At 44.3% G+C, this 57,671-nt stretch carries 48 protein-coding genes and 1 rRNA gene (1 of these 49 running past the window's edge); 39 read left to right on the forward strand and 10 right to left on the reverse strand.

Translation table 11 applies throughout. The annotated features are described in order from the left end of the window. From LKD46_RS04640 to ptsP, 11 genes are all read left to right on the forward strand, one after another. Positions 1 to 178 (forward strand): 23S ribosomal RNA (locus tag LKD46_RS04640); the annotation flags it as partial. 205 nt (positions 179 to 383) lie between these two features. Further along, entirely contained in the window at positions 384 to 1,211 is an 828-nt protein-coding gene (locus LKD46_RS04645; protein ID WP_110102102.1) for an HAD family hydrolase, read from the forward strand. Positions 1,212 to 1,252: 41 nt separating this feature from the next. After that, positions 1,253 to 2,563 carry an amidohydrolase gene (locus LKD46_RS04650; protein ID WP_110102101.1) on the forward strand — a complete coding sequence of 437 codons (1,311 nt, stop codon included), beginning with the start codon at positions 1,253 to 1,255 and terminating at the stop codon, positions 2,561 to 2,563. Positions 2,564 to 2,625: 62 nt separating this feature from the next. Next, positions 2,626 to 3,888, forward strand: a complete 1,263-nt coding sequence (locus tag LKD46_RS04655) for an ABC transporter ATP-binding protein (protein WP_110102099.1) — start codon at positions 2,626 to 2,628, stop codon at positions 3,886 to 3,888. Next, complete coding sequence (locus LKD46_RS04660) at positions 3,881 to 4,735, forward strand: ABC transporter permease (protein WP_110102097.1); 855 nt, start codon at positions 3,881 to 3,883, stop codon at positions 4,733 to 4,735. The genes LKD46_RS04655 and LKD46_RS04660 overlap by 8 nt, the downstream gene beginning before the upstream one ends. Beyond that, entirely contained in the window at positions 4,732 to 5,526 is a 795-nt protein-coding gene (locus tag LKD46_RS04665) for an ABC transporter permease (RefSeq protein ID WP_022426292.1), read from the forward strand. Before LKD46_RS04660 ends, LKD46_RS04665 begins: the two co-directional genes overlap by 4 nt. Further along, a complete protein-coding gene (gene potA, locus LKD46_RS04670; RefSeq protein WP_015525681.1) occupies positions 5,516 to 6,562 on the forward strand; it encodes a spermidine/putrescine ABC transporter ATP-binding protein in 1,047 nt (348 codons plus the stop codon). Before LKD46_RS04665 ends, potA begins: the two co-directional genes overlap by 11 nt. After that, positions 6,562 to 7,380 (forward strand): ABC transporter permease, encoded by an 819-nt coding sequence (locus tag LKD46_RS04675; protein ID WP_015525682.1) that lies wholly within the window; start codon positions 6,562 to 6,564, stop codon positions 7,378 to 7,380. The genes potA and LKD46_RS04675 overlap by 1 nt, the downstream gene beginning before the upstream one ends. 12 nt (positions 7,381 to 7,392) lie before the next feature. After that, complete coding sequence (locus LKD46_RS04680) at positions 7,393 to 9,246, forward strand: extracellular solute-binding protein (RefSeq protein WP_110102095.1); 1,854 nt, start codon at positions 7,393 to 7,395, stop codon at positions 9,244 to 9,246. A 31-nt stretch (positions 9,247 to 9,277) separates the two neighbouring features. Beyond that, a complete protein-coding gene (locus LKD46_RS04685; RefSeq protein WP_110102094.1) occupies positions 9,278 to 10,318 on the forward strand; it encodes a polyamine ABC transporter substrate-binding protein in 1,041 nt (346 codons plus the stop codon). 29 nt (positions 10,319 to 10,347) lie between these two features. Beyond that, positions 10,348 to 12,000 (forward strand): phosphoenolpyruvate--protein phosphotransferase, encoded by a 1,653-nt coding sequence (gene ptsP, locus LKD46_RS04690; RefSeq protein WP_022426290.1) that lies wholly within the window; start codon positions 10,348 to 10,350, stop codon positions 11,998 to 12,000. A 156-nt stretch (positions 12,001 to 12,156) separates the two neighbouring features. Here ptsP and LKD46_RS04695 read toward each other — a convergent pair whose 3' ends face one another. Beyond that, entirely contained in the window at positions 12,157 to 13,035 is an 879-nt protein-coding gene (locus tag LKD46_RS04695; protein WP_022426289.1) for a homocysteine S-methyltransferase family protein, read from the reverse strand. A gap of 299 nt (positions 13,036 to 13,334) precedes the next feature. Here LKD46_RS04695 and LKD46_RS04700 point away from each other — a divergent pair, with 299 nt between their 5' ends. The 14 genes from LKD46_RS04700 to LKD46_RS04765 all read left to right on the forward strand — a co-directional run bounded on the left by LKD46_RS04700 (position 13,335) and on the right by LKD46_RS04765 (position 29,804). Further along, a complete protein-coding gene (locus LKD46_RS04700; RefSeq protein WP_015525686.1) occupies positions 13,335 to 14,060 on the forward strand; it encodes a polysaccharide biosynthesis tyrosine autokinase in 726 nt (241 codons plus the stop codon). A gap of 36 nt (positions 14,061 to 14,096) precedes the next feature. After that, entirely contained in the window at positions 14,097 to 14,813 is a 717-nt protein-coding gene (locus LKD46_RS04705; protein WP_015525687.1) for a CpsB/CapC family capsule biosynthesis tyrosine phosphatase, read from the forward strand. Positions 14,814 to 14,825: 12 nt separating this feature from the next. Beyond that, on the forward strand, positions 14,826 to 15,560 hold the full coding sequence (locus tag LKD46_RS04710) for a YveK family protein (protein WP_129976128.1): 735 nt from the start codon (positions 14,826 to 14,828) through the stop codon (positions 15,558 to 15,560). 51 nt (positions 15,561 to 15,611) lie between these two features. Then, on the forward strand, positions 15,612 to 16,406 hold the full coding sequence (locus tag LKD46_RS04715; protein WP_022426287.1) for an immunoglobulin-like domain-containing protein: 795 nt from the start codon (positions 15,612 to 15,614) through the stop codon (positions 16,404 to 16,406). A gap of 87 nt (positions 16,407 to 16,493) precedes the next feature. After that, complete coding sequence (locus LKD46_RS04720) at positions 16,494 to 17,912, forward strand: sugar transferase (protein ID WP_227573885.1); 1,419 nt, start codon at positions 16,494 to 16,496, stop codon at positions 17,910 to 17,912. A 266-nt stretch (positions 17,913 to 18,178) separates the two neighbouring features. Continuing rightward, positions 18,179 to 20,227 carry a polysaccharide biosynthesis protein gene (locus LKD46_RS04725; RefSeq protein WP_334303261.1) on the forward strand — a complete coding sequence of 683 codons (2,049 nt, stop codon included), beginning with the start codon at positions 18,179 to 18,181 and terminating at the stop codon, positions 20,225 to 20,227. A gap of 50 nt (positions 20,228 to 20,277) precedes the next feature. Then, positions 20,278 to 21,483, forward strand: a complete 1,206-nt coding sequence (locus LKD46_RS04730; RefSeq protein WP_015525695.1) for a DegT/DnrJ/EryC1/StrS family aminotransferase — start codon at positions 20,278 to 20,280, stop codon at positions 21,481 to 21,483. Then, positions 21,480 to 22,679, forward strand: coding sequence for an ATP-grasp domain-containing protein (locus LKD46_RS04735; protein WP_110102086.1), 1,200 nt, complete (start codon positions 21,480 to 21,482; stop codon positions 22,677 to 22,679). The genes LKD46_RS04730 and LKD46_RS04735 overlap by 4 nt, the downstream gene beginning before the upstream one ends. Positions 22,680 to 22,694: 15 nt before the next feature. Continuing rightward, entirely contained in the window at positions 22,695 to 23,285 is a 591-nt protein-coding gene (locus LKD46_RS04740) for a sugar transferase (protein WP_015525697.1), read from the forward strand. A gap of 15 nt (positions 23,286 to 23,300) precedes the next feature. Beyond that, complete coding sequence (locus LKD46_RS04745) at positions 23,301 to 24,506, forward strand: ATP-grasp domain-containing protein (protein WP_015525698.1); 1,206 nt, start codon at positions 23,301 to 23,303, stop codon at positions 24,504 to 24,506. Positions 24,507 to 24,592: 86 nt separating this feature from the next. Continuing rightward, the gene (locus tag LKD46_RS04750; protein ID WP_110102084.1) at positions 24,593 to 25,822 is read left to right on the forward strand and encodes a glycosyltransferase; all 1,230 of its coding nucleotides are present in this window, start codon (positions 24,593 to 24,595) and stop codon (positions 25,820 to 25,822) included. 9 nt (positions 25,823 to 25,831) lie between these two features. Continuing rightward, the gene (locus LKD46_RS04755) at positions 25,832 to 26,875 is read left to right on the forward strand and encodes a glycosyltransferase family 2 protein (protein ID WP_092069224.1); all 1,044 of its coding nucleotides are present in this window, start codon (positions 25,832 to 25,834) and stop codon (positions 26,873 to 26,875) included. A 2-nt stretch (positions 26,876 to 26,877) separates the two neighbouring features. Further along, positions 26,878 to 28,332 (forward strand): O-antigen polysaccharide polymerase Wzy family protein, encoded by a 1,455-nt coding sequence (locus tag LKD46_RS04760; protein ID WP_110102082.1) that lies wholly within the window; start codon positions 26,878 to 26,880, stop codon positions 28,330 to 28,332. Positions 28,333 to 28,355: 23 nt separating this feature from the next. Next, a complete protein-coding gene (locus LKD46_RS04765) occupies positions 28,356 to 29,804 on the forward strand; it encodes a flippase (protein WP_110102080.1) in 1,449 nt (482 codons plus the stop codon). A gap of 57 nt (positions 29,805 to 29,861) precedes the next feature. On the opposite strand, the gene LKD46_RS04770 is transcribed toward LKD46_RS04765, so the two are convergent. Beyond that, the gene (locus LKD46_RS04770; protein ID WP_227573886.1) at positions 29,862 to 30,335 is read right to left on the reverse strand and encodes a hypothetical protein; all 474 of its coding nucleotides are present in this window, start codon (positions 30,333 to 30,335) and stop codon (positions 29,862 to 29,864) included. Positions 30,336 to 30,798: 463 nt separating this feature from the next. Here LKD46_RS04770 and LKD46_RS04775 point away from each other — a divergent pair, with 463 nt between their 5' ends. From LKD46_RS04775 to LKD46_RS04790, 4 genes are all read left to right on the forward strand, one after another. Continuing rightward, positions 30,799 to 32,499, forward strand: coding sequence for an AAA family ATPase (locus LKD46_RS04775; protein ID WP_015525705.1), 1,701 nt, complete (start codon positions 30,799 to 30,801; stop codon positions 32,497 to 32,499). Between the two features lie 128 nt (positions 32,500 to 32,627). Then, complete coding sequence (gene glmM / locus LKD46_RS04780) at positions 32,628 to 34,016, forward strand: phosphoglucosamine mutase (protein WP_215638505.1); 1,389 nt, start codon at positions 32,628 to 32,630, stop codon at positions 34,014 to 34,016. 81 nt (positions 34,017 to 34,097) lie between these two features. Further along, a complete protein-coding gene (glmS, locus tag LKD46_RS04785; protein WP_227573887.1) occupies positions 34,098 to 35,936 on the forward strand; it encodes a glutamine--fructose-6-phosphate transaminase (isomerizing) in 1,839 nt (612 codons plus the stop codon). Between the two features lie 219 nt (positions 35,937 to 36,155). Next, on the forward strand, positions 36,156 to 37,781 hold the full coding sequence (locus tag LKD46_RS04790; protein WP_227573888.1) for an LCP family glycopolymer transferase: 1,626 nt from the start codon (positions 36,156 to 36,158) through the stop codon (positions 37,779 to 37,781). 74 nt (positions 37,782 to 37,855) lie between these two features. On the opposite strand, the gene rfbD is transcribed toward LKD46_RS04790, so the two are convergent. The 4 genes from rfbD to LKD46_RS04810 all read right to left on the reverse strand — a co-directional run bounded on the left by rfbD (position 37,856) and on the right by LKD46_RS04810 (position 42,120). Beyond that, positions 37,856 to 38,788 (reverse strand): dTDP-4-dehydrorhamnose reductase, encoded by a 933-nt coding sequence (gene rfbD / locus LKD46_RS04795; protein WP_227573889.1) that lies wholly within the window; start codon positions 38,786 to 38,788, stop codon positions 37,856 to 37,858. Beyond that, positions 38,785 to 39,819: a dTDP-glucose 4,6-dehydratase gene (rfbB, locus tag LKD46_RS04800; RefSeq protein ID WP_021651092.1), complete on the reverse strand. Its 1,035-nt coding sequence runs from the start codon at positions 39,817 to 39,819 to the stop codon at positions 38,785 to 38,787. The genes rfbD and rfbB overlap by 4 nt, the downstream gene beginning before the upstream one ends. Positions 39,820 to 39,912: 93 nt before the next feature. Continuing rightward, positions 39,913 to 40,809, reverse strand: coding sequence for a glucose-1-phosphate thymidylyltransferase RfbA (gene rfbA / locus LKD46_RS04805; RefSeq protein WP_118514932.1), 897 nt, complete (start codon positions 40,807 to 40,809; stop codon positions 39,913 to 39,915). A 129-nt stretch (positions 40,810 to 40,938) separates the two neighbouring features. After that, on the reverse strand, positions 40,939 to 42,120 hold the full coding sequence (locus LKD46_RS04810) for a MerR family transcriptional regulator (RefSeq protein WP_227573890.1): 1,182 nt from the start codon (positions 42,118 to 42,120) through the stop codon (positions 40,939 to 40,941). Between the two features lie 232 nt (positions 42,121 to 42,352). Between LKD46_RS04810 and LKD46_RS04815 the strand changes: the two genes are divergently transcribed. Next, entirely contained in the window at positions 42,353 to 43,351 is a 999-nt protein-coding gene (locus LKD46_RS04815) for an acyltransferase (protein WP_227573891.1), read from the forward strand. Positions 43,352 to 43,521: 170 nt separating this feature from the next. After that, complete coding sequence (locus LKD46_RS04820) at positions 43,522 to 44,232, forward strand: hypothetical protein (RefSeq protein WP_092069251.1); 711 nt, start codon at positions 43,522 to 43,524, stop codon at positions 44,230 to 44,232. A gap of 86 nt (positions 44,233 to 44,318) precedes the next feature. On the opposite strand, the gene glgD is transcribed toward LKD46_RS04820, so the two are convergent. Both glgD and LKD46_RS04830 read right to left on the reverse strand, forming a co-directional pair. Continuing rightward, positions 44,319 to 45,440, reverse strand: a complete 1,122-nt coding sequence (glgD, locus tag LKD46_RS04825; RefSeq protein ID WP_110102070.1) for a glucose-1-phosphate adenylyltransferase subunit GlgD — start codon at positions 45,438 to 45,440, stop codon at positions 44,319 to 44,321. 1 nt (position 45,441) lies between these two features. After that, positions 45,442 to 46,581, reverse strand: coding sequence for a glucose-1-phosphate adenylyltransferase (locus LKD46_RS04830; protein ID WP_021651100.1), 1,140 nt, complete (start codon positions 46,579 to 46,581; stop codon positions 45,442 to 45,444). Between the two features lie 354 nt (positions 46,582 to 46,935). Between LKD46_RS04830 and LKD46_RS04835 the strand changes: the two genes are divergently transcribed. Next, positions 46,936 to 47,589, forward strand: a complete 654-nt coding sequence (locus LKD46_RS04835) for a DUF3786 domain-containing protein (protein ID WP_227573892.1) — start codon at positions 46,936 to 46,938, stop codon at positions 47,587 to 47,589. A 167-nt stretch (positions 47,590 to 47,756) separates the two neighbouring features. Beyond that, positions 47,757 to 50,183 (forward strand): putative bifunctional diguanylate cyclase/phosphodiesterase, encoded by a 2,427-nt coding sequence (locus tag LKD46_RS04840; RefSeq protein WP_227573893.1) that lies wholly within the window; start codon positions 47,757 to 47,759, stop codon positions 50,181 to 50,183. Between the two features lie 29 nt (positions 50,184 to 50,212). Here LKD46_RS04840 and LKD46_RS04845 read toward each other — a convergent pair whose 3' ends face one another. Further along, positions 50,213 to 51,007 carry an ABC transporter permease gene (locus tag LKD46_RS04845; protein ID WP_227573912.1) on the reverse strand — a complete coding sequence of 265 codons (795 nt, stop codon included), beginning with the start codon at positions 51,005 to 51,007 and terminating at the stop codon, positions 50,213 to 50,215. Continuing rightward, entirely contained in the window at positions 51,000 to 51,767 is a 768-nt protein-coding gene (locus LKD46_RS04850; protein WP_227573894.1) for an ABC transporter ATP-binding protein, read from the reverse strand. The genes LKD46_RS04845 and LKD46_RS04850 overlap by 8 nt, the downstream gene beginning before the upstream one ends. A gap of 129 nt (positions 51,768 to 51,896) precedes the next feature. Here LKD46_RS04850 and LKD46_RS04855 point away from each other — a divergent pair, with 129 nt between their 5' ends. From LKD46_RS04855 to LKD46_RS04880, 6 genes are all read left to right on the forward strand, one after another. Beyond that, positions 51,897 to 52,562 carry an epoxyqueuosine reductase QueH gene (locus LKD46_RS04855; RefSeq protein WP_227573895.1) on the forward strand — a complete coding sequence of 222 codons (666 nt, stop codon included), beginning with the start codon at positions 51,897 to 51,899 and terminating at the stop codon, positions 52,560 to 52,562. Positions 52,563 to 52,713: 151 nt separating this feature from the next. Further along, positions 52,714 to 54,093 (forward strand): argininosuccinate lyase, encoded by a 1,380-nt coding sequence (gene argH, locus LKD46_RS04860; protein ID WP_227573896.1) that lies wholly within the window; start codon positions 52,714 to 52,716, stop codon positions 54,091 to 54,093. Between the two features lie 93 nt (positions 54,094 to 54,186). Further along, positions 54,187 to 55,272: an aspartate-semialdehyde dehydrogenase gene (gene asd, locus LKD46_RS04865; protein ID WP_227573897.1), complete on the forward strand. Its 1,086-nt coding sequence runs from the start codon at positions 54,187 to 54,189 to the stop codon at positions 55,270 to 55,272. Between the two features lie 99 nt (positions 55,273 to 55,371). Then, positions 55,372 to 55,608 carry a putative Se/S carrier protein gene (locus tag LKD46_RS04870; protein WP_015525721.1) on the forward strand — a complete coding sequence of 79 codons (237 nt, stop codon included), beginning with the start codon at positions 55,372 to 55,374 and terminating at the stop codon, positions 55,606 to 55,608. A gap of 181 nt (positions 55,609 to 55,789) precedes the next feature. Then, complete coding sequence (locus LKD46_RS04875; protein ID WP_110102060.1) at positions 55,790 to 56,545, forward strand: formate/nitrite transporter family protein; 756 nt, start codon at positions 55,790 to 55,792, stop codon at positions 56,543 to 56,545. Position 56,546: 1 nt separating this feature from the next. Next, positions 56,547 to 57,671: the 5' portion of a DNA topoisomerase gene (locus LKD46_RS04880; protein WP_110102059.1), read on the forward strand. Its footprint extends 927 nt past the window's final position; the window shows 1,125 of its 2,052 coding nt (coding positions 1–1,125); the start codon lies at positions 56,547 to 56,549; its stop codon lies off the right edge, out of view.

Genomic DNA, 57,671 nt, shown 5'->3' on the forward strand with positions numbered 1-57,671 from the left:
TAGCCAAGTCCGGAAGGGATAAACGCTGAAGGCATCTAAGCGTGAAGCCCCCCTCAAGATGAGATATCCCATTCTTATGAAGTAAACCCCCTTGAAGACGACGAGGTAGATAGGGCAGAGGTGGAAGTGTGGTAACACATGGAGCTGACTGTTACTAATCGGGTGAGGGCTTGACCAAGAAACGCAGGTTAAGAATTGATTCAAAAAAGATTAACGATCATCAACAGAACATGTATGTAGTTTTGAATATACAATCGTAAAAAAGTGGCTTAAACAGCCACTTTTTTTGTGCTATAATAAAGAAATATTTTATCATCAATTTCCCTGTCAACTGAAAAAAGTTTCCCTATCTACAGTCCATAGTAAAACGAAAGGATTTATTTATGAAAACACTATATGTATCAGATCTCGACGGAACTCTTTTACGAAAAAATGAAACTTTATCTTCATATACAATAAAAACAATCAATGCTTTAACTTCTTCAGGCATGTTATTTTCCTATGCAACAGCTCGTTCCTTAAATACGGCAAAAAAAGTAACAGAAGGCCTTAACACACACTTTCCTCTTATTATATACAATGGGGCATTTGTGAAAGATAATATAACAGAGGAAATTCTCATTGCCAATTATTTTGAAGAGGATATATATGAGGTATTGAGGGATCTTTTTGCACACGAAATATATCCGATCATATATTCATATCAGGATAATGTTGAAAAGTTTTCTTATATAGCGGCAAAGGCAACAAGTGGAATGCAGACATTTTTAAACAGCCGGAAGGGCGACAAACGCACGAATATTGTAACTACAGAATCTGAACTGATGTATGGAGATCTTTTTTATATCACCTGCATTGATAATCCGGAGAAGCTGGAACCATTTTATCATAAATATAAAAATAAATATCATGTTGTTTATCAGAAGGGCATCTACACAGGAGAACAGTGGCTGGAGATCATGCCACAAAAAGCATCCAAAGCGCAGGCTGCTTTGCAGCTAAAACAAAAACTGGAATGTGACAGATTAGTTGTTTTTGGTGATGGAAAAAATGATATTGATATGTTTAAAATAGCGGATGAAGCCTATGCAGTGGAAAATGCAGTGAGTGAACTGAAAGCTGTGGCAACCGGGATCATCGGTTCCAATGAAAACGACGGAGTAGCGAAATATCTCCAGAAAATATCTATTTCCAAATCAACTGTTTTATGATATCATATAGCTTAACCTGCGGAAAATGGAGGTTATAAGACATGAATCATATTGAAGAAAAGATCATTCAGACTATAGATGAACACAGAGATGAGATCATAGCCTTTGCGAAGGATATCCAGAGTCATCCGGAACCAGGGTTTTATGAGGAGAGAACAGCCGCACACGTAGCGGCTTTTTTGCGTGGCCTGGGACTTCGTGTGCATGGAGGACTTGCACGCACAGGAGTCCGCGCTGAGTGGATGGAACAGGACGGACCGAACATTACGATTATCGGAGAACTTGACGCCATCGGATGTAAGTCGCATCCGATGGCTGATCCCGCCAACGGGACAGCACATGCATGCGGACACCACGCACAGATTGCAGCCATGATCGGCGCAGCATTGGCACTGACCAATGAGGAGGTTCAAGCCTCTCTGTCTGGGTCCGTATCTTTTTTTGCCGTTCCGGCGGAAGAATACATTGATGCAGATAAACGTGCATGGCTTCGGAAAGAGGGAATCGGCTTTCCTGCATCCGGAAAAAGCGAACTGATCCGGCTTGGAGAATTTGATCATTCAGACATTATTTTGACCACACATGTGCACATGATGCCGGTAGAAGAAGATTTTTACCTGGGGAATGCGGCCTGCAATGGATTTTCCGCAGAACGAGTGACAGTAAGAGGAAAAGCCGCACATGCAGCCATTGATCCATGGGATGGTGTCAATGCATTAAGTATTACTTCCAGTGCCATTCAGATGATGGGACTGATGCGGGAAACGTTCCGGGAGGAAGACCATGTGCGTCTTCACAACGTGATCCGAAAAGCCGGAGATGTGATCAATGCAGTTCCAGACGAAGCGGTGATCGAAACAAAAGTCCGTGCAGCGTCTCTGGATGCGATCCGGGCAACACAGGAAAAAATGGACCGTGCCTATGACGGAGCTGCCTATGCATTCGGTGGTACGATCGAAAGAGAACCGCTTCAGGGATATATGCCGATCTTGCACAGAGGTGCGGATAAAGTGATGGAAGAATCCGTAAAGCTTCTGGATGCTTCATACCGATGTTCAAAGCCGGCAGATTTTAACAACGCCTGTACCGACGTAGGAGACCTGACCCATCTGTTTCCAGTGCTGAATTTTACATTTGGAGGATTTGCGGGAAAACTTCACGGAGCAGATTTTAAGATCATGGATGAAGAACTGGCATATATCAAACCAGCCAAGCTTCTGGCACTGACTACGTATCGTCTTCTCTGTGATCAGGCAAAAGAAGCAAAAAAAATCTGTCAGGAATTTAAACCTGTATTTAATAAAGAAACTTATTGTCAGTATATACGAGATAATTTTCATGAAAATGAGTAGTTAACCGAATCAGAAAATCCCATGCAGGGGGCGGATATCATAGCAAACAGAAGGAGAACTAAATGTCCGAAATTTCATTAGAATTGAAAAACATAAAAAAGAGCTTCCAGGAAGGTGAGGACGTCCTGGAAAGCATCTGTCTTACAGCAAAAAAAGGAGAATTTGTCACTCTGCTGGGGTCTTCCGGCTGTGGAAAAACCACTACACTGCGGATCATTGCAGGCCTGGAACAGCCAGATTCCGGCCAGGTTTTTCTGGATGGAAAGGATGTGACATCCCTGGAACCGAATCAGCGCAATGTGAACACAGTGTTCCAGAATTATGCACTTTTTCCCCATATGAATGTAGCAGATAACATTGGATATGGGCTGAAATTGAAAAAAACATCGAAAGCGGAGATCAGCAGAAGAGTCAAAGAAATGCTGGAGCTTGTTCAGCTTCCGGGCTTTGAGAGGCGTAAGCCGTCAGAGCTTTCCGGCGGTCAGCGCCAGCGTGTGGCCATAGCCAGAGCACTTGTGAACAATCCGGAGGTACTTCTTCTGGACGAACCCCTTGGTGCACTGGATCTGCAGCTGAGGCGTGCCATGCAGCACGAGCTGAAGCGCCTGCAGAAGAAGCTGGGGATCACCTTTATCTATATCACTCACGATCAGGAAGAAGCCATCAACATGTCTGATACGATTGCTGTGATGAACCACGGTCGCTTTGAGCAGATTGGGACGCCGGATGAGATCTATAATCATCCGAAGACCAGCTATGTGGCAACCTTTGTTGGAAATGCCAATATCCTGACCGGTATTGTGGAAAGCATTGCGGAAGAGGAGATTGACGGTACTTCCGCTCAGATCACCGTAAGAACTGATGCCGGAAAAGTAAAAGTATCAATGGACACCGCAGCTACATCTGACAGAGGATTTTTTCCGCAAAAAGGAGAAAAGGTTACCATCGCAGTAAGAAGCGAAAATATCCGGTTTGAGGAAAATAAAAAAAATGCACAACAAAGCACGCCGAATTGCACATCAGAAAACACACAAAAGAGTGTACAGGAGCCCGCAGAAAAACACACAGAGGACAGCTGCGATGGCTTAACCGCCGAAGTCATTGAAAAAACCTTCGCCGGCGGCCAGCTCCGTGTTGTTTTGAAAATTTCGGAAGGTCAGGAAATCGTGGCAAGCCGTTACGGCATTGATACAAATGTCAGTGTAGGAGAAAAGGTGCGCTGCTGTTTTCTTCCTACAGATGCAGTGCTGGTAGATCGGGAAGAAAGATCAGAAGAAGTATTGCCGGATCAGTCAGGTCCCTGTGTAGGAGGTACTCATGCGTAAGCACAGAGCAGGCTCCGTATGGATGATCCTGCCGCTGTATCTTTTTACACTGATCTTCGTCGCACTGCCTCTTCTGTATGTAGCTGCACTGAGCTTTTCCACAGCAGACGGCGGCTACGGCGTGAACTGGAAATTTACTCTGGATAATTACAAGCAGATCCTGGAGCCTGTATACCTGCAGACCTTTACGGGATCCTTCCGCCTTGCGCTCACCAGCACTTTGATCATTTGTCTGGTGGGCTACCCATTCGGATACTTTATGGCAAAGCTTTCCGAGGGCAAAAAGAAGCTGGCCATGCTTTTCCTGATGCTGCCTTTCTGGGTGAATTCCCTGATCCGTCTTTATGGCTGGATCATCATTCTCCAGAAAAAGGGCCTTCTGAATTATCTGCTGATGAAGCTTGGCATCATCCAGGAGCCCTTAAAAATCCTGTACAGCTATCCTGCGATCGTGATCGGTATGATCTATGTATTGCTGCCGTTTATGGCACTGTCCGTATATTCCAGTGCGGAAAAGCTGGACTGGTCCCTTGTGGAAGCTGCCAGAGACCTTGGAGCCAGCAGATGGAAGGCTTTCTGGAGCGTCACCTTTAAGCTGACTTTGCCGGGACTTCTTTCCGGAGTGATACTTACCTTTATTCCGTCTATGGGTCTGTTTTTTATTGCGGATATCCTGGGCGGAAACAAGATCGTACTTGTGGGAAGTCTGATCCAGGAGCAGATGACAAGAGGCAATAACTGGCCCTTTGCCGCAGCACTGGCTGTGGTACTGATGATACTGACAACTCTGATGATCGTATTATATCGGAAGCTTACCAATGTGAAGGAACTGGAGGGAATCGGATGAAAAAGAACTCAAAGCTTTCAGGACTGTACCTGGGAATCCTGTTTTTCCTTATGTATCTGCCCATTGGTGTGGTAGTGGTATTTTCGTTTAATGAAGCAAGACTTCCGGTGCGCTTTACCGGATTTTCCCTGAAATGGTATCAGGAACTGTTTCAGGACAGGGATCTGATCCAGGCATTGAAAAACAGTTTGATCCTGGCGGTGTCCAGCTGTGGGGTATCTGCAGTGATCGGAACACTGGGGGCTGTAGGACTTTCCAGGATCCACTGGAAAACAAAAGGGGTGATGGAGTATATTTCCATCCTGCCTCTGATGATCCCGGAAATCATTCTGGGAATGGTACTGATGGCATTTTTCTATATGCTGAACCTGCCATTTGGAATGCTGACACTTCTGATCGGACACACGGTTTTCTGCGTGCCCTATATTTTGATGGAGGTAAAAGCAAGGCTTGTGGGAATGGATCCGTCCCTGGAAGAGGCAGCCAGAGATCTTGGTGCCGGTTCCTTTCGGGCCTTCTGGGACATTACCCTGCCGCTGATCATGCCGGCTGTTATATCCGGTTCTCTGCTGGCCTTTGCCATGTCCATGGACGATGTGGTGATCAGTATTTTTGTAACCGGGCCACGTGTATCCACGCTGCCGATAAAAGTTTACACACAGATGAAAACAGGCGTTACGCCGGAGATCAATGCACTTTGTACCATAATGCTGGGAGTGATCCTTCTGGTACTGGCAGTATATCTGATCGCAGGAAAACGCGGGAAGGGGAATATAAAAGATGAGCAATAAACTGATCGAGTTAAAAAATCTCACAAAAAACTTTGATGACCAGCAGGTGCTCCGGGGCATTAATCTGGACATTCACGAAAACGAATTCCTTACGCTTCTGGGACCCAGCGGCTGTGGAAAGACAACAACCTTAAGGATCATTGCCGGCTTTGAGGAGCCAAGCGGCGGAGAGGTACTGTTTAACGGAATTGAGATCTCCAAGCTGCCTCCATATAAAAGAGAGATCAACACGGTATTCCAGAAATATGCATTGTTTCCGCATCTCAATGTTATGGACAATATCGGTTTCGGCCTGAATCTGAAAAAGGTAGATAAATCTGTTATTGAGCAGAAGGTAAAAAGAATGCTGAAAATGGTAGGGCTGGAAGGCTTCGAAAAAAGAGATGTTACACTTCTTTCTGGTGGACAGCAGCAGCGAGTTGCCATTGCCAGAGCTCTTGTCAATGAGCCGAAGGTTCTTCTGCTGGATGAGCCACTCGGCGCACTGGATGCCAAGATCCGTAAGCAGATGCAGATCGAGCTGAAAAAGATCCAGAGAGAGGTAGGAATCACCTTTATCTATGTTACCCATGACCAGGAGGAGGCACTTTCCATGTCTGATACGGTAGTAGTCATGAACAACGGTGAGATCCAGCAGATCGGCAGCCCGACAGATATCTATAATGAGCCGGAGAACCGTTTTGTTGCCGGCTTTATCGGAGAGTCCAATATTATAGAAGGAACGATGATCAGGGATTTCCTTGTGGAGTTTGATGGCTTCCGTTTTGAATGTGTAGACAAGGGATTTGAGGACAACGAAGCCATTGAGGTTGTTCTCCGCCCGGAGGATCTGGATATTGTGGAACCGGATCAGGCCAAGATCAGAGGAACTGTACGGAACATTACGTTCAAGGGCGTGCATTATGAGATCCTGGTCGAGACGGAGCTTCGCACATACATGGTGCATACTACCGATTATGCAGAAGTGGGACGTGAAGTGGGACTGAAGTTTGGTCCTGAGGATATCCATGTTATGTGCAGAATGGGAGGATACTAATGAAACAGTTCAAGCATCTGATCAAGCCGTATATCATCTGGGCTTCGATCCTGATCGTGGTACCATTGATCCTGATCGTGCTTTATGCATTTACCTCAGATGGAAATGAAGTTCTGACCCTGCATTTTACATGGGCGAATTTTGCAAAATTTCTGGAAGCTACATATTTAAGTGTTATCCTGAAATCCTTCCGCCTGGGTATCCTGACCACACTAATCTGCCTGGTCTGCGGATATCCGCTGGCATACATTATTTCCAAATATTCCGAAAAGGTGCAGAGCTTTCTGATCCTTATGGTCACCATTCCCATGTGGATCAACATGCTTCTCCGTACCTATGCATGGATGAACATTCTTTCTGACAATGGTCTGGTGAACAACCTTCTGAAAATGCTGGGAATCTCACCGATCACCATGATGTATACAGATTTTTCCGTTATCGTGGGCCTTGTCTGTAACTTTATGCCCTTTATGATCATTCCGATCCATACATCCTTAAGTAAAATGGACAAGTCACTGATCGAAGCGGCCAACGACCTTGGTGCCAATCCCTTCCAGACCTTCTGGAGGATCACCTGGAAGCTTTCCATGCCAGGTGTGGTCAATGGTATCATGATGGTATTCCTTCTGTCCATATCAACCTTCGTTATTCCGAAGCTTCTCGGCGGCGGCCAGTACATGCTGATCGGTAATCTCATCGAGTCACAGTTTATTTCTGTAGGTGACTGGAACTTCGGAAGTGCCATCTCTCTGATCCTGGCAGTGATCATTCTGATCTTTATGAGCCTGATGAAGAAGATGGATACTCAGGACGATTAAAGGAGGCAGGAGATGAAAAGAAAAAATACCATATTTTCAAAATTATATGTAGTGCTGTGTCTGGCATTTTTTTACCTGCCGATCCTTGTGACCATGATCTTTTCCTTTAACTCATCCAAGTCCCTGACCAGATTTACAGGATTTTCCCTGCGCTGGTACGGAGAGCTGATAAACAACATGGAGATCAGTAAGGCAGTTTATGTTTCGGTCACAGTGGCAATTCTGGCAACTGTTATTTCCACAGTGCTGGGAACCATCACAGCCATCGGACTTTCAAAATCCAGAAAGGTGCTGAAGGAGATGGTCCTTACCATCAATAACTTTCCAATTCTGAATCCGGAGATCGTAACCGCGATTGGTCTGATGCTGCTGTTTTCTTCGCTGGGAATGACGAAAGGCTATCTGACCATGCTGCTGGCACATATCGCATTCTGTACGCCCTATGTGATCACCAGTGTATATCCGAAGGTACGAAGCCTGGATCCGAACCTTGCCAATGCAGCCATGGATCTTGGTGCAACGCCATATCAGGCACTTACCAAGGTTATCGTGCCCATGATCAAAGAAGGGATTTTTGCGGGAGCGCTCCTGGCCTTTACCATGTCCTTTGACGATTTCGTAATTTCCTACTTTGTTTCCGGAAACGGAGTAAAAAATATATCCATTGTTGTATATAATATGACAAAGCGCATCAATCCCACCATCAACGCCCTTTCTACTATTGTGATCGTGGTCATTGTACTGGTGCTTCTTTTTGCAAATCTGATCATGCCGAAGCTTCAGGCCTCCACCGTGAAAAAAATGGATCCGAAAAAAAGAAGGATCGTTGCGGTTGTCACAGCTGCTGCGGTTGTTCTGGTATTGGGAAAGTGGACGATTGTAAGCCAGGGAAACCACGTGCTTCGTGTATATAATGCCGGAGAATATATGGACCTGAGTCTTCTGGACAAATTTGAGAAGCAGTATAACTGTACTGTTGTATATGAAACCTTCGAGTCCAATGAGATGATGTACACCAAGCTGGCCAGTGGTGAAACCTACGATGTTCTGGTTCCGTCAGATTATATGATCGAAAGACTGATCAAGGAGGAATATCTTCAGGCCCTTGACTGGAAAAAAATCCCAAACAGCAAAAATCTTCTTCCCGAGGTACAGAATAAGGACTATGATCCGGGAAATCGTTATTCCTGTCCGTATTTCTGGGGAACTGTAGGAATCCTTTATAATAAGAATGTAGTCTCTCAGGAGGATCTTGACAAAGAGGGCTGGAATATTCTCTGCGATGAAAAATATAAGGGAGATCTTTATATGTATGATTCCGAAAGGGATTCCTTTATGATCGCCCTGAAGGCGCTGGGGTATTCCATGAACACAAAAAATCTTGATGAGATCCAGCAGGCTTATGAGTGGCTGATCCGGCAGAGAGATACCATGGATCCGATCTATGCAGGTGATGATGTGATCGACAACATGATCTCAGGAAACAAGGCAATGGCGGTTGTTTATTCCGGAGATGCTTCCTATATTATCAGCGAAAATCCGGAGCTTGGCTATTATACTCCGCAGCAGGGAACCAATACCTGGTATGATGCCATGGTCATCACCAAGGACTGCAATGAAGTAGATCTGGCTCATGAGTTCATCAATTTTATGCTGGATGATGAAAATGCTCTTTCCAATACCGAAGAAGTAGGATATACTTCTACTGTAAAGAGTGCATTCGAGGAGATGAAGAACGGAACTTATGAGGGAATTTCTTCCTATATTCCGCAGATCGACAATCCAAAGAATGAGATCTTCGGATACCAGAAGCCAAAGATCAAGCAGAAATTCGCAGAGCTTTGGACAAAGGTAAAAGCAAAATAACAAGACGTCAGAGAGACATGAAGGAGGTTCTATGAAAGTAAAAAAAGCAGCAGCGATCATGTTATGTGCGGTACTTGGAACATCTATGATAACAGGTGTCAGTGTCAGTGCAAAGGATAAGGATGAACTGGTACTTTATACATGGGACGGAATGTTTCCACAGGAAGTGCTGGATGATTTTGAAAAAGAAACAGGGACCAAGGTGGTATATTCCAACTTTGATACCGATGAGACCATGCTTGAGAAGCTTTCCCAGGCAAAGGGCGGCGATTACGATGTGGTAATTGCAGATGATTACATTATCGACAGCGCGGTAAAAGAGGGACTTGTCCAGAAGATCGACAAGGATACCGTTTCCAATTTTAAGAACATCAACCCCCTTTATCAGGGACAGTTTTATGATCCGGATGACGAATATACAGTACCTTACGGAGCAGGAATCCCACTGATCGTTTATGATCCGGAGCAGGTAGATATCGACATTAAAGGATACAAGGATCTCTGGGATAAGTCTCTGGAGGACAGCATTGCCATCGTAGGTAATTACCGCGTGATCTGTGGCATCACACAGCTTTCCATGGGAGAGAGCATGAACGAAGAAGATGTAGCCGTGATCGACAAGACAGGTGAGAAGCTGAAAGAGCTGGCACCGAACATTCGTATGATCCAGGATGACAATACACAGAATGCCCTTCTCAACGGAGAGGCAAGTGTGGCATTTCTTTATACATCACAGGTAACACAGGCGCTGAAGGATAATCCGGATCTTAAGGTGGTTTATCCGGAGGAAGGTCTTGGATTTGGTATTATGGGAATGTTTGTGCCAAGTGAAGCACCGAATGCGAAGGCTGCCAATGAATTTATCAATTATATCCTGGAGCCGGAAGTATCTGCACAGTGCATCAACTATATCGGATACTACAATACAAACAAGGCAGCAGATGATCTGGTAGACGAGAGCCTGGTTGTTCCGGACAGCGTGACAAAGGGTGAGATCGTACAGAATGTAAGCCAGGAAGCAGAGCAGGAATACAATAAGATCTGGACAGAGTTTAAAGCTGCCTGCGATTAAGCAGACGGACCAGTAAGGGGGTTTTTCAGGTGGAGATATACAAAGGCACATCCGCTTTTTCCGGAATAGCCATTGGAAAAATACTGTATTACCACAGAGGCGAATATCAGATCCGTCAGTCCATGGTAGACAATGTAAAAAAGGAGCTGGATCGTCTGGATAATGCAAGAACAGCGGTAAAGAACCAGATCCAGCATATGTATAAAAACGGAGCACCCCTCCCCAAAGAGCAGGAGCTGACCTTGAAACGTCAGCTGAAGCTCTTAAGTGGCGGAAGCTTCCAGCGGGCCGTGGAAAGCATGATCACGACAGAAAAGGTCAGTGCAGCTTACGCAGTCCAGACAACCAGGGATGAGCTTGCAAATGTGTTCCGCAAGCTGGAGGACGAGGCTGTCAAAGAACAGATCGAAAATATCAGGGAGATTTCCGAGCTGCTGATCGGCGCCATGGGTGGCTCCCATGCACGGATCAATCTGGGAGATGAGCCGGTGATCCTTGCAGCAGAGCAGCTTTCCCCCAATGAACTTCTGGAGATGAACAAAGCCAGTCTTCTGGCGGTAGTCATGCATCAGGGGTCTGTTATTTCCCATGTATCGATCATGGCAAAATCCATGGAAGTCCCCACCCTGGTCGAGGTGGAGATACAGAAAGAATGGGATGGCCATATGGCTATTGTAGATGGGTATACAGGAACACTGTATATCGATCCGGAGCCGGAGCTTCTTAAGGAATATGAGATCCGTCATGCAGCAGATAAGGAAGAGCGGGAAGAACTTTTGAGACTTCGGAACCAGAAGGATATCACAGCCGATGGCAAGGAGATCAAGCTTCTGGCAAACATCGGAAATCTGGATGATCTGAATACGGTTCTTTATTACGGAGCAGCAGGTATCGGCCTTCTTCGAAGTGAATTCCAGTATCTCGGAAGAGAGAATTATCCAAGAGAGAATGAGCTGTTCCGTGCCTATAAAAAAGTAGCCGAGGATATGGATGAACGTCCGGCAGTGATCCGTACCGTGGACCTGGGGGCAGACCGTCAGGCAGAATATATGGCAATTCCTGATGAGGTCAATCCTATGATGGGAAACCGCGGCATCCGCCTCTGCCTTGATCGCAAAAAAATGTTCAAAGCGCAGCTTCGGGCTATTTACCGTGCAAGTGCCTATGGAAATATCAACCTGATGTATCCGATGATCACGTCCGAGGATGAGCTGGATGAGATCGAGAAGCTGATCCGTGAGGTAAAAAAGGGCCTGGATGAGAAGAACATTCCTTACAAAAACATCCGTACCGGAATTATGATCGAGACACCGGCAGCGGTCATGATCAGTGAAGAACTTGGAAAACGTGTGGATTTTCTGAGCCTAGGAACCAATGACCTGACCCAGTATACCCTGGCTATGGACCGGCAGAATCTTCTTTTGAAGGATAAATACAATGATCATCATCCGGCGCTTGTAAAGATGATCCGCATGGTAACAGAGGCAGGACATAAGTCAGGATGTGAAGTTTACATATGCGGAGAGCTGGCAGCAGATTCCAATCTTACAGAAGCTTTTATCCAGATGGGAGTGGACGGCCTTTCCGTTGTTCCTGCCTGTGTACTTCCAGTGCGAAAAGCGATCCGCAGCTCCTATGCGGATGAGGCAAACCGGCCGGAAGAAGCAGTAAAAGAGAAATAATATCCGGAAAAATAAAAATCCTGAGAATTTCTATGTTGATATCTGTTGATATCTCACATAGGATCCTCAGGAATTTTTTGACGGAATCTTTCACTCACGGCTTATTGCTGTTCTAAATTGAAGCAGTGCGTGGAAGCATATCTGTTCCGGTTAAAGTTATCGAAGTCCAAGCACCTGGGCGGTTTCCGAAATAAACTCCGGTGTGGTACCACAGCATCCGCCGATCACGGAAGCACCGTTGTCCACCAGCACCTTCATATAACCTGCAAAATCCGCAGGGGTCATGCTGTAAACTGCATTTCCAAGATCATCGATCTGGGGCATTCCCGCATTGGGTTTGGCAATGACCGGAATGGAAACGTTCTCCTTGATATTGCGGATAACCGATACCAGCTGATCCGGGCCAACCGAGCAGTTGATGCCGACAGCGTCTGCACCTGCAGCTTCCAGGGACATGGCAGCCTCTATGGCATTTCCGCCGCTGAAGATACTTCCGTCTGCTTCTACAGTCACGGTACAGATGATAGGAAGCTCGCAGACACTCTGGCAGGCGTCTACAGCAGCCAGTGTCTCCTCGATATTGATCATGGTTTCCGCTACGATCAGGTCCACACCTGCATCACGGAGATAGCCGATCTGTTCCTGATAGACTTCGAAGGCTTTTTCGTAAGTCATGTCACCGGCCGGTGCCATCATCTTGCCTGTGGTGGTGATATCACCTGCTACGAAAACACCCTCCGGTGCGATCTCCTTTGAATAGCCTGCCAGGGTATGATTGATCTGTTCAATCTGATCCTCCAGTCCGTGCATAGTGAGGTTAATGCGGTTTCCTCCGAAGGTAGGTGCATAGATGATATGGCTTCCCGCCTCGATGTATGCCTTCTGCAGAGACTGGATCACATCCTTGTGCTCAAGCACCCAGCTCTCTGTGCAGACACCACGCGGCATGCCGGCCTTCATCAGGTTGGAGCCGGTAGCACCATCCAGCAGCAGGACATGATCTTCGGTCAGTTTCTGAAATTCCTGTTTTGTCATATGTTTATATCCTCCTTATGGCAGCCAATCACGGTTGGCAAAAAATAAGGCTCCTCCTGTAACCGCTGCACTCATTGCCGTGGGTTTATTTTAACACAGGGAATAAAAATAATCTATCCTGTTTCTGGGCCGGGGAATAAAAAATAATAAAAATTAGGCAAATTGTACATATTTAACGGCTTTTCTGTCGAATAAAGAACTTGCGTATTAGAAAATGGGATTGTATAATAACCTATAGACATGCCCAAAGGGCAAGACTGTCATCAGATAGAACAAAAAGGTAAAGGTGAAAAGGAATTATGATTAAAGTTAAACTGAGCAACTGGAAGTCTGATCACCAGATGGATGAGGCTTATAAAGCTCTGCGAACAAATATCCAGTTCTGCGGAGCAGATAAGAAAGTGATCGCACTTACCAGCTGTACTCCTAATGAGGGAAAGAGCAGTGTGGCATTTAATCTTGCTGCCTCTCTTGCTGAGAGCGGCAAATCAGTGCTTCTGATCGATGCCGATCTGCGTAAATCCGTTTTGATGGGACGTGTGACAGTAGACCAGGAGGTAATGGGACTTGCTCATTATCTTTCCAAGCAGGCCAAGCTTTCTGACGTGATCTGTGCCACTACACTTCCGAAGTTCCATATTATCTTCTCCGGTATCGTACCTCCGAACCCGGCAGAGCTTCTCGGAAACAGACTCTTCAAGGATATGATCCGCGTGGTAAGAGATGTTTATGATTACGTTATTGTAGATACACCGCCGCTTGGACTGATCATCGACAGTGCTATCATAGCAGATTCCTGCGACGGATCTGTAATCGTCGTTGAATCCGGTACCATCAGCTACCGTTTTGTACAGGAAGTAAGAGATCAGCTTGCCAAGAGCAACTGCCCGATCCTGGGAACCATCCTGAACAAGGTGGACTACAGCAAGGCCGGCAATTACGGTCACTATGGCAAGTATGGTAAATACGGCAAGTACGGTAAGTATGGTTCCTACGGAGATTATGGTGAGAGCAGCAGTAAATAAAAAAACATTGACAACAGAAATGAGTGGGTTATTTTAATGAAGGGACTTTATGATATTCATTGTCATATCCTCCCCGGGGTGGATGACGGTGCAAGAAACATGGAAGAATCACTCTGGATGCTCAATAAGGAGTATCAGGAGGGCGTACGTCATGTGATCCTGACACCACATTTCCGGTACGATATGTTTGAGCCGCATATGAACATTGTGACAAGACAGTTCATGCAGCTGCGTAGAGCAGCCATGAATATTGGTGATGAAGGCATGAGACTTTATCTGGGCTGTGAACTCCATTCCAGTATGGATATGGTGGAATGCCTTAAGAAGGGACGGCGGCTTACCCTTGCAGGTTCCAGATATGTGCTTGTGGAATTCAGCAACGGAGATGAGAAAAATTATATTGAAGAACGGGTCAGAAGTCTTCTGATGAATGGTTTTATCCCGATCATCGCTCATGTGGAACGTTATAAGGCTACCCGGAACGATATTGGATTTTTGACAGAGCTGAAGGATATGGGAGCACATATCCAGGTCAATGCAGATACCATCAGCGGTCAGGACGGATTCGGGGCAAAAACCTTTGCACGGAAAGTCATGAAGCATGGGCTTCTGGATTTTGTCGGTTCTGACGGACACCGTAAGACGGAGCGTATCCCGGAGATCGGCAAATGTGTCGCCAAAATGGAAAAAACAATGGGGAGCGAATATGTAAAGAAGATCTTTATCAAAAATCCCCGGAAAATCACAGGGTAATGGAGAAAAGAAATGGAAAATCAGACTGTTAACAACAACGACGAAGTAGAGATCGATCTTGGTGAGGTATTTCACCTGTTACTGAGCAAGCTGGGTGTTATCATTTTATCCGGTATTGTTTTCTGCCTGGCAGCTGTTATGGGAACCATGCTTCTGATCACACCGAAGTATGAATCCACAACCAAGATCGTGGTACTGTCCAAGCAGGACAGCAGCACACTGACCAATCAGGATATCCAGACAAGTACATCACTGACCAAGGACTATGCGGAGCTGATCAAGAGCCGTACAGTTACTGAGGGTGTGATCGCACAGCTGAAACTGGATATGACACATGAGGAGCTTCTTAAGAAGCTTTCCGTAGATACACCAACGGATACACGAGTAGTATCCATCACAGTTACAGATACCGATCCTTATACAGCGGCAGAGATCGCAAACGCAGTAAGAGATATTGCTTCCAAGCATATCCAGCAGGTTATGGATATCAAGGCAGTAAATGTGGTAGAGACAGCAAACATCCCGGATGAGCCATCAAGCCCAAGCGTACCGAAAAACGGTGTGATCGGCGGACTTCTGGGTATCCTTCTGGCAGCAGCTGTTGTGATCATCGTATATCTGACAAACGATACTGTAAAGACACCGGAAGACGTAGAGAAATATCTTGGATTAAGCGTACTTGGTACAATCCCATACTCTTCCAAAATGGGCAAGAAATCCAAAAAGAAAAAGAAACGTCACGCATAAAAATAACAACAACGGATCAAAGTGTTGGGAAAGGCCGGGAGCAGCAAAAATATGAAGAAATTTTTTGTGTTTTTATTAGTGGTCATCTGCCTTGGTATGGGAGCCGGTGTAGTATACATGAAGAGCTCCGAGGATAATGAAGGACCGAAGATCACATTTGAAGAGGGAAAAGATACGAATTATACATCCGATATGACAGAAGAGGATCTTCTGAAGGATGTAAAGGCACAGGATGACAGAGATGGAGATGTTACAGAGTCTCTTACTGTAGAAACCATATATCCGAAGAATGACGGAAAACAGGTTTCTGTTATCTTTGTTGCAAAGGACAAAAACAACAATGTAACAAAAAAAGAATTTACCATGGAAGCTCAGGACGGCAGTGCCGAAAATCCGCAGCTGGGACTGATCGATAATGACGGTCTCACAGAGGATGGAGATTCCACAGACACCACAGAGCCTGCAGAAGAGACAGATATGCAGGATGGGACAGAAGCAGACAGCACAGATGCTGAAAGCGGAGATTCCGCAGAAGGAGAACTGACTCCGGAGGAACAGGCGCAGAAGACACAGGAAGACAAGATTGAGCAGCTTTCTCCGCAGGATCCGAAGATGTATCTGACTACCTATTACGTAGAGGTACCGGTAGGAACTACGCTGGATAAATTAAGCTATGTAAAGGATATCCAGGATGATACAGAGTCAACCAGTGATCTTTTCAAAAGGATCCAGATCACCGGTGATGTAAATACAGCTGCACCGGGAACTTACGAGCTTACATATTATGTAGTCGACAACAGTGGAAACAGCTCCAACGGAGCCGTACTTACCATTGTCGTGAAATAAATATCATCCCCTCTCTAGGTGCCTGAGATACCGGAGAGGGGATAAAAGCAACAAAAAATGTAAGCGAGGGAAGGCGTAGAAAAGAATATGTATCAAAAAGAAAACAGCAGCTGGGTAAAACATGCAGATTTTGCGATTTGCGATATGTTGTGTCTGCAGCTTGCGTTTGTACTTGCATACTGGATCCGAAACGGGATCGGTCAGCCATACGAGACAGAGCTGTATCGAAATGTGGCAGTGGTGATGTTTCTTATCCAGCTGATGGTCACATTTTTTAATGAAAGCTTCAGCGGAGTTCTGCGAAGAGGAATGCTGGTGGAACTGAAGAAAACCTTTGAACAGTGTACACTGGTCTGCCTTCTGGTCCTGGCATATATGTTTCTTTTAAGAATTGGAAACAATTATTCCAGAATGATCCTGCTGATCACCTATGTGCTTTATACCTGCTTCAGCTACTGCGGCAGACAGGCACTGAAGAAATTCCTGAAGGATCACAGATACGAAGAAAGCGAGAAGCGATCCCTGCTGATCGTTACAGTCAGTGAAAATGCAGACAATGTGGTGGAAACCATCCGCAAGAATAATTACGGAACCTATCATCTGGCAGGAATCGTCTTTATGGATTGTGACAAGAAGGGTGCATCCGTCTGTGGAGTACCGGTAGTAGCCGGGAGTGAGGATATGATCTCCTATATCCATAAGAACTGGATCGATGAAGTATTTTTTGCAGTGCCTAAGGAAATCCCGATCCCGGAGCAGATGATCAAGGATTGCTCTGCAATGGGAGTTGTCATCCATATGAGACTGGCAACTATGAAATCTCTTGGCAAGAACCAGGTGGTGGAGGAGCTTGGCGGATACACTGTGCTTTCCAGCAGTATCCACATTGTGACACCGCGCCAGATGTTTGTGAAACGAGCTATGGATATCGTAGGCGGTCTGGTAGGTTGTCTTTTTACAGGGATCGCAGCGATCTTTCTGGTTCCGGCCATTAAGATCAAATCTCCGGGTCCTGCATTTTTCTCACAGGTCCGCATGGGAAAGAACGGTCGTCCGTTCAAGATCTATAAATTCCGCTCCATGTATATGGATGCAGAAGAACGCAAAAAAGAACTGATGAAACAGAATAACATAAAAGATGGAATGATGTTCAAAATGGATGATGATCCACGAATCATCAAAGGAGTAGGACATTTTATCCGAAAGACATCCCTGGATGAATTTCCACAGTTCTGGAATATTCTGAAAGGAGATATGAGTCTTGTAGGAACCAGACCGCCGACAATGGATGAGTGGGAGAAGTATGAGCTTCACCATCGCAAACGTCTGGCCATCAAGCCGGGACTTACCGGTATGTGGCAGGTAAGCGGTCGAAGTGATATTACGGATTTCGAGGAAGTCGTAGAGCTTGACACAAAGTACATTGCCGAATGGTGTCTGAAGCTGGATATAGAGATCCTGGTTAAGACAGTTATGGTCGTTTTCCGCGGAAGCGGCGCCAAATGATCCATACATATTGAGATTTGAATATAATGACCCGGGCTGCGGAGACGCAGTTCGGGGATAAAAATAAATTAGATAAGTTATAAATATAAAAGAGGAAGCAAAAAATGCAGATTTTATTGATCATGCTGATCGTAGTACTTCTTGCGTTCTCGGTCCTGCTTCTGGCACTGGCAAAACAAAGTCCCAGGGAAAAGCAGACAGAAGACAAAGAGCAGGAAGAATACATCAGGGATTATGCAGAAACAGTAAGACAGACCGGAGGAAGTATGAAGAAGTTAGAACATTGGAAAGTAATTGCGATATATCTGATCATCTATGACATGATAGCTGTTAATTTTTCTTATTTTATGGCGCTGCTGGTGAGATTCGATTTTCGGTATTCCTCGATCCCCACAGACTATTTTGCCGCATGGAGGAGTTTTGCACCAATCTATACCATTATCATCCTGGTAGTGTTCGGATGCATGCATCTGTATAACAGTGTATGGCGTTTCGCAAGCTTCCATGAGCTGATCAAGATCACGGTAGCAACTGTGATCACTGGCGTTCTGCATATTGTGGGTATCACGATCTTCTGGGAACGGATGCCGGCTTCCTATTATCTGATCGGTATCATGCTGCAGTTTTTCCTGACTGTAGGCGTACGTTTCTCCTATCGTTTTGTACTTCTTGAGCGGAACCGCAGAGAAAAGAGCGAGCGTGAGGAGCGGAGCAAAAACGTGATGATCATCGGTGCAGGAGAAGCGGGCAGGACCATTGTCCGGGAGCTTCAGAATGCAAAGGAAACCAATTCCAGAGTACGCTGCCTGATCGATGACAATCCGAATAAATGGGGAAGATACATGGAAGGCGTTCCGGTGGTAGGTGGAAGAGACGATATTTTTCTCAATGTGGACAAGTATCATATCAATCAGATCCTTCTTGCGATCCCGACGGCAACACCGCATCAAAAGCGGGATATCCTGAACATCTGCAAGGAAACCGGCTGCGAGCTGAAGCAGCTTCCTGGTGTATATCAGCTTGTAAACGGAGAAGTATCCCTGAGCAAGATGAAAAAAGTAGCAGTGGAGGATCTTCTCGGACGAGACACCATCAAAGTCAACATGTCTGAGATCTTTCAGTATCTGAAGGGCAAAAGGATTCTGGTAACAGGAGGCGGCGGTTCCATCGGAAGTGAGCTCTGCCGTCAGATCGCAGGTCATGAGCCGGAGCTTCTGGTGATCTTTGATATTTATGAAAATAACGCTTACGACATTGAGCAGGAACTGAAGGCCAGTTATCCGAACCTGAACCTGAAGGTACTGATCGGCTCTGTCCGCGACAGCAAAAGGATCAACTGGGTATTTGAAACCTACAAGCCGGAGATCGTATATCATGCAGCCGCACATAAGCACGTACCGCTGATGGAGAACAGCCCCTGTGAGGCAATCAAGAACAATGTGGTAGGAACCTATAAGACTGCATATGCGGCAATGATGAACGGCTGCCAGCGTTTTGTGCTGATCAGTACCGACAAGGCTGTAAACCCGACCAACATCATGGGCGCCAGCAAACGACTCTGCGAAATGGTAGTCCAGAGCATGAACATGGTCAGCCACAACGGACACACCGACTGGCTGCCACGACTTGGCGGACACAGAAAGGATACCCTGGATGCACTTCACGACAACGAAGGCCAGGCATATGTAAGTGAGAACCATACATCGAAAGCAGGAACCGGCACAGAATTCGTAGCTGTACGATTCGGAAACGTTCTGGGCAGCAACGGAAGCGTGATCCCGCTGTTCAAGCGCCAGATCGAAAAAGGCGGCCCTGTCACCGTCACACATCCGGACATCATCCGCTACTTTATGACTATCCCGGAGGCCGTAAGCCTTGTCCTCCAGGCAGGAACCTACGCCAAAGGCGGCGAGATCTTCGTCCTGGACATGGGAGCCCCGGTAAAGATCGACACCCTTGCCCGAAACCTGATCAAGCTTTCTGGCTACACCCCGGATGTAGACATCAAAGTCACCTACACCGGCCTCCGCCCAGGCGAAAAGCTCTACGAAGAAAAGCTGATGGCCGAGGAAGGCATGGAGAAAACTCCAAACGACCTCATCCACATCGGCAAACCCATCGAAATGGACGTACAGGAATTCTTCAGACAGCTGGAAGTCCTGGCAGCATACGGCTACGCCAACAGCGAAAAGATCCGGGACATTGTAGCCGCGATCGTACCGACCTATCACTCTGCGGATTCCGACCTGAAGCTGCATAAGAAGGTGTATGAGGAACTGATGAGTGACGCGGCTGTGGCTGCGGAGAAGAACTGATAACTGGTCAATAATTTACATATATACGAAAACGAAGGAGTGTTGAAAAAATGAAAATCCCATTTTCACCGCCAGATATTACAGAGGCAGAAATCGAACAGGTAGCAGAAGCTTTAAGATCCGGATGGATCACAACAGGACCGAAAACAAAAGAACTGGAAAGAGAAGTTGCGGATTTATGCGGCACCAATAGAGCTGTATGCCTGAATTCGCAGACTGCATGTGCGGAAATGACACTTCGTCTTCTGGGAATCCACGAAGGCGATGAAGTGATCACTTGCGCTTATACCTATACCGCAAGTGCATCGGTGGTGTGTCATGTCGGGGCAAAGCTGGTTCTTATTGATACACAGGAAGATTCTCTGGAAATGGATTATGACAAGCTGGCAGAAGCTATTACAGAGAAAACAAAAGTGATCATTCCGGTGGATCTTGGCGGAGTGCCATGCGACTATGACAGGATCTTCTCTATCGTAGAAGAGAAAAAGAAGCTTTTCCATCCAGTCAATAAGCTTCAGGAAGCAATCGGAAGAGTTATCGTAATGGCAGATGCAGCCCATGCATTTGGTGCGACCTGGCATGGAAAACCAGTGGGCAGCATTGCGGATTTTTCAAACTTCAGCTTCCATGCAGTGAAAAACTTTACAACAGCAGAAGGCGGCGCTGTGGCATGGAGAGATATCGAAGGAATTGATAATGAAGAAATCTATCATCAGTATCAGCTGTTATCACTTCATGGTCAGTCAAAGGATGCCCTTGCAAAAACACAGCTTGGCGCCTGGGAGTATGACATCATCGGACCTTGGTTTAAATGCAATATGACCGATGTAGTTGCCGGGATTGGACTGGCGCAGATGAAACGGTATAAAGCTTTGCTTGCAAGAAGAAAAGAAATCATCAGCAGATATGATGCAGCATTTAAACCACTCGACATCGAAGTGCTGGATCATTACAACGAAGAGCATCAGTCTTCCGGACACCTGTACATCACCAGAATCCCGGGAATCACTCTGGAGCAGAGACACGAGATCATCGTCAAAATGGCAGAAAAAGGGGTTGCCTGCAACGTACATTACAAACCACTGCCAATGATGACTGCTTATAAAAATATGGGATTTGATATCAAGGATTACCCGAATGCTTATAAGCGATTTGAAAATGAGATCACATTGCCGCTGCATACGAAGTTGACGGATGAGGAAGTGGAGTATGTGATTGAGATGTTTTTGGGGATTGTGAAGGAATATATTAAATGAAAAAAATCATGATTTTGGGAGCAAGTATATTACAGCTTCCAGCGATAAAAAAGGCAAAGGAAATGGGGCTGGAAGTTGTAGTTGTCGATATGAATCCCGACGCAGTAGGCTTTCAGACAGAAGGAATCGAAAAAGAAATCATAAGCACGATTGATATACCTGAGATAGTGAAAGCTGCAAAAAGACATTCTATTGATGGAATCATGACACTTGCTACAGATATGCCAATGAGAGCAGTGGCAGCAGTGGCAAGGGAAATGAATTTGATTGGAATTAGTGCAGATACAGCTGTGAAAGCAACAAATAAAGCGGAAATGCGGAAGGCACTGAAAAAAGCAGGTGTTCCGATTCCTGTATTTTACAAAGTATCTACTAAAGAAGAATATTTGGAAGCAGTAGGAAAAATAAAAGAAGCAGGTTATCGATGTATTATAAAACCGGCAGATAATTCGGGAAGCCGGGGAATCAATCTGCTTAAAGATTATGACAGTGAAACTGTGGAAAAGGCTTATAACTACAGTAAGGAATCTTCAAGGTCCGGAGATCTCATGGTTGAAGAGTATATGGAAGGGCCAGAGGTAAGTGTAGAAACTTTAAGTGTCAACGGCGTATGCCATGTTATTCAGATTACAGATAAGCTGACAACAGATGCACCATATTTTGTAGAAATGGGACATTCACAGCCATCAGGTCATACAGAAGAAATAAAAAAGCAGATAGCGGAGGTGGCTATTGCAGCGAATCACGCAATTGGTATTTCAAATGGACCATCCCATACAGAAATCAAAATAACGAAGGATGGACCTAAAGTTGTAGAGCTTGGAGCACGGCTGGGAGGAGATAATATTACGACTTATCTTACGCCTCTTTCCACAGGTGTAGATATGGTTGAAAGTTGTATACGAATTGCACTTGGTGAAACTGCAGACTTAGAGCCTAAATTTCATAAAGCATCTGCTATAAGATATTTTAGAGTTGAGCAAGGTTTCATCAGAGATATCAGGGGACTTGAAGAAGCCAGAAAGATTCCAGGTGTAAAACAGATTTATGTTGTACATGGGATCGGGGAAAAAATGAATGGCATAAAGAGTAGTGGAGATCGTAGCGGCTTTGTAATCGCGCAGGCAGATACAGCTGAAAAGGCTGTAGAAATATGTGAAAAAGCGCTGGATTTAATAGAAATAGAAATGGAGTAAGGGAAGTATAAATTCATGTACGAAAGATACATAAAAAGAGGTTTGGATGTTATATTTGCAGTCATTGCACTGCCGATCGTATTAGTAGTCTGTATTATTTTTGGGACATTGATCTGGCTAGAGGACAGGGGAACGATTTTTTATCTGGCAAAGAGAAGGGGAAAAGACGGGACAATCTTTAATATGTATAAGCTTCGTTCCATGAAGGTAAATGCGCCAGATATTAGAAATAAGGATAATTCAACTTTTAACAGTGCAGATGATCCAAGAGTAACAAAAATCGGAAAGCTAATGAGAAAAATTTCAGTTGATGAGCTACCGCAGGTATTTAATATTCTGAAAGGAGACATGAGCTGGATCGGACCAAGGCCAGTAACAACAGACAGACCATTGTCTGAGTATGACCAGAAAAGAAAAGATCGTTTAAAAGTAAAACCAGGCATTACAGGGTATACACAGGCCTATTATCGAAATAATATTTCACAGGAAGACAAACTGGCTCTGGATGCAAAATATGCACAGAAAGTAACATTTCTGGGTGATCTGAAGATTTTCTTTAAAACAATTGAAACTGTAGTATGCAGAAAAAATGTTTATACAAATTAGAAGGGAGAAGAAAAAATGGGTGTTGAAGGAAAAAGACTTTTAGTATTAGGTGCTGGAAGAGGACAGATCGGACTGTATAAAGCAGCAAAAGAGATGGGAATCACAACAATTGCAGGAACCATGCCTGATAATAATCCTCCAGGAATTCCTCTGGCAGATGAAGTGTGCTTTATGAATATTGCAAATCCTGATGAGGTTGCTAAAAAAGCAGCGAATCTTAAATTGGACGGAGTGGCTACTTGCTGTCTGGATACAGGAATTTCAGCTCTTGGAAAAACTTGTGATTCTTTGGGCTTAACAGGACTTCCGGAAAAAGCAGCAATTATGTGTAATGATAAATCCAAAATGAAAAAAGCTTTTATGGAATATGGTGTAAGTACAGCACAGTATTTTGAAATTTCCAATGAAGAGGAATTAGAAAACGCACTGAATAAGATTAAATTACCGGTGATCATTAAAGCAACGGATTTACAAGGAAGCAATGGAATTTACATAGCAAAAACAGAAAAAGATGCCTATGACGGATTTCATGCAGCAATGGGATTAACAAAAAGATCTTACTGTATTGTAGAAGAGTTCATAGAAGGATGGGAATTTGGTGCGCAGGCATTTGTATATAACAATGAGGTGCTTTTTGTTATGCCACATGGTGACGAAACTTATATGAGTCATACGGCAGTACCGGTAGGCCATTATGTTCCGCTTGACTGTGATGAAGATGTTTACAAACAGACAGAAATAGCAGTAAAAAGCGCAATCAAGGCATTGGGATTAAATAACTGTGCAGTAAATGTGGATCTGATTCTCCGGGATAATAAAGTCTACGTCATAGAGCTTACCGGACGTGTAGGCGCCAACTGTCTTCCAGAGCTGGTGGAGATAAACTTTGGAATCGAATATTACAAAATGATCGCAGCAATGGCTGTTGGAGAAAATCCGTTGGAGTATTGGAGAAAGAAAAATTCCAAAACAACGGCAGGACTGGCACGAATGATTCTTTCAACAGAAGAAAGTGGAACCCTAGAAGATATCAAATATACCGGAGAAATGGATGAAGATATTCTGGAAATAACATTCTTTAAAAAACCAGGAGATCAGATTCGAAAATTTGTATTTTCAGCAGATTGTATTGGCCAGATTATTGTAAAAGACTCTACATTGGATGAGTGTAGAGCAAAAATCAATAAAATCATGAGTAATATTGAAATAAAACTCAAATAGGAGAACTGCAGTATAGCTGGCTGTTTATAAAAATTATAAATGGCCAGCTGTATACGATTTTAAGAAAAGATAGAAGAGGAAGATTAATGAAAACGCTGTATTTGCTTACAAATTCCTTTCCTTATGGAGATTGGGAGCCTTATTTGGAAACAGAAATAAAATATTATGATAACTTTGATGAAGTATATATTTTTGCATTGCAGATCAGAAAAGAACACTTAAAAAGAAAAAGAACTGTTGGAAACAATGTGAAAGTAATTCCAATTATGAAAGCGTCAAATAAGACCTATTTATTATATAGTTTCAGGACTCTGACAGATATTAATTTATATAAAGAATTTGCACGCTTGGTGAAATCACGTAGATTATCTGTGCGAAATTTTGTAAACATGTTTGTTTATTTCAGTCGTTCTCATTATGAAGCAGATCTAATAGATAAAAAAATGAAAGGACATGTGAATAAAGAGTCAATATTTTATTCATATCGTTTTGAATATCAGCCATATGTGGCAATGTTATTAAAAAAGAAATGGGAATTGAACAGTAAGATTGTAAGCAGGGCACATCGGTATGATCTTTATGAAGAAGAACATAAAGGGAATTATATACCAATGAGAGAGGGAATTCTTTCAAAAATTGATAATATATATCCATGTTCAGATCATGGTACCGATTATCTGAGAAAAAGATTTCCTCAATATAAACAGAAAGTGCATACCAGATTCTTAGGAACAATAGATCATGGAGAAAAGGAGTATCTTTTCAATGATAAATGTTATGAAATTGTCAGCTGTTCTACAGTGACAAAGGTAAAAAGACTAGATTTATTGATAAATGCATTATCCCAAATTAAAGCTATCCCGATTAAGTGGACACATTATGGGGATGGAATTTTAATGGATGAAATAAAAAAAATGGCAAAAGACAAACTGAGAGACAATATTCAGTATGAATTTAAAGGAAATGTCAGTAACACAGAATTAATGAAACAATATCAGGATAAAAATTACTATGTATTCGTGAATGTAAGTTCATCAGAAGGGATTCCTGTATCAATTATGGAAGCAACATCTTTTGGAATTCCGTGCATCGCAACAGATGCAGGGGGAACGAAGGAGATAATTAGGGATAAAGAAAATGGGGTTCTTTTATCTCAGAATATAACAGCAAATGAATTGACTAAAAAAATAACAGATTTTTGCAAATTAGATTCATACCAATATAAAAAAAATAGAAATGATGCTAGATATTTTTGGAATAAAAAATTTAATGCAGACTACAACTATCAGAAATTTATAAATGAAATAAGCAATTGAGGTAAAAAAATGTTTTTAAGTGTAATTGTTCCATGCTATAACGTAGAAAAAGAAATCTTGCAGAGATGCATTTTAAGTGTATTAAATCAAGAATATATGAACTATGAGATACTCTTAATTGATGATGGAAGCGAAGAGTCGTTTCGAAGCGAAATAAGAGACATTGCTCGACTTGATGAACGAATAAAAGTTATAACACAAAGCAATTTAGGAGTATCCGCTGCAAGGAATGAAGGCATTAAACATTCTAAAGGAAAATACCTTACATTTGTAGATGCGGATGATGTATTAGTGCCATATTTTTTTTCAGAAGCGGTACATTTATGTGAAAAAGAAAATGTAGATTTTCTTATTGGAGGTAATACGTTATTAGATAATGAAGAATTCAATGAAGAAAAGCAAAAACAGATTCCTATAAATTATAGAATTATATCAGATATAGAAAAAGAAAGTTTTAAATGTAATTCAGTTGGAGAGTTAAAATATTTTGGAAATATGAAAGGATATTATGGACGAGGACCGTGGACAAGATTGATAAAAAGAGAGATAGCTGAAAATACTTTATTTAATACTGAGTTAAAAATGGGAGAAGACATAGTATGGAATCTCCAACTGTTAGATAAGTGTAAAAAAACAATGCTTGTAGAAAGAATATGGTATTTATATTATGTGAATAACAATTCAGCAAATCATAAGTACAATTCCAAAATGCTTTATAATATAGAAAAAGAGCTGCCTTGTATTAGAAAACAAATAAATTTTGAAAGTGAACCAATGAAATCTGCATTTAGTATTCATATTCTGGATGAACTAAAAAAAATTTACGATTGTTATATTGGAAATACACAGTGTGATTTGAGTAGAAAAGAAAAAAAGATAATCAAGAAAAAATTATATTCGGAGAAACCCTGGATATTCGCAGGCAATAGAGAAAATAGAAAATATATGAGTAATAGAAATAAAATGAAGAGTATTTTATATCAATATAGAATTTATTTTGGAATTATACATATTAAACAAATATGTGAATTATATAAAAGGAAAGGAAAATAAAGATGGCTTCAAAAACAGGCAACAAAGTATATTATAATATAATACTATTGATTATATTTTCTATTATATCTGTTATTGTTTTTGGAATAGGAAATACAAATGGAATATTAGCATTAAATGCGGTTATTTTTATTTGCTTTTTTTATCTTACTGTAAAAAATATAGATGAAAATATATTTATGTTTTCATTTCTTGTATGCTTTTTTACATTTTTATTATGTGGACAGATATTGAATCGTTTTATGAAAGTTTATTATTATAATTTTCCAGATGTAATAGAGAAACATGTGGATGTATGTATTTTTATTAGTCTTGTAGGACTATGTATAGGATATTTTGGCGTAACAAGAAAAAGAATTAAAATAAAAAATAATATACCTAAAATTGAATATAAAAATAAAAAAGGTTATATGAATAATATAATCCAAATCAGCAAAGGAATGTATTATGGCTGTTATGTGTTTTGGATATTAACAGTTATAGATGTTGTTTTATATGTAAGACATTATGGTTATACATCGTATTACATTTCATATTCAAGTAGAATACCATGGTATGTACGACAGATTGGATATTTTGCGCCGACAGCATTTTATATATTTTTGTCAACATTACCAGAAAAAAAGGATGCTAAAGTTCCAATAATGTTATATATTTTATATGCATTTTTATCTTTAGGAACGGGACGAAGAGTAAATTTTATTACAAGTTTACTTATAATTTTTGCATATGCAATGTGTAGAAATAAAATAAAACCAGGTGAAAAACCGTGGATTGGAAAAAAAGGTATTTGGGCAATATGTTTATGTGTTCCAATACTTATGGGAGCAATGTATTTATTTGAATATATTAGATCTAATAATTATGTAGGGCATGCAAATGATTATTCTCCTATTGTAGGCTTTTTTGTAAGACAAGGTACATCTGTAAATGCAGTAAAGTATGCTGAGTTATATAAAAATAATTTAGATTCTGAAGCACACTATTCTTTATATAATATATTGAGATGGCTACAAAATAGTCCATTTAATAGCTTATTTAATTTGAATTTAGATTTTTCTTTTGGAAATCAATCATTAAGTACTGCTTTACATGGAACATATTTAGCGGATTTTGTTTCCTACTATGCAAATTCATATGGGTATGCAGTTGGTACTGGATACGGTTCATGTTACTTTGAAGAACTGTATATTGATTATGGATATATAGGTGTATTTATAGGAAATATTATTTACGGCTTGACTTTTAGATTATTATCCAAAATTATATCTGATGGCAAAAATGTTTGGAAGATAGCAGTTGGTCTTTTTATGTTAAATTCTTTATTTCAGGCACCGCGATCAACATTTGATGCATTTGTTGGAAGATTGTTATATCCAGAATTTTGGGCTCCGATAATAATAATTTGGGGATTAGCTTATTTGACTTCCAAATCGAAGCATAAAATTGTAATTTAAAATTAAGAGGAATAGTTAGAAATATGAAAAAAAAGTCACTTGGTCTAAATGCATTATTAAATGGTATAAGAACAGTTTTGAATACATTATTTCCATTAATTACGTTTCCATATATTTCCAGAGTTCTTTCTGTTGAAAATGTAGGGAAATATAATTTTGCATTATCAGTTATTCAATATTTTTTACTGATTGCCGCATTGGGGATATCGACATATGCAGTTAGAGAAGGAACAAAATTTCGGGATGATAAAAAAAAGTTCAGTATATTTGCTAATGAAATATTTACAATTAATATTATATCAACAATAATAGCTTATATTTTATTAGTGTTTACAGTTGCAGCTGTTCCTAAATTTAAAGATTATGCGGTGATAATTGCTGTGTTTAGTATTGAAATTCTTTTTACAACGATCGGAACAGAATGGATTTACTCTATATATGAGGAATACGCGTACATAACGATTCGAAGTATTATATTTAAAGTAATTTCAATTATCTTGCTGTTTTTGCTTGTTAAAAAACCTGATGACTATATTGTATATGCAGGAATAACAGTATTTGCAAATGCAGGATCTAATATATTGAATTTTATTCATGCTAAAAAGTATTGTTCGTTAAAATTTGATATAGGTTTGGCATTAAAGAGACATCTGAAACCTATTATGATTATTTTTGCATCTACAGTTGCAACAACTATTTATATTAATTCCGATACGACCATGTTAGGATTTATGGGAACAGATTTCGAAGTAGGCATATATTCTGTTTCCTCAAAAATATATAGGATCGTAAAACAGATGTTGGCGGCTATTTTGATTGTTACAATTCCGCGGTTATCATTGTTAATGGGACAAAAAAGGATAGAAGAATATAAAAATATTTTAACTCAGATTTTTAATGTCCTGGTTATGTTGGTGTTTCCATCGGTTACCGGATTGATATTATTAAGCAAAGAAGTCGTATTATTGATTTCTGGAAAAGAATATATAAAAGCTACAGGTTCATTGAAATTATTAAGTATAGCGCTTATATTTTGTATTTTTGGATGGATATATAATCAGTGTGTATTAATTCCGGCGCGTAAGGAAAAAATCGTGCTTATAGCAACCTTGGTTAGTGCATTAGCAAATATTGCAATAAATTTTGTTTGTATTCCATTTTGGAGAGAAAATGCAGTGGCTTTTTCAACTATAGTTGCAGAAGCTATAATGATGCTTGTTTGTGTTTATGTTGGACGGAAAATTGTTCGACTTAATGCAGGCGTAGCATATAATATTTGTACGGTTTGTGCCGGATGCATTGGTATATGGATGAGCTGTAAATTTGTAAAACATTTTTCTCTTTCAAGTATTGCAACATTAGTATTATCTATATTATTATCGTGTATTGTATATGGAATGTGTCTTATATTGATGAGAAATAAAGTTATATGGGCATTTTTTAAGAAAAAAAATAAAAGTGAATTACATTAGAATAGAGTATGAAAATGCTCAGGAAGCAAGGTACTTCCTGAGCATTTTCTCAAATCATCATTTCTCCCGCAATTTCAGAACATCTTCAAGTGGCAGCCCTGAAAACCTGCTGATATCCTCAGGTGAGAACCTGGAATCCTGCAGCATGCGTTGTGCAGTAAATAAAGCATGTTCCTGAAGACCCTGGATGCGACCTTGGGATAGACCTTCGGAGCGTGCATCATCGCACATTTCCTGAACAGCCTGACACATATTAACACTCCCTTCTGTTTCTGTGAAACGTAAATTGATACCGGTTATGGAGTCAATGACCCGGGCTGCTTTGAGCTCGAGTGACCGGAAACCGGGGCTCTGTGATGTGAGCTCCTGAAGTTTCCGTTTATCTTTGGAGTATTTAATGAAGAGCATGACTTCTTTGAGATTGCTCTCGAGTTTGTCAAGTTCTTCATCCTTTATCTCGGTAGGTGAGAAGAGATTGATCCGGTAATCCGGGACCAGAGAAAGAATCTCGGGGTCCCGGACAGAGAGCATTTCGTGGAGGCTTCTGGGAGCGTTCTAGGTATCGGAGCCGAAGTATACGACTACGGTGATGACCGGAATCAGCCGGTCATCTTTGTAGAAGCCGGTGAGATATTTTCCGGATGTGGAGGAACATTGTTTTGCTTCTCTGTGGGTTGTCAGCCATGTAATCTTTGGTGATGGTATCCTTTGTACCCATAGGTTTCACCACCTTCGATCTTGCTATGTGATCAGAGTTATTTTATCATCTGATCCATTTTCAGGGTAACATAGTTTGTTGCTTTCCCTTTTGGAAAGAGGATTTTGTGAAAAAGCTTCAGAGCTGCGCAGGTAAAGCGGATATGTTTGTCGAACGGAGTCGAAATAAATCAATAGACAAAAAGAGCGTATTGTGCTACTCTGAAAGCACGAATCACGTGGCAATTGGCATATTTGTATGTGATTTTTCGCATTGAAAGGGAGTGGAACGCGGAATATGAAGAGACCGAAGCTACCGGTGGGAATTGAGAATTTTCAGGAAATTCGTCAGGCGGATTTTTATTATGTAGATAAGACCAGGCTTATCGAACAACTGGTCGATCAGTGGGGGAAAGTAAATCTTTTTACAAGACCTCGGCGTTTTGGGAAAACATTGAATATGAGTATGCTTCGTTGTTTCTTCGAGATCGGGGCAGATGAAGCGCTGTTTGAAGGTCTTTATATTTCCCGGAAACAAGAACTGTGTGAACAGTATATGGGGAAATTTCCGGTAGTGTTTTTATCACTGAAGAATGTTGATGGACTTACCTTTGAGAATGCACGCTATCAGCTGACAGAACTGGTAGGCAGAGAGGCCAGTCGTTTTCTGTTTTTATTGGAGAGTGACAGACTGACAGAAACGGATAAAGATATATATCGTACATTGATCTCTGTGGAGAATGGCCGATATTCTATGGATGAAAATATTCTTTCTTCTGCGTTGCAGATATTGTCTCAGCTGTTGCATAAGCATTATGGGCAGAAGACGATCATTCTTATAGATGAATATGATGTTCCTCTGGATAAGGCTTTTCAGCATGGATATTATAAAGAAATGGTGCTCATGATACGCGGTGTGTTCGGACAGGCACTTAAGACTAACGATTCTCTGTATTTTGCAGTATTAACAGGGTGTCTTCGCGTGTCTAAAGAGAGTATTTTTACAGGACTTAATAACTTCAAAGTGCTTTCGATCACGGATCATCGATTTGATGAGCATTTTGGTTTCACAGATGATGAGGTCTTCAGATTGCTTACAGCATATGGCATGGAGGATCATCTTTCCGAAACAAAGGAATGGTATGATGGATATCATTTTGGAAATACGGATGTGTACTGCCCATGGGATGTGATCAATCATGTAGATTGTCTGCGTGGGAATCCGGATGCGGAGCCGCTGTCTTACTGGATCAATACCAGTGGGAATGAACTGGTAAGGAGATTTATTGACAGGGCAGATAAGACTACAAGAGATGAGATAGAGCGTCTGATCGCAGGTGAGTCTATTGAGAAAACGGTCCGTATGGAGTTGACCTATGATGAAATCGATAACAGTCTGGATAATCTCTGGAGTGTATTATTTACTACAGGATATCTTACACAGGCAGGGAAGACCGAACGGGGAGTGTATCGTCTGACCATTCCGAACAGGGAGATAAGAGAAGTTTATGTGCTTCAGATAAAGGAATGGTTTGACCGCGCAGTGCTGAAAGAGGCGGAGCCGACGAAAAATCTGCTGAAAGCAATAAATGAAGGGAATGCAGGTGAGATTGAGGAACGCCTTACAAAGATTCTGGGAAATACGATTAGTATTTTTGATACAAAAGGACGAAATGAAGAAAAAGAAATTTTTTATCATGGACTTTTGTTGGGGCTTTTGCGTAGTGATCCAAACTGGCTTGTTCAGTCTAATGCGGAATCTGGAGATGGTTTTGCAGATATTCTGGCAGAACCGGAAGATCCGGATGCCGGGATCGTTATCGAGTTGAAATATTCTCAGACTTTTTCAGGATTGCAAAATGCATGTGAAAGAGCGCTGGCACAGATCAGAGAAAAGCGGTACGATGAACGGTTACGTAATGAAGGAAGAAATAATATTTTGGCGTATGGAGTTGCTTTTTGTAAGAAGCGATGTAAAGTGGCTGTTCAGAGGCTGTAAATCTGCTGGAAATATAGATAATATTATTGATGTTCATACAGAAAGATAAGAACAATTCTGATCGATCTGTATGACACATCAATATATAAGATAAGTTATAAATATTAACACACAAAGGAGAGCTAGAAATGGGAAAATATTTTGGTACAGATGGCTTCCGTGGAGAAGCGGGTGTTTCGTTGACGGCGGATCATGCATTTAAGATCGGACGTTTTCTGGGATGGTATTATAATGAACTGCGCAGAAGAGCGGGAGAGACGGCTGCAGCCAGAATCGTGATCGGCAAGGATACCCGACGTTCCAGCTATATGTTTGAGTATTCGCTGGTTGGCGGACTGGTGGCGTCCGGAGCGGATGCTTATCTTCTCCACGTGACAACAACGCCGTCTGTGGCTTATGTTGCCCGTACCGATGGCTTTGACTGTGGTATTATGATCTCTGCCAGCCATAATCCCTATTATGATAACGGGATCAAGCTGATTAATGGCCAGGGTGAGAAGATGGAGGAGGAGATCATCGCTCTGGTGGAGGATTATCTGGATGACCGTCTTCAGCTGTTCGGAGAGAAATGGCATGAGATTCCTTTTACAAAGGGCGGTGAGATCGGCAGGACGGTGGATTATTCGGCAGGCCGCAACCGTTACATAGGATATCTGATCTCCCTGGGAGTATATTCCTTTAAGGGAATGCAGATTGGTCTGGACTGTGCCAACGGAAGTGCATGGAATATCGCAAAGGCGGTTTTTGATGCGCTGGGAGCGAAGACTTATGTGATCAATGCTGAGCCGGATGGTACCAATATCAATAACAATGCCGGTTCCACCCATATCGAGGGTCTCCAGAAGCTTGTAGTGGAGAAGGGGCTGGATGTTGGCTTTGCCTACGATGGAGATGCGGACCGCTGTCTCTGTGTGGATGAGAAGGGAAATGTGGTCAGCGGGGATGCGATCCTTTATGTGTACGGTCGTTACATGAAGGAGCGCGGAAAGCTTCTCACCAATACGGTTGTAACTACGGTAATGTCCAATTTTGGCCTTTACAAGGCTTTTGATGCTCTTGATATCGAGTATGCGAAGACAGCAGTAGGGGATAAATATGTTTATGAATATATGATGCAGAATGGCTGCCGTATTGGTGGTGAGCAGTCCGGGCATATTATTTTTTCCAAGTATGCATCTACCGGGGATGGCATCCTTACAAGTCTGAAGATGATGGAAGTTATAATGGCAAGGAAGAAAAAGCTCAGTGAGCTTACTGCTGATCTGGCGATCTATCCCCAGGTTCTTGAGAACGTGCGTGTCCATGACAAGGCAGCAGCGCAGGCAGATGTGGATGTGCAGGCAGCAGTAGAGAGTGTGGCTGAGGCGCTTGGAGACACCGGAAGGATCCTGGTGAGAGAATCCGGTACAGAACCTCTGCTCCGTGTTATGGTAGAGGCAGAGAGTGAGGAGCTTTGCAGAAAATATGTGGACCAGGTGGTTGAGATCGTCCGTAAGAAGGGGCATGTGGCAGAGTGATGTCCTGGATGCAGACCGCAGGTGTCTGAAGAACGGAGCAGTCAGAAGAATATAAAAATGCAATAAGAGGAGAAAAAAATCATGTGTGGAATTGTAGGTTTTACAGGCAGGCATCAGGCAGCACCCATCCTTCTGGACGGGCTTTCCAAACTAGAATACAGAGGATATGATTCCGCCGGCATCGCAGTGCGTGACGGGGAAAAGGATATTGAGATCATTAAGGCGAAGGGCCGTCTGAAGGTCCTTCTGGAGAAAACAAACGCAGGTGAATCTGTTCCGGGTATGTGCGGGATCGGTCATACCCGCTGGGCAACTCACGGAGAACCATCAGAGGTCAATGCCCATCCTCATGTCAGTGATAACGGAAATGTGGCAGCTGTGCATAACGGTATTATCGAGAATTACCAGGAGCTGAAGGAGAAGCTTCTCCGCAGGGGATATTCTTTTTATTCTTCCACAGATACGGAGGTTGCTGTGAAGCTGGTGGATTATTACTACCAGAAATACGGCGGATCTCCGGTTGAGGCAGTGCGTCATGCCATGGTGCGTATCCGTGGTTCCTATGCGCTGGTAATGATGTTCCGTGATTATCCGGAAGAGATCTTTGTAGCGAGAAAAGACAGCCCTATGATCCTGGGTGTGGAGAATGGAGAATCCTATATCGCATCGGATGTTCCTGCGATCCTGAAGTATACAAGAAATGTTTATTATATCGGAAATCTGGAGCTGGCATGTGTAAAACCGGGTGAGATCACTTTTTACAATCTGGATGGTGAGGAGATCGAGAAGGAGCCTAAGATCATTGAGTGGGATGCAGAGGCAGCGGAGAAAGCCGGTTTTGAGCATTTCATGATGAAGGAGATCCATGAGCAGCCGAAGGCAGTCGCAGATACACTGAATTCCGTTATCCGGGAGGACAAGCTGGATCTGACAGAGATCGGTCTGGATGATGAGAGGATCCGCAGCATCAGCCAGGTTTATATCGTGGCCTGCGGCTCTGCTTACCATGTGGGAATGGCTGCACAGTATGTGATCGAGGATCTTGCAGGTCTTCCGGTGCGTGTGGAGCTTGCTTCGGAGTTCCGTTACCGGAAGCCGCTTCTGGATCCTGCCGGCCTGGCAGTGATCATCAGTCAGTCCGGTGAGACTGCGGACAGTCTGGCTGCGCTTCGGGAATGTAAGGAGAAGGGGATCCGCACGCTGGCTATTGTCAATGTGGTGGGTTCTTCCATTGCAAGAGAGGCGGATCATGTATTCTACACACTTGCAGGACCGGAAATCTCGGTTGCTACCACCAAGGCGTACAGTACACAGCTGATCGCTTCCTATGTGCTGGCATTGCAGATGGCACTGGTCCGCGGAAAGATCTCAGAGGAGCAGTGTGAGTCCTACATTAAGGAATTGAAGACACTTCCGGACAAGATCAGCAGGATCATCGAGGATAAGGAAAGGCTTCAGTGGTTTGCCTCCAAGCAGGCCAATGCAAAGGATATCTTTTTTATCGGAAGAGGGATCGATTATGCCATCAGCCTTGAGGGAAGCCTTAAGATGAAGGAGATCAGCTACATCCATTCTGAGGCGTATGCAGCTGGTGAGCTGAAGCATGGCACCATTTCCCTGATCGAGGACGGCACCCTTGTGATCGGTGTCCTGACACAGCCGGAGCTTTATGAGAAAACAGTCAGCAATATGGTGGAGTGCAGAAGCCGTGGGGCATATCTGATGGGGCTTACTACATTTGGAAACTATAATATCGAGGATACTGCTGACTTTACGGTTTATATCCCGAAAACAGATCCGCATTTTGCAACTTCTCTGGCAGTGATCCCGCTGCAGCTTCTGGGTTACTATGTCAGTGTAAATAAAGGTCTGGATGTGGATAAGCCGAGAAATCTTGCCAAGAGTGTTACCGTGGAATAAGGAGATCCATTTTACAGAAGGAACATTTTAGCGGCAGTTCCGTGACATCGTGAGAGCATAAAAGAATCATGATATCACGGAACTGTTTTTGCATTTGGCGATTTACGATATTTCTTGCTTTTATCAGTAAAAAAGCGTAAAATGATTAGGATATTTGAATCTGTACAGAGAGAGTCCATATGGAATATTTTCTGTACCAGCAAAAATGGAGGATTGCATATGAGAAAAATGGGAAAACATATCCCAGGGCTGATCGTGACGCTTGTGGTTCTGATCACAGCGATCGTATTTGCGGTCATGCTTCTGAATATGAAGGTGATCCCGACGAAGTTCATTGCAGTGATCGGACTGGTAATGCTGGTCCTGATCGTGATCGTCGGAGCGCTTGTATGGAGTACGGATGGTAAGATAAGATTTGTAGTGGGAGTGATCCTGGCAGCAGTCTTTGCAGCAGTATTCATTCTCGGAAGTATGTATGTTTATAAGACACATTCCACACTGGCAGGGATTTCCGGTGTGAACACAGAGGTTACGGAGGTCGGCATTTATGTCCGTGCAGATGATTCTGCAGATTCCATAGGGGCTACAGCAGATTATGTGTATGGTGTGCTGACAGATCTTGACAGAGCCAATTCTGACAAGGCTATCCAGGAGGTGGATTCTGAGACAGGCAAGACTGTGCAGGTCCAGGAGTTTGCAGGACTTACAGAGCTGGTTGATGGTCTTCTGAACGGACAGACAGGTGCGATCGTGCTGAACAGCGCATATTTAAGCGTTATTGAAGAGATGGATGGATATTCCGATATTTCTTCCAGGATCAGAGAGCTGACTGTGAAGAAGGTGGAGACGACCATTGAGCCGCAGGAGACAGAGGCGAAGGCTGAAGAGAATACCAATGACGGCTCTGTATATACCATTTTTATCAGTGGTATCGACAGCCGCAGCGGCCTTGTTGCAAAGAGCCGAAGCGATTCCAATATCATTGCTACGGTAAATACAGCTACCAGACAGGTGCTTCTGGTTTCTACACCTCGTGATTATTTTGTACCGCTTTCTATTTCAGGCGGACAGAGAGATAAGCTGACACATGCAGGTATCTATGGTATCAATGTATGTATGGATACTCTGGGAATGCTTTACAATGAGGATATCAACTATTATTTCCGTATCAACTTTGCGGGATTTGAGCAGCTGATCGATGCGCTTGGCGGAGTTACCGTTTATTCTGACTATGACTTTGATTCCAAGAATGAGATAGGATATCACTTCAATCAGGGAGAGAACTACCTGAACGGTGAGCAGGCTCTGGTATTCAGCCGTGAGCGTTATGCCTTTAAAGAGGGCGACCGTCAGCGTGGCAAGAACCAGATGGCAGTGATCAAGGGTGTGATCAACAAGGCTCTTTCACCGGAGCTTCTGAAGAATTATTCTTCTGTTCTTTCCAGCATCCAGGGATGCTTTGAGACCAATATCTCCTATGAGGAGATCGCCAGACTGCTCCAGCAGCAGCTGAACAACGGCGGTGACTGGAACATCGTAAGCTACAGTGTAAATGGTACCGGTGACACACAGAAGCCGTATTCTATGAGCCAGAAGGCTTACGTTATGATTCCGGATGAGTCTACTGTTCAGAAAGCAGAGACCATGATGAAGAAGGTCCGTGACGGAGAGACTGTTTCCCAGGAGGAAGCAGACAGTGCAACATCAGCGGCAGCAGCTACAGATAATGATACACAGGCAGCTGCAGAGGGAAGCACAGCAGAAGCGCAGGGTGAGACTGCAAACGCCACACAGGATGGCACAGCAGATGCCCAGGCAGCAGACGGAACTGCTGCACAGCAGTAAGATAAAATTATTAAATTTTAGCATAAGAAACAGAACGAAAAAAAATCCACCGGCAATCGCCGATGGATTTTTTTTTACAGGATCTCTTTCAGATATCTTTCCAGGGCATCCTGCCATGTTGGAAGTGGCTGGAAGCCGTTTTTTACAAGCTTGGATTTATCCAGGCGGCTGTTGAATGGACGTACAGCCTTGGAAACGCCGTACTCTGCAGTTGTGACAGGAGATACCTCTACTTTTTCGTATTCTTTGTGACCGAGAGCAGCAGCCTGGCGGAAGATCTCTTTAGTGAAATCATACCAGCTGATGAAGCCGCCTTCGTTGGTTGCGTGATAGTAGCCGTATTTCTCTGTCTCGACCATGTCTACCAGAAGACGGGCAAGGTCGTAGGTGTAGGTCGGAGTTCCGATCTGGTCACTGACTACGGTAAGCTTGTCATGGGTTTTTCCCAGATTTACCATGGTACGGATAAAGTTCTTGCCGTTTTTGCCGAATACCCATGCAATACGTACGATAAAGAATTTATCTACAGTGCCGGATACTGCCAGCTCACCGTCAAGCTTGGTCTGACCGTATACGTTCTGTGGAGCGTAGTCCTTGCAGTCCGGATCCCATGGTGTGGTTCCCTGGCCGTCAAAAACGTAGTCTGTGGAAATATACATCATCTTGATGCCAAGCTCTTTACAGATGTCCGCAATGTTCTGTGTTCCTGCAACATTGACAAGACGTACCTTCTCACGGTTTTCCTCGTCCTCTGCAGCATCTACGGCTGTCCATGCGGCACAGTGTACTACTGCATCAGGATTTACCTCACGGATGGTTTTTGCTACGGCTTCTTTATCTGTGATATCAAGCTGCACATAAGGCATGGTGGTAACAGGAGTACCATCAGCGATGCCGCTGTAGGAAGGAGCAATGTCACTTCCTACGCCTTCATGTCCACGGCCGGACAGTTCATTCATTACGTCATGGCCAAGCTGGCCGCCAACACCTGTTACGAAAAATTTCATGCTTTAACCTCCTCGCGGTTTCCATACATTTCTTCGTAGTAGTTCTGATACTCACCGGAGATGATGGTTTCCCACCATTCCTTGTTGTCAAGGTACCATTTGATGGTCTTTTTGATTCCGTCTGCGAATTTTGTTTCAGGAAGCCATCCAAGCTCGTTGTGGATCTTGGTCGGGTCGATAGCGTAGCGCATGTCATGGCCTTTACGGTCTGCTACGTGTGTGATCAGGCTTTCCGGTTTGCCAAGCTCCTTGCAGATCAGTTTTACGATATCGATGTTTTTCATCTCGTTATGTCCGCCTACATTGTAAACCTCGCCTACACGTCCTTTGTGGATGATCAGGTCGATGGCACGGCAGTGATCTTCAACATAGAGCCAGTCGCGGACATTTTCGCCTTTTCCGTAAACCGGGAGTGGTTTGTCGTTCAGAGCGTTGGCGATCATCAGCGGGATCAGCTTTTCCGGGAAGTGATACGGGCCGTAGTTGTTGGAGCAGCGGCTGATGGTCACAGGCAGGCCGTAGGTTCTGTGGTATGCGAGAACAAGAAGGTCAGCACCTGCTTTGGAGGAGCTGTACGGGCTGCTTGTGTGGATCGGGGTTTCCTCTGTGAAGAAGAGGTCCGGTCTGTCAAGTGGAAGATCTCCGTAAACCTCGTCGGTGGAAACCTGATGATAACGCTGGATTCCGTATTTACGGCAGGCATCCATAAGAACAGCAGTACCCTTGATGTTGGTATCAAGGAATACTTCCGGGTTCTCGATGGAACGGTCTACGTGGCTCTCAGCTGCGAAGTTTACCACGATGTCCGGATGCTCCTCTTCGAAAAGCTTGTAAACAGCGTCACGGTCTGTGATGCTTTCCTTTACAAAGCGGAAGTTTGGTTTGTCCATGACCGGTGCAAGAGTGGAAAGGTTTCCGGCATAGGTCAGGCAGTCCAGGCATACGATACGGTAATCCGGATGAGCCTCCATCATATGAAAAATAAAGTTGCTTCCGATAAATCCGGCGCCGCCGGTAACGATGATTGTCATAAAAAATCTCCTTTATAATAAATGATTGATCTTATGCGGATTCCGTCAAAACGGAGTCCGCAGGTAAATTCAGTGTCGGAAAAACAGAGCGGCTTAGTGAAGTGCGTCCAGATATTTTCCGTCCAGGACATCCTTGAGATACTGGCCATACTGGTTTTTCTTAAGGATCTCATAAACCTTGAGCACGTCATCCTTTGTGATCCAGCCGTTTAAGTAAGCAATCTCCTCAAGGCATGCGATCTTGCGGTGCTGATGCTGCTCCATGGTTTTTACGAAGTTGGTTGCCTCTACAAGGCTTTCGTGTGTACCGGTATCCAGCCATGTGAAGCCCTGGCCCAGAAGCTCAACGTTCAGCTGTCCTTTCTCAAGGTAGATACGGTTCAGGTCTGTGATCTCAAGCTCGCCTCTTGCGCTTGGCTTCAGATTTTTTGCGTACTCTACGACCTTGTTGTCGTAGAAGTAGAGACCGGTTACACAGTAGTTGCTCTTTGGCTTTTCCGGTTTCTCTTCAATGGAAACAGCTTTTCCGTTCTGGTCGAATTCCACGATGCCGAAACGCTCCGGATCATCTACATAGTATCCGAAAACAGTGGCACCTTTGCCTGTTTCTGCGTTGTCTACAGCAGCTTTCAGGCGCTTTTTGAGGCCATGTCCTGCGAAAATGTTGTCGCCAAGGACCATACATACGGTGTCGTTGCCAATGAATTCCTCGCCGATGATAAATGCCTGGGCAAGTCCGTCCGGGCTTGGCTGTACAGCGTAAGTAAGGTTGACACCGAACTGATGGCCGTCACCGAGAAGCTCCTCGAATCTCGGGGTATCCTGTGGTGTGGAGATGATCAGGATATCACGGATGCCTGCGTTCATAAGAACAGACATAGGATAGTAGATCATCGGTTTGTCAAAGATCGGCAGAAGCTGTTTGGAGGTCACCATGGTAAGCGGGTAAAGACGTGTTCCGGAGCCTCCGGCTAAAATAATTCCTTTCATATGTTTTCTCCTTTGCGTGATGATGTGCAGCATAAGTCGTGCCTGCACATAACTTTGTTACTGTAACTGTATTATAAAAGGTGACGCAAGGTCACCTTCAAGAACTTTTTTCATATTTTTTATTTTTGGCTATTTTTCACAAAGAAATACGCCGGCATCCTTGGTAATGCGGAATCCTTTGGCAGTTTTTCTGGCGGTGTAGGCCCGGAATTCCTTGTAACGGTCCAGGATATACTGATTCTGGTTGCCGTGGCAGGAGAGGACGTAGGAGATCAGCGGCTCCGCATCCTGGACCAGAAGGCAGTCTTCATAAGAAAGCCACTGAGCCTTTGGGAAAAAAGGCGCAAGGATACTCTGGCCGTTTTCACGTCCGAACCGCTCATAAAGCCGGTCTGCGGAAAGCACGATCCGTTCATCAAAATTCTGCACCAGCTGGCTGACCTCCTGCATATGTGCCTTTCCGTAAGCACTGCAGAGAAATCTTCCGCCGGGAGCGAGGACACGGCGAACTTCTTTCAGGACGGAGGGAATATCATCGCAGTAAAAAAGCACGTGATTGGCGATCACCAGATCAAAGCTTTCGTCCTTGCAGGGGATTTTTCTGCAGTCAAAGGCCCGGAACGCAAACCGGGTATCCGAGGAACCGATGGCTCGTCTGGCATCGCGGAGCATACCACTGGAAATATCGGAAAGTGTGATGGAGATATCCTCCGGAAGAAGGGAAAGATTGTCAGTCCATAACGTTCCGTCCCCGCAGCCCAGCTCCAGAATACGAAGACCGGGTGAGATCCGGCATTGCTCAAAGATCCAGGGAAACCATCCCTGTTTGTTTTGGGAGTACAGACTGTGGAGATTGATCCTGGAGGAAATGTTGGTGGCATTCTGATACTGATTCTTGAGGCTTTTTTCCATGCCGGTCAGGTGGATCAGGTTCAGCATCTGGCTCCAGTCAATGGTGTGCTGTTCATTTATCACCTGTGCGGTATCCTGGATCGCTTTTTCCACCAGCTGCATTTGTTCGATCCGGTCACGGACCAGACGAAGCTGGATATTCAGAGAATTCAGCATGAAATGATAATCGGAATCACCGATAGTCATTTCACGGATGTCATCTAGAGAAAAGCCCAGATATTTCAGAAGGAGGATCTGCTGAAGCCTTGCAAAATCCTCGTCTGTATAAAAACGTGCGCCGGATTCGGTGACGAGAGAGGGTTTCAGGATATCCTGTTTATCATAATAGCGGACAGTACGCAGAGTTACATGTGCCATGCGTGCAAATTCGCCGGAAGAATAGTAGCCGTCTTTTTTCATAAAAAATAGAATCCTTTCTGAGGAAATAACAAACATCCTGTCATGAAGTCATAAGAGAATTATAATTCAGATCCGGAAGCCGTACAAGAGTAAACCGCATAAGAGTAAACCGTACAGGAGAAAAACAACATTGACAAAATTCTGCTGGTTTGTTAGTATATCGTTTCGAAAAAAGGAAACCCCGGAATTATATTTCCGGGATAAGCGTTCGATATAAAAAGGAGTAATTTTTATGCGAAACCGTACTCTGGATGTGGTAAAGGCAATCTGTGCTTATGCAGTTGTGCTTCTTCACGTCCATTTTCCGGGAAATGCCGGAATTATAGCCAATGTACTTGCCAGATTTGCAGTACCTGTGTTTTTTATGGTATCCGGATATTTTTGTTTCCGTGGCGATGATACGGAATTTATAAGAACCGGAAAAAAGATCCGGCATGTTCTGAAGCTGATGCTTGTGGCATTTCCGGTCTGCTGTCTGTGGGAGCTGATCCAGAACCACATCGACGGAGCAAGCCAGAAGGAATGGCTGGAAGCCCTGGTTTCGGGGGAACATATCCGCCAGTTTCTTCTATATAATAACAGCTCTCAGGTGAAATGGCATCTGTGGTTTCTCCCGGCACTGCTCTATTGTTATCTTCTTTTTGCCCTGGCAGCAAGATTCCGGATTTGTAAGCAGGTATATGTTCTGATACCGGTGCTTCTTCTGATCCATTTCGGAATGGAGGAATTTTCGACCTTCCTGTTCCCGGAAAAGCATTTCCGTGTTATGCAGTTTCGAAACTATCTGTTTACCGGATTTCCGTTTTTTATGTTGGGACATCTGATACACAGACATCAGGAAAAGCTGGAAGCCTGGTTTGCCGGAAAAAAAGTGCTTCTTTTGTATGGCATGGCAGCTGGCGGCGGGATCGCAAGTCTGCTGGAATACCGGTATTTTGGCAAACTGGAATTGTTTCTGGGGTCAGTATCTATGGCTGTTGGTCTTTTTCTCATTGCGATCATGGGAAAGAATCGGAAAGTGCCCGAGCTTCCGGCAGCCATCGGTCAGAAATATGCGTTTTTTATTTATCTGTTCCATCTCTGCGTGGCTGATATCCTGAAGGATGTGGCTGTGGTAGCTGGAATTGAGAAAAATCTTTTATATCTGTGGATGAGACCGGTGATGGTCTGTGTTCTTGTGACTGCTGTGGCGGTAATGTATGGATATGGAATGAAGATCTGCCGGAAATAGAAGAGTTTATGGTATTTTCATATTTATGCGCTGTGATTTTGTACCAAAATATGCTAAAATATCCTTTATTGATAAGTCACAGCACCCACCCGGAGGATGAGGGGAAAGCGACTGGAATATCCCGCTTCAGGGTAAGAAATACTGAGACATGAAAGAAAAAGGAGATTTTTATGGATTTACAAAACAGAGCGGAGGCCGGCAGTGACGGACACGATGAGAGTGTACTGAATCCGGAGATGCCCAACGAAACTGATCTGACGAAGAAGGAACGCCGCCGGATCGAAAGAGAGAAACTGAAGGGAATGGGAACAGGTAAGAAGATTCAGTATATCTGGATGTATTATAAGATACATATGCTGTGCGTGCTTCTTGCCATTGGCGGAGTCTGTCTGGGAGTGAATATTTATCGTCACGCACAGATGAAGACGGTGCTTTCCATTGCGGTGGTGAATGCAGGGAATTATGACTCTGAGAAGGTGGAAGAGGATGTTTTGAAGACACTGGGAACAGAGGATAAATATGCAGAAGTCAGTGTGGCGCAGAATCTGATGACGGACGAGACAGGAGAGGATTTTGATTACTATGCCAGGATCGCATATGTGACGGAAATCCAGAGTGCTACCGTTGATGTCCTGATCATGCCGAAGGAACTCTATGAACATGAGAAAGATAGCGGAATGTATGCAAATCTCAGGGAAACGTTTGGAGATGAGGTGTTTGAGTCTCTGGGCGCTGTGGATGATCAGCATCTGGAGCTTGACGGCAGTAGTAGTGTTGCTCAGGAATTTGGCCTGAGATATGATCCGGTGTGCATCTGCCTTCCGGGTAATGTGAAGAATAAAGAGAATGCGTTGAAATGGATCCAGTCTGTTCTGAAATGATGGATCCATATGCTTAGCTGAGTACAGAGATAAATAAGGCCTCCGGTTCGTAACACAGGAACCGGAGGCCTTATTATATATGAATATTACAGTGTATCGTTACGTTTGATGTAGCCAGGCTCATCCGCAGGACGGATGATCTCCTTGGCATGCGTGATCTTGGCATGCTTGTCTACCACCAGATTTTCGATATGGACATTCTCACCGATGGTGCAGTCTGCAAGAACGACACAGTTCTTGATAACAGCGCCCTTTTTGATGGTACAGCCACGTCCGACAATGGAATTCTCTACAGTTCCCTCGATCATGGAGCCGTTGGAGATAACGGAGTTGGAAACATTAGCTGTGTCAAAATAATGAGTCGGGCAGGAGTTATTGGTGCGTGTATAGATTGGCCAGTTATCATGGAAAAGATCCGTTGCAGTTTTGTAGTCGATCAGATCCATATTTGCATCGTGATAGCTCTTGAAATCAGTGATCGATGCAAAATATCCGCGATGGGATACACCACGTACATCCAGCTCACCGTCTCTGCAGCCGGCATTGATCACGTCTGCAAGGGTATAAAGAGAGGAGATCTCTTTTGCCTTATGGATGAGGCTGATGAAAAGCTCCTTGCTCATTACGTAGGTATCCATGAAAATGTTGCGGTTCTTTGCATTGCCGTGGTTGTGCTCAATGGAGAGAACACCCTTCTGACGGTTCAGGTTCAGGATGTGGCAGTTCAGATAGTTCTCCTTGGCATTATCAACGGAATGATAAAGCATGGTCACATCTGCACCGGATTCGATATGGGCATCGATCAGCTTGGAATAGTCGGTGGTGTAGATCATGTAATTCGGAGCGATAACAACATACGGATAATGAACTGCTTCGATGCACTCCAGATTGGAGTAGTAGTTGTCGATATCGGTGTTATAGATATCGTTGACTCCGGAATGCTCTGAAAAGAGGAGTTGGAGATTACCGCTCTTGGAGTTGATGTTGTAGTGACGTCCGGTTCCGAGATGTTCTACAAGAGAACGGGGTTTGTTCTTTACATAGACCTGAATGTACTCAATTCCGCTGTTGGTCATATTTGAGATTGGGAAGTCGATGACACGATATCTTCCGAGAAATGAAAAGGCGCCGATCGCACGGTAGTCCTGAAGCCCCTCCACATGGATATTTCTTTCTGAGGAATTCACGATTCCAAATGCTTTAAACATATTACTCAGCCCCCTTTACACGTTTTGATACAAGTTCGATGTGCTCACTGTCCTTGGAACCGACACGAGCATTGGCACCGATCACGACTCCGTCTGCAACGAGAGCACGCTGGACAACGGCACCTGCTTCAACAACAACACCCGGCATCAGGACACTGTCGATGATCTTGGCACCAGGACCGACCTTGACGCCTGTGAAAAGTACGGAGTTGGTGATCTCACCTTCTACAACACAGCCCTGAGTAATGAAAGCAGTGTTGATCACAGCTGTATCACAGATATACTGTGGAAGAGAGGTAGCATCCTCAGTGTAGATTTTCCAGGTAGGATCGTTAAGATCCAGTTCACTGTTAGGACTGAGAAGATCCATGTTTGCTTCCCAGAGGGAATCGATGGTTCCTACATCCTTCCAGTAGCCTTTGAACTTGTAGGCGTAGAGTGCCTTGTCCTGTGCAAGGAGTGTAGGGATGATGTCTTTACCGAAATCGTGATTGGAATCCGGATTTTTGATATCTGCCAGCAGGAGCTTGCGCAGAAGCTTCCAGTTGAATATGTAGATACCCATGGAGGCAAGATTGCTCTTCGGGTGTTCCGGTTTCTCTTCAAATTCCACGATGCGGTCATCTTCACCGGTGTTCATGATACCGAAACGGCTGGCTTCCTTCATGGGAACCTCGATAACTGCAATAGTCGCATCTGCCTTATGCTGGATATGGTCATCAAGCATCTTTGCATAATTCATCTTATAGATGTGGTCACCGGAAAGGATCAGAAGGTATTCCGGGTTCTGTGAGTCGATGAAATCAATATTCTGAGAGATCGCATCAGCTGTTCCACGGTATACATCCAGACCGGCATCAGCCTTCTCACGTGGAGGAAGTACATAAACTCCGCTGTCCTTGGCATCAAGGCCCCAGCGGCCACCGGCTGCTACATAGCTGTTCAGTAAAACTGATTCATACTGTGTCAGTACACCTACGACATCAATGCCGCTGTTGGCACAGTTACTGAGCGGAAAATCCACGATACGGTATTTACCGCCATAACCAACGGCTGGCTTGGCAACTTTATTCGTCAACTCGTGAAGACGACTTCCTCTTCCACCGGCCAGGATCATTGCTAACATACTGTTTTGTTTCATGGCGAATCCTCACTTTCATTTCTTGTTTACTGCCAGGTGTCTTTAACCATAAAAACAATAAACTTTGTTAATATTATACACCTTTTAAAAAAGAAAATCCAGTTTTTTGTGCAAAAAAACGTTATTTTTATATTGGGAAATTAGACGGATTTGGGAAAATTGATGGATAATCTGTCGAAAAAAGAAACGCTTAAGAAGGTTCCGGGATGCTGAAAAAACAGTAACACTGAAAATAGCCGGATTTCGGATACATCGGCGAAGATTCTTGCGGAAAATGTGAAAGCAGTGTATTCTGTAAAAAAGTCCGGAATACAGCGGAGAAAGGATATCGATATCAGACAGGGAGAAGACAGGATGAAAGAAGAAAGAATTTCCAACTATGTAAAACTATGTGAAGAGTGGGCACAACGCTTTTTGAAGATGGATCAGGCAGATCTGCATAAACGGGTACCGGAACTGAAGGAAGAAAACGGGTTTCTCACGATCATTCATTTCGGAAGAAGATATGGGGTGAGTCTGGAAGACGGCAGTATCCGAAGCCTGGATGGACAGAGAGAACCGGATACTACGGAGATGCTGAATATTTATACGCTTCTGGGGTATGCGAAAGAGGGGGCTTTTATTATGGATAAGTGGGTCCCTTTTGCAGATCTCAGGAATGCAAGACCATTTGCGCCGGCGTATCAGATCGGAGAGACGGATGTGTTCAGTGCTACATTTTCCGGCCATGAAAAGGAATTGAGGAAAGCGTTTCAGAAGCTTGACGGCAGGGAACTGCCCCAGGGTGATGTGGGATATGAGATCAGGGCCTTTGACTGTATGCCTATGAGATTCTTTTTCTGGGAACGGGACGAGGAGTTTGAAGCACAGGGAAATATCCTGTTTGATTACAGTGCCACAGATTTCAATCATGTGGAGAGTGCGGTATCCATAGCAGATTCCGGGATCAAAAGGCTTGCGGAGCTTGCCGGGGTCCCTCTCAGGGGGAAATCTTTTCAGATGCGCTGATAACCGAAATATAATAAAAACAATATGAAAAATAAAAATAAATAATATGAAAGATAATTGCGATTATCAGAAAAATCGTATACAATGAAAGCATATTTGTGGGTTTTAAGACAATGATTGTCACGAAGGATCCCCGTCAGAAATTACAGAATCCGGAGGTAATAAATGTGGGCAAAAATGCATCGGGAATGTATGTCGTAGATGAGGATTATAAGATTATCAGCTATAACCAGGCAGCACGTGAGATCTATCCGCAGCTGAAAAGTGGCGAGAAATGCTATCGCTGTCTGAGGAACAGAGAAACTCCCTGTGAGGTCTGTCCGATCATTAACGGGATCAAAGGTCCGAAGAACTATCTGGAACCGGGACGGAATATCCTGCGTTCGGTTGATGCTGTGGAGATTCCGCTGGAATCCGGCGGGACAGGACATGCCCTTGTTTTTTCGGATACAGAGACGAATGATGAGATCAGCAGCGGAATGATGGATAATCCGCTTCTTATGGGAATCATTAACGTTCTCGGAAAAAATTTTATCAATATCTACTCTGTTGACAGAGAGACTCATAAGGTCCAGGTGTGCCGCTTCCAGGGGCAGAGCGGAGCTTATGTGGAAGAGGGACTTCGCAGGGATGAATCCTATGAGAAGATCATGGATATTTATATTGAGAGCAGTGTTGCGGCAGAGGACAGGATCCGGATGCATCAGATGATGGATTTTGAGAAGATATGCGAACGCCTTACCAGGATCCCCCAGCTGATGGTACATTATCGTGTACGCCGAAGCAACGGGAGGATTGAATATTTCTATGTGAAATGTGCCAGGGTAGGAACGGCTGAGGATTTTCAGGCCGTGGTGTTTGCTTTTGCCAATGAGGATATGGATGTACGGTACAGTGAGATGGAAGCCATACTGGAACCAGGAGGAACAGCATCCGGAAGAAAACTTCTTATTGTAGTAAATGACGAGACGGATCGGAAAGCGCTTACAGAACATCTGGAAGGCAGTTTTGAGGTTATCACTGCGATGAATGAAGCAGAGGGGATGAAGCGTCTGTCTGAGAATTACAAAACCCTTTCTGCAATTCTTCTTGATATGAGTGTGCCGGTATGTGATGAATTTCAGTTTCTGGAGCTGATCCGTGATGATGTGATGCTGACCTCTGTGCCTGTGATCATCATAACCGGAAGTAACCGGTTGGAGGATGAGGTGCGATGTCTGGAACTGGGAGCAGTGGATTTTGTACGGAAACCGTATAATGTCCGTATATTAAAAAGTAAGATCAACAATGTGATCAAGCTGAGAGAGTCCGTGATGGTACTCTCAGCTCTGGAATATGATGATCTTACAGGGCTTTATATCAGACAGGCCTTTTTCCATCATGCAAAGACGCTGATGCGCTTTAATACGAATCAGGATTTTCATGTGGTGGTGGCAGATATAAAGAACTTTAAATGGATCAACGGAACCTATGGAGAGAAGACCGGTGATCAGGTTCTTACCTATCTGGGAGATACGTATAGAAATCAGGTTCGCTACGGGACGGTGGGCAGATATGGAGGAGACCAGTTTGTAGCCATCATATATGGAAAGAAAGAGATCCGTATGACAGATATGGAGAAATTTATCCACAGGGTCGAGAGTGGAGCACCGATTCCTAATCTGGTGGTCAACTATGGGGTCTATGAGAATGTGGATAAGACACTGCCTTTTACCCTGATCTGTGACAGGGCTTTTCTGGCCATGAAGAGTATCCGGGATGACTATGAGCACCAGATCGCTTTTTATGATGATGAGATGAGAAAGAGGCATATCCGTAACGGACAGATGGAGAATGCTTTCGTGGAGGCTATACGCAATGAAGAATTCGTAGTCTACCTGCAGCCGAAATACAGTGTGGAGACAGAAGAAATCGTTGGGGCGGAGGCACTGGTGCGCTGGAAGAGAGCGGAAGGAACTATGGTTTCGCCGGGAGAATTTATCCCTCTTTTTGAGAAGGATGGTCTGATCGTACGCCTTGATGAATATGTTTTCCGAAAGGTATGCAGCATCCAGGGGGAACGTATAAGATCAGGGAAAAAGATACTTCCGATTTCGGTGAATCTGTCACGTGCCAGTATCCATTACGATAATATGATCTGTCGTTATGTGAAGATCGTGGAAGAAAATGGCATTCCGTTTTCTTCTGTTCCCATTGAATTGACAGAAACTGCTGCGTTGTATAATGATCGGATCAGTAAGCTCATAGAGAAGATGGTGGATGCAGGATTCGAGCTGCATATGGATGATTTTGGCTCCGGCTATTCATCTATGACAAGCCTGAACCAGTTGCCATTCGATACTCTGAAGCTGGATAAAAGTCTGATCGATTACATAGAGAATTTTCGTGGGCAGCAGGTGATCCGTCATACCATTTCGCTGGCACACAGCCTTGGAATGAAGGTTCTTGCCGAGGGCGTGGAGAAAGCAAAACAGGTGGAGATCCTGCGAAGCCTGACCTGCGATGAGATCCAGGGCTTTTATTATGCGCGGCCTTTGCCGTGGGAAAACTTTGAAACAGAGGTTATAAGAGCAAAAGGGGCGTGTAAAAAATGAGAGATCATTTTTACACGCCCTTTTTACAGCTAATGCTTCCGGACCTGCTTTTCAATAAGATAAAGTGCAAAATACAGCAGCATCGCAATGATGCAGAGGATCACAATGGACATCAGGACCCATGTAAGCCTGAATGTCTGGCTTCCGTAAATGATCAGGTATCCCAGGCCTTTTCGGGCACCGATAAATTCTCCGATGATCACGCCCACCAGGCAAAGCCCGATGTTGACCTTCATCACACTCAGGATAAGAGGAACGGAGGAGGGCAGGACGATCTTCAGAAGCTTTTCCTTTTTGTGTCCCCCCAGAGTTTCGATCAGCTTCAGCTTTTCCGGATCTGCCTGGCAGAAGCCGGAGTACAGATTGATAACGGAACCGAAGATGGCTACAGACATGCCGGCGACCACAATGGTACGTTCGTTGGCACCAAGCCATACGATCAGAAGAGGGGCCAGAGCTGATTTCGGGAGACTGTTCAGTACCACCAGACATGGCTCCAGAATCTGTGCGATCCGTCGGGAGCACCAGAGAAGTACTGCGGTTCCTACACCCAGGATCACAACAAAAAAGAAACTGACAAGAGTTTCTGCCAGTGTCACGGCAATATGTGCAAACAGGGACTGATCCCTGCACATGGAAAGAAAGGTCTCTGCGATCAGGGAAGGACTGCTGAAGATAAAGGAATCGATCCATCCAAGATCAGAGGATATTTCCCAAAGTCCCATAAACAGGACAAAAAGAAGTATCCGTGCAGCCAGGATAATGTGTTTTTCTTTTTTCTGCCGTGCAAGATATTGTTTCTGCTGTCTGGAAATTTCAGGCATTTTCATTGAGCTCCTTCCATATGATGTTAAAATATTTCTTAAAATCCGGAGCATTTCTGGAGGAGAGGGGAGTGCGGCCGCTGATATCCAGATCGATATCAATGATCTTTCGTACAGTGGCAGGACGCGCAGAAAGGATCAGTACCCGGTCGGCCATGCTGATGGCCTCTGAGATATCGTGAGTGACCAGGATCGCAGGCTTGCCGGAGCTTTTGAGGATTTTCCCGATATCATCACTGACATTTAAGCGGGTCTGGTAATCCAGTGCAGAAAACGGTTCATCCAGAAGAAGGAGCTCTGGTTCCAGCACCAGGGTCCGGATCAGCGCAGCACGCTGACGCATTCCGCCGGAAAGCTGGGAAGGGCGGGCATCACGGAAACGGTCCAGACCGTAGGTCTGAAGAAGGGCTTCTGCATGTGCCAGCTTTTCGGGTGTGAGCTCTTTTCGGATCTCCAGGCCGAGAAGGATGTTTTTGTAGATGCTCCGCCATTCCAGAAGATGATCCTTCTGGAGCATATATCCTACGGCGGCACTGCCGGAGGATACCGGCCGGCCTCCCAGAGTAATGGAACCGTGCTCCGGAGTGAGCAGGCCGGCAATGAGATTCAGAAGAGTGGATTTTCCGCATCCGGAAGGTCCTACAATGGACAGGAATTCACCGGGCATCAGGTCAAAGGATATATGAGAAAGGGCGGGTGTCTCACCGGACAAGGTGTGATAGGAGAGACACACGTCCCGCACTTTCAGGACAGGATTCATGGATGTTGCCTCCTTTTCGTAGATAATGGTATAATATTATCATATGTCTGAAACAGGAGAAGGCCAATGGCAGAGATGTATACTCCGATGTCTGCCTGAAAACAGTCATAGAGAAAGGAATTACAAACATTGAATAAGAGAAATTACCAGAAAGAACTGGATAAACTGATCGAAAGAAACCAGAAAGAAGGGAAAACTCCCAGACTTTTTCTGCATGCCTGCTGTGCGCCATGCAGCAGCTATGTGATGGAATACCTGTCGCAGTATTTTGAGATCACGATATTTTTTTATAATCCAAATATCGCACCGGAGGAGGAATATTCACACCGTGTGGCTGAGATCCGCCGCCTGATCGGGGAAATGGAATTTATCCATCCGGTAACTCTTATGGAGGGCCGGTATGACCCGGGGGAATTTTATGAGATGGCAAAAGGCCTGGAAGATGTTCCGGAAGGCGGCGAGAGGTGCTTTCGGTGCTACCGCCTGCGGATGGAAGAGGCGGCAAAACTGGCGAAGGAGGGAGGATATGATTATTTCACCACAACCTTAAGTATCAGTCCTCTGAAAAATGCACAGAAGATCAATGAGATCGGTGAGGAACTGGCAGAAATCTATAAGGTGCCACATCTGACTTCAGATTTCAAGAAAAAGAATGGCTACAAGCGTTCTATTGAACTGTCTCATGAGCATGCTCTGTACCGGCAGAATTACTGCGGCTGTGTATTTTCAAAGAAAGAAGCCATGGACAGAGAACGGCTGGTTACTGAGAACCGAGTGAACAGTAACAACGGCTGAAGACAGCAAACGTATAATTATGAAAAACTTTGCATTTTTATAAAAATATGTTACACTAACACAGAAAAGTGCAGACGTCCGGGAGACGGATCTCATGTATGTCCGGAGAAGACAGTTCTGCCGCAAAAAAGAAAAGTGAGGAAGAATTAATATGGCACAGTTATGGGGAGGCCGTTTCACAAAAGAAACGGACAAGCTGGTTTACAATTTTAATGCATCCATTTCTTTTGATCAGAAATTTTACAGACAGGATATCCGAGGAAGCAAGGCACATGTTGCCATGCTTGCAAAGCAGGGGATCCTGACAGAGGAAGAAAAGGAGCAGATCACAGAAGGACTGGACGGTATCCTTGCAGACGTGGAAGCAGGAAAGCTGGAGATCACAGCTGAGTATGAGGATATCCACAGCTTCGTGGAGGCGAATCTGATCGAGCGTATCGGAGACGCCGGAAAGAAGCTTCATACAGGAAGAAGCCGTAATGACCAGGTAGCTCTGGACATGAAGCTTTATGTCCGCGACGAGATCGATGAGACAGATAAGGAGCTGAAGGACCTTCTTCTTGCCCTGCAGAAGATCATGGAAGAGAATGTTCACACCTACATGCCGGGATTTACCCACCTTCAGAAGGCACAGCCGGTAACTCTGGCACACCATGTGGGCGCATATTTTGAGATGTTCCGCAGAGACCGTGACAGACTTTTTGATATCCGTAAGAGAATGAATACCTGTCCGCTTGGAGCGGGAGCACTGGCAGGAACCACTTATCCGCTGGATCGTGCCTATACTGCAGAGCTTCTCGGCTTTGATGCACCAACCAGAAACAGTATGGATTCCGTATCTGACAGAGATTATGTCATTGAGCTTCTCAGTGCATTTTCTACGATCATGATGCATCTGAGCCGCTTTTCAGAAGAGATCATTCTGTGGAATTCCAATGAGTACCGTTTCGTTGAGATCGATGACGCATACAGCACAGGCAGCAGTATCATGCCGCAGAAGAAGAATCCGGATATCGCAGAGCTTGTTCGTGGAAAAACGGGCCGTGTTTACGGAGCGCTGACATCTATTCTTACAACCATGAAGGGAATCCCGCTTGCATACAACAAAGATATGCAGGAAGACAAGGAGCTGACCTTTGATGCCATCGACACCGTAAAGGGCTGTATCGCCCTGTTTACCGGCATGGTTTCCACTATGCAGTTCAACAAAGCCAACATGGAGGCAAGTGCAAAAAGAGGCTTTACAAACGCCACAGACGCAGCAGACTATCTGGTCAACCACGGTGTACCGTTCCGTGATGCTCACGGCATCGTCGGAAGACTGGTCCTTCTCTGTCTGGATAAGGGAATCTCTCTGGATGAGCTTCCGCTTTCCGAGTACAAAGAGATCAGTCCTGTGTTTGAGGAGGATATTTATGAGGCCATCAGTATGAAGACCTGCGTGGAAAAACGTGTGACTTTGGGAGCACCGGGACCGGACGTGATGGAGCAGGTGATCGCTCAGAATAAAGAATATCTTGAAAAAAATTAAGATAATGCTTGCATTTTCGGAAAAATTGGTATAGTATTTACAGAAAAGACAAATGTGTGCCATAGAGGGACACGAGATGAGGAGAGTTTTATTATGAGTGAAAAGCTTAAAGTCGGTATTTTAGGTGCAACTGGAATGGTTGGTCAGAGATTCATTTCTCTTCTGGAGAATCACCCGTGGTTTGAGGTGGTTACTGTAGCTGCAAGCCCGAGAAGCGCAGGTAAGACCTACGAGGAGGCTGTAGGCGGCAGATGGAAAATGGATACTCCGATGCCGGAGGCAGTAAAGAAGCTGGTTGTTATGGATATTCACGAGGTTGAGAAGGTTGCAGCTACTGTTGACTTTGTATTTTCCACGGTTGATATGACTAAGGATGAGATCAAGGCGATCGAGGAAGAATATGCAAAGACAGAGACACCGGTTGTGTCCAACAACAGCGCACACCGCTGGACACCGGACGTTCCGATGGTAGTTCCGGAAATCAATCCGGAGCACTTCGAGGTTATCGAATTCCAGAAGAAACGTCTCGGAACAAAACGCGGCTTTGTAGCTGTTAAACCGAACTGCTCTATCCAGAGCTACGCTCCGGTACTTACCGCATGGAAAGAGTTCGAGCCGTATGAAGTAGTTGCCACTACATACCAGGCTATTTCCGGAGCAGGAAAAACCTTCAAGGACTGGCCGGAGATGGAGCACAACATCATTCCGTACATCGGTGGTGAGGAAGAGAAGAGTGAGAAGGAGCCATTAAGACTCTGGGGCAAGATCGAGGACGGCGTGATCGTTCCGGCTACCACACCTGTCATCACATGCCAGTGTGTACGTGTTCCGGTCCTCAACGGACATACAGCAGCTGTATTCGTTAAATTCCGCAAGAAACCTACCAAAGAGCAGCTGATCCAGAAGCTGGTTGAGTTTAAGGGACTTCCGCAGGAGCTTGAGCTTCCAAGCGCTCCGAAGCAGTTCATCCAGTATCTTGAGGAGGACAACCGTCCGCAGGTACAGATGGATGTAAACTATGAGAATGGAATGGGAGTATCTGTAGGACGTCTTCGTGAGGATACTGTTTATGATTACAAGTTCATCGGACTTTCCCATAACACAGTAAGAGGTGCCGCAGGCGGAGCGGTTCTCTGTGCAGAAACTCTGAAAGCGAAAGGATATATCCAGGCTAAATAAGAACTGGATCCTTTACAGGAAATAAAGAAAATCATCAGGAACGGGATATCGGTTTTTCCGGTGTCCTGTTTTTGCGTATGTGGAAGGAACAAAGGAGATATGCGCAGAAAAGTAATTACTACAGTTGTGACATTTTCCACAACCACGGCTGCCATGAAAATGGAAAGAACGGCCAAGGAATCCGAATTTCCGGGAAGGCTGATCCCGATCCCTTCAGAGATCAGTGCCCAGTGCGGACTGGCATGGAAATGCGTGGAGCAATCAGAGGAGGAAACAGAAAATTTCCTGAAAAAAAAGGAACTGGCCTGGGATGGCATCTATCGTGTTCTGGTATAAAACGGATATTGTTTGTTGTATGTAACAAAACGGAAATTTTTGAAAATTTTCGCATTTTTATTGTTAAATAATTAGTAAAGTGTTACAATATAACAAGCAGATTTCCGGAAAGCGTGTTGCTGTGAACAAAGAAGCAGCAACAAAGTGCCACGCTTGCTAAAAATATGTGGAGGTGCTATTTATGAACAGGGAGGATGTAGAGAAACTGTCAACCGCTGCGAAGGGTAAGATAAACTTACTGAACAGCAATTTCGGAAAATACTTTATGCGGGCGATCATGGCCGGATTTTTTATTGATGTGGCGATGATCTACAGTAACGTTGTTGGAAATGTATTTTCCAAGACATTCCCGGAATGGGGGAAATTCCTTGGAGCCATCGTGTTCTCTATTGCGGTCCTGCTGATCGCAATGGTAGGAGGAGAGCTGTTTACCGGTAACAATCTGGTAATGGCTTTTGGTGCGTATGACAAGAGCGTATCATGGAAAGATGTAGGCAAGGTCTGGGGAATCAGTTACATCGGCAATTTTGTGGGATGCCTGATCCTGGCGCTGATCTTTGCAGGTGCCGGAGCGTCCGGTACAGCAGATTATTTTGCTGGATTTATAAACGGAAAACTGAGTATTCCGGCAGGACAGATGTTTTTCCGTGCGGTACTTTGTAATTTCTTCGTCTGTCTTGCTGTTCTCTGCGGCATTAAGCTGAAGAGTGAGTCAGGCAAGTTCCTGATGATTGTGATCTGTATTTCAGGTTTCGTTGTCAGCGGATTTGAGCATTGTATTGCAAATATGGGTATTTTTACAGTTGCATTCTGTATGGTGCCAGGATTGTCTGTCGGCGCTATGCTTAAAAGCATGGTGATCGTAACACTGGGAAATATAGTTGGCGGAGCTGTGCTTCTGGCATGGCCGCTTAGAAAGATGAGTGCAGATAAATAGTATGGCAAAGGCTTTATACATAGCGGAGAAGCCCAGCGTGGCACAGGAATTTGCGAAGGCTTTGAAGATCAACGGTCAGAGAAAAGACGGATATCTGGAATCTGATGATTCTGTGGTAACCTGGTGTGTAGGACACCTGGTTACCATGAGCTATCCCGAAAAATATGATATCAAGTTTAAAAGGTGGAGTTTTGATACCCTGCCTTTTTTGCCGCGCGAATTTAAATATGAAGTGATCCCCGGGGTCAAAAAGCAGTTCGAGATCGTAAAAGGACTGCTGAACCGGCCGGATGTGGATACCATTTATGTGTGTACCGACTCCGGACGTGAGGGTGAATATATCTACCGTCTGGTAGCCCAGATGGCAGGAGTAAAGGGGAAAGTCCAGAAACGTGTGTGGATCGATTCCCAGACAGAGGAAGAGATCTTAAGAGGGATCCGTGAAGCGAAGGATATCTCGGAGTATGATAATCTGGCAGCATCTGCGTATCTCCGCGCAAAGGAAGATTATCTTATGGGAATCAATTTTTCCAGAGTTCTGACCTTGCGCTACGGAAGCAGTGTCACCAATTATCTCCATTCCAAATATCAGGCCATTGCAGTTGGGCGTGTGATGACCTGTGTTCTTGGCATGGTGGTGCGGAGAGAACGGGAGATCCGTGTCTTTGTGAAGACACCGTTTTACCGTGTCCTTGGCAGCATTGGACTTGCAGGCGAAAATTTTGACGGTGAATGGAGAGCTGTGGAAGGCAGCCGGTATTTCCAGTCCCCGTATCTTTATAAAGAAAACGGCTTCAGGAAAAAAGAGCATGCACAGATGCTGATCGATCAGCTGATGGTGAACCAGCCCCTTTCCTGTATTGTGGAAAAGGTGGAACGAAAAAAAGAAAACAAAAATCCGCCGCTTCTTTTTAACCTGGCGGAGCTTCAGAATGTGTGCTCAAAGCTGTTTAAGATCAGTCCGGACGAGACACTCCGGATCGTACAGGAGCTTTATGAGAAGAAGCTGGTGACTTATCCGAGAACGGATGCCAGAGTTCTTTCCACGGCAGTGGCCAAGGAGATATACAAGAATATATCCGGTCTTCGAAATTATCAGCAGGCCGGTGCTGCGGCGGCAGAGGTT

This window comes from Blautia fusiformis, assembly GCF_020686995.1.
In the GTDB taxonomy this organism is placed as follows: domain Bacteria; phylum Bacillota; class Clostridia; order Lachnospirales; family Lachnospiraceae; genus Blautia_A; species Blautia_A fusiformis.

Bases quoted from the DNA above. Each gene is read 5' to 3' on its own strand.
- LKD46_RS04875 (WP_110102060.1), top strand. From the start codon at position 55,790: ATGAACAGGGAGGATGTAGAGAAACTGTCAACCGCTGCGAAGGGTAAG.
- LKD46_RS04820 (WP_092069251.1), top strand. From the start codon at position 43,522: ATGGATTTACAAAACAGAGCGGAGGCCGGCAGTGACGGACACGATGAG.
- LKD46_RS04700 (WP_015525686.1), top strand. From the start codon at position 13,335: ATGATTAAAGTTAAACTGAGCAACTGGAAGTCTGATCACCAGATGGAT.
- LKD46_RS04665 (WP_022426292.1), top strand. From the start codon at position 4,732: ATGAAAAAGAACTCAAAGCTTTCAGGACTGTACCTGGGAATCCTGTTT.
- LKD46_RS04775 (WP_015525705.1), top strand. From the start codon at position 30,799: ATGAAGAGACCGAAGCTACCGGTGGGAATTGAGAATTTTCAGGAAATT.
- glgD (WP_110102070.1), bottom strand. From the start codon at position 45,440: ATGTTTAAAGCATTTGGAATCGTGAATTCCTCAGAAAGAAATATCCAT.
- LKD46_RS04735 (WP_110102086.1), top strand. From the start codon at position 21,480: ATGAAAAAAATCATGATTTTGGGAGCAAGTATATTACAGCTTCCAGCG.
- LKD46_RS04790 (WP_227573888.1), top strand. From the start codon at position 36,156: ATGAGAAAAATGGGAAAACATATCCCAGGGCTGATCGTGACGCTTGTG.
- LKD46_RS04720 (WP_227573885.1), top strand. From the start codon at position 16,494: ATGTATCAAAAAGAAAACAGCAGCTGGGTAAAACATGCAGATTTTGCG.
- LKD46_RS04830 (WP_021651100.1), bottom strand. From the start codon at position 46,581: ATGAAACAAAACAGTATGTTAGCAATGATCCTGGCCGGTGGAAGAGGA.
- LKD46_RS04725 (WP_334303261.1), top strand. From the start codon at position 18,179: ATGAAGAAGTTAGAACATTGGAAAGTAATTGCGATATATCTGATCATC.
- glmS (WP_227573887.1), top strand. From the start codon at position 34,098: ATGTGTGGAATTGTAGGTTTTACAGGCAGGCATCAGGCAGCACCCATC.
- potA (WP_015525681.1), top strand. From the start codon at position 5,516: ATGAGCAATAAACTGATCGAGTTAAAAAATCTCACAAAAAACTTTGAT.
- LKD46_RS04835 (WP_227573892.1), top strand. From the start codon at position 46,936: ATGAAAGAAGAAAGAATTTCCAACTATGTAAAACTATGTGAAGAGTGG.
- rfbA (WP_118514932.1), bottom strand. From the start codon at position 40,809: ATGAAAGGAATTATTTTAGCCGGAGGCTCCGGAACACGTCTTTACCCG.
- LKD46_RS04730 (WP_015525695.1), top strand. From the start codon at position 20,278: ATGAAAATCCCATTTTCACCGCCAGATATTACAGAGGCAGAAATCGAA.
- glmM (WP_215638505.1), top strand. From the start codon at position 32,628: ATGGGAAAATATTTTGGTACAGATGGCTTCCGTGGAGAAGCGGGTGTT.
- LKD46_RS04645 (WP_110102102.1), top strand. From the start codon at position 384: ATGAAAACACTATATGTATCAGATCTCGACGGAACTCTTTTACGAAAA.
- LKD46_RS04710 (WP_129976128.1), top strand. From the start codon at position 14,826: ATGGAAAATCAGACTGTTAACAACAACGACGAAGTAGAGATCGATCTT.
- LKD46_RS04655 (WP_110102099.1), top strand. From the start codon at position 2,626: ATGTCCGAAATTTCATTAGAATTGAAAAACATAAAAAAGAGCTTCCAG.
- LKD46_RS04870 (WP_015525721.1), top strand. From the start codon at position 55,372: ATGCGCAGAAAAGTAATTACTACAGTTGTGACATTTTCCACAACCACG.
- LKD46_RS04750 (WP_110102084.1), top strand. From the start codon at position 24,593: ATGAAAACGCTGTATTTGCTTACAAATTCCTTTCCTTATGGAGATTGG.
- LKD46_RS04745 (WP_015525698.1), top strand. From the start codon at position 23,301: ATGGGTGTTGAAGGAAAAAGACTTTTAGTATTAGGTGCTGGAAGAGGA.
- LKD46_RS04760 (WP_110102082.1), top strand. From the start codon at position 26,878: ATGGCTTCAAAAACAGGCAACAAAGTATATTATAATATAATACTATTG.
- LKD46_RS04740 (WP_015525697.1), top strand. From the start codon at position 22,695: ATGTACGAAAGATACATAAAAAGAGGTTTGGATGTTATATTTGCAGTC.
- LKD46_RS04685 (WP_110102094.1), top strand. From the start codon at position 9,278: ATGAAAGTAAAAAAAGCAGCAGCGATCATGTTATGTGCGGTACTTGGA.
- rfbB (WP_021651092.1), bottom strand. From the start codon at position 39,819: ATGACAATCATCGTTACCGGCGGCGCCGGATTTATCGGAAGCAACTTT.
- LKD46_RS04650 (WP_110102101.1), top strand. From the start codon at position 1,253: ATGAATCATATTGAAGAAAAGATCATTCAGACTATAGATGAACACAGA.
- LKD46_RS04705 (WP_015525687.1), top strand. From the start codon at position 14,097: ATGAAGGGACTTTATGATATTCATTGTCATATCCTCCCCGGGGTGGAT.
- LKD46_RS04675 (WP_015525682.1), top strand. From the start codon at position 6,562: ATGAAACAGTTCAAGCATCTGATCAAGCCGTATATCATCTGGGCTTCG.
- LKD46_RS04680 (WP_110102095.1), top strand. From the start codon at position 7,393: ATGAAAAGAAAAAATACCATATTTTCAAAATTATATGTAGTGCTGTGT.
- LKD46_RS04815 (WP_227573891.1), top strand. From the start codon at position 42,353: ATGCGAAACCGTACTCTGGATGTGGTAAAGGCAATCTGTGCTTATGCA.
- LKD46_RS04755 (WP_092069224.1), top strand. From the start codon at position 25,832: ATGTTTTTAAGTGTAATTGTTCCATGCTATAACGTAGAAAAAGAAATC.
- asd (WP_227573897.1), top strand. From the start codon at position 54,187: ATGAGTGAAAAGCTTAAAGTCGGTATTTTAGGTGCAACTGGAATGGTT.
- LKD46_RS04695 (WP_022426289.1), bottom strand. From the start codon at position 13,035: ATGACAAAACAGGAATTTCAGAAACTGACCGAAGATCATGTCCTGCTG.
- LKD46_RS04765 (WP_110102080.1), top strand. From the start codon at position 28,356: ATGAAAAAAAAGTCACTTGGTCTAAATGCATTATTAAATGGTATAAGA.
- LKD46_RS04770 (WP_227573886.1), bottom strand. From the start codon at position 30,335: ATGCTCTCTGTCCGGGACCCCGAGATTCTTTCTCTGGTCCCGGATTAC.
- LKD46_RS04715 (WP_022426287.1), top strand. From the start codon at position 15,612: ATGAAGAAATTTTTTGTGTTTTTATTAGTGGTCATCTGCCTTGGTATG.
- LKD46_RS04845 (WP_227573912.1), bottom strand. From the start codon at position 51,007: ATGCCTGAAATTTCCAGACAGCAGAAACAATATCTTGCACGGCAGAAA.
- LKD46_RS04810 (WP_227573890.1), bottom strand. From the start codon at position 42,120: ATGAAAAAAGACGGCTACTATTCTTCCGGCGAATTTGCACGCATGGCA.
- argH (WP_227573896.1), top strand. From the start codon at position 52,714: ATGGCACAGTTATGGGGAGGCCGTTTCACAAAAGAAACGGACAAGCTG.
- LKD46_RS04850 (WP_227573894.1), bottom strand. From the start codon at position 51,767: ATGAATCCTGTCCTGAAAGTGCGGGACGTGTGTCTCTCCTATCACACC.
- rfbD (WP_227573889.1), bottom strand. From the start codon at position 38,788: ATGAAATTTTTCGTAACAGGTGTTGGCGGCCAGCTTGGCCATGACGTA.
- LKD46_RS04660 (WP_110102097.1), top strand. From the start codon at position 3,881: ATGCGTAAGCACAGAGCAGGCTCCGTATGGATGATCCTGCCGCTGTAT.